Here is a 56760-nt window from a genome sequence, read left to right as displayed (position 1 = left end):
GGGACAAGCGACGGCAATTGCGCTGGGAGCAAGAGCCGCCGCAGACCGAGACCGCCAGAAACGTTCGTTTGCGCCATCAACGCCGGGATGCTTGGTACGCAGCCGAGGCGCGCACCCGGTATTGGTCTGCCCGGATGAAGCTGCACAGCGCGATCGAGAGCGCAAGCCATTGGGGAGCCTTTCCAAAAGGTGCGCTGGAAGAGGAGCACGACCACGATAAGGATGATTGGATGTTGTTGGTCCGGCTCTTCAGGTCGGCGCTTGCGAAACAGCTTCTTACCCCCGCTTGGCGAATGGCCGACGTTGCATGGAAACGAAAGGCGCTGAAGGCAAGGGAGCACAGATACACCGACCTCACGGACGAGCAAATTGAGACGGCGATCCAGCAGGACGAGGAGTTTTTGACCGCCCATCCAAGGCGCCGGGTCCGCGAGGAGCCCGGAGCATGAAGCTCCGGCGCAGCATCCACCGAAAGCGCGACCGGCAGCGCCCGAGACGCACCGCCGACGATTGAAGCGGTAACGAGAACAGGCCCGCCGGTTCACGCTGGCGGGCCTACCCCTCAGTAGCGCTCATAGTACCTTGGCGCGTATCCATGTCGCTGATGTCGGTAATATCCGTCACCGTATGGGACGTAACGAGGTCTCGCGTAGGCGCCGGGGGCGTGATAGTCGTTCGGATAGCAGCGACCGTCCGAATAGTTGAAGTCATAGCCATGTGGACATCCGCCGGCTCTTCCCCGGAACTGGACTTGTTGAACCTGAGCATCCTGGGCCGGCGCGGCCGTCACTGGCCCAAAGCCAGCCAGCGCTAGTACCGCAGCTTGAATAAGCACCATTTTCTCTCCCTCTTGTCGATCTGTAACGAAAAGCGGGGAAGCGAGTTCCCGCAGCAGCGCTTATAGTGCATTGAGGCACAATGGCTATTGAACGCCGCATTCACTTGCGGTTCACCCGTTCACGCTGCGGGTACCAGTGTACTCGCCCGCATCAAGCAATGTCACGAGCTCACGGCCGTCTGGCAGGACGATCGGCTCGTCAAACGCGGCGGACCAGGTCATGCCTTCGCCAGCGAGTCCTCGCCAGAAGTCAGCAGCCGCACATAGGTCCCGCTTTCGTGCAGCTCGAGCCAGCCGTTTTCAACAGCGCACCTTATGCCGGCGCCGAACTCCGCGCCGCTTGCCTTGAGCTTGTAGAGGAACGGGTAGTTGATCTTCTCAATGTGGATGCGGCCGTCATGGACCGGCTCGATGCTGGCGGCGAGCTCGAGCAGCTTGCGGGCTGCCGCTTGTGGATCGGCAAACGGGCGTTCGGTGACGTGCTTCATCGGTGGAATCAAAACCTCAAGCCCATGCTTGGCCTGACTTGCCCGCGACTGTCATGCCAGTTCGGGACGATATGCACAGATCCTGCGGCGCCACAGGCTGAGCAGACCAGGCGCAAGCCGACGCGCGACCACGGCGGATCTTTTGGGAGCGTGTCGAGCCGCACGTCGACCCTGCGATCGCAGCGGCCGTTCAGGCATTGGATGTTGCAAGTCACATGCCCGTCAGCCACCCATTCCGCGGGGCTGCGGGGCGGATATTGACCGGCCCATTTCGTGTATCGACGAGCGCGCATGCCGCCATCAAAGCGGCATCGTAAGTCCCTCGCAAATTATCGATTCATAGTAGGTCCAGGCGGGCGCCAGCTACTGCGTGTCGTGGGTGTGGATAATTTCGCTGTTTGCGTCGAACCTGCGTCTTTCGATATCCCGAAATTCCGCTTGCTCCGTCGGGCAAAACAGGAGTTTATAAGGCGCTGGCTCTAATCGAGAGGACCAGCGCGATGGCTGAAGTCGAAACATCTTCCGACTTGTCCAAGATCGCCAAGCTCAACGGCGACTTCAGAAAAAACTACGGCACATTACTTGGAGCATTTTTGTATCTGCGCTCGATCAGTGTAGCGCGCGGCCGGTCATGGGGGTGGTCGGTCTTGGCCTCGGTCGCTGGGTCGCTCTTGCTTGGCTGGATCAGCAAGCACGCTCTTTCTTGGCTTTCGGCCTGGTTCGGATAGGCTGGATGATGTCAACGACAGGGGCGTTCCATGGGAACCGAACTCACTGTCCAAAATGCCCAGCTGCCCCGGCGTCGGGAGCAAGAACTTCGAGCGGCCCAATACATCCGGATGTCGACCGAGCGGCAGCAATACTCGATAGCAAATCAAATGGCCCTGATCGCGAGCTACGCAGCCGAGCATCGGCTCACCATTGTGCGCGCATATGTCGACGAGGGGATCAGTGGGTTGCGGGCCCACAACCGACCGGGGCTCATTAGCCTGCTGAACGACGTTCAGTCGGGAACTGCTGATTTCGCCAACATCTTGGTGCGGGACGTTAGCCGCTGGGGGCGATTTCAGGATACCGACGAAAGCGCATACTACGAGTTCATCTGCAAGCTAGCCGGCGTGAAGGTGATCTATTGCGCCGAGGTTTTCGAGAACGACGGAAGCCCGATTTCCGGCCTCTGGAAAAATATGAAGCGCCTGATGGCGGCGGAGACCAGTCGAGATCAGTCTGCAAAGGTTTTCGCAGGGCAGAGCCGGATTGCCGCGCTTGGCTACTGGGTGGGCGGGCGGCCGGGCTTTGCGCTGCGCAGAGAGCTGGTCGACGCTCAGGGAAAGTCAAAGGGTTTGCTTGAGCGCGGCCAACAAAAGGCGCTCCAGAACGACAGGGTCGTTTTGCGGGTTGGGCCGCCCGATGAGATCGCGGCCGTGCGATGGATCTTCACAAGCTTCGTCGGCGGGAAAGAGGAAACTGCCATCGCCCGCGAGTTGAACGCGAGAGCCGTTGCCAATCATCGAGGCGTTCCGTGGAATTTGCAGATGATAGGGCGCATCCTTCGCAATGAGAATTACACGGGCAACACTGTCTACTACCGGACATCGAGCTACCTGCGGCAGCGCCGTGTTATCAACGGCAAACCCAAATGGATAAGAGGAGTTGACGCGCTCGAACAGATTGTGCCGCGGAACGTCTTCGACGACGCCCAACGAATTATTGAGCGGCGATCGCGGCAACGGCTGTCATCGGAAGAGTTGCTCAAGAAATTGAGAGTTCTTCACGTGCGGCAGGGAGCTCTCTCTCGCGCGGTGATTGATCGGGCAAAGGGGGGACCCAAGGCCTACATGTACGAACGCCGGTTTGGCAGCCTTCGCAACGCCTATGCACTGATCGGATACGTTCCTGAAGCCGACTACCGTTACCTCGAAACGCGCGGCGAGCGCGTCAACTTGATCAAGCAGATTGCCGCCGAGATTGGTGCCGGCCTGCCGACCGTCGAACCGAATTTAATTACTGAGCGGGCCGGGGGCTGCCTGGCGGTGAGAGACGGGTCATTCATCTCCTTGCGCGTGGTCCGCTGCTGGCAGCATTCGCAGCGGCATTGTCTGGCCTGGACGCTGCGGCGTGGCTCGAAGCCTCGCCCCGGTCTCGCCGTTGTGGTCAGACTGGATGAGCAGAACCGACAGCCGCTAGATTACATCCTGACCTCGACGGGCAGCCTTCCGAAGCTCCCGCAGATTATGACCGAGGCGGCTGTGAAAAGACGATATCGGCACAGGTTCAAGGACGCAGTAGAGTTGATCCGTGCCTTGAAAAGAAGGCTGAGATAGGCCCGGAACGCGCGCGAGCTACTGCGCCTCGTGGGTGTGGAAAAGTGGTCTCACTATGGAGCGGGTGGATAGGGGCTTCGTCCTTGCTGCGCAACCGGTGTCGCCGGCTGCGGTTGCCCCTGTGCGATGAGCAGTGTCCTTTGACCATTTAGAAGTGCAAGCATTGCAGTTCTGAACGCCTGGAGTTCATTTTGCTCAGTCTGCCAGCCAAATGGCACGTAGGCGAGCCGATCAAGCTCATGCCGGTCTATGGTGACTCCTGTCGCCTTAGCGATCGTGTGCAGGAGGTCAAAGAACAGATCGGTTCGTCTTGCCAGAAAATTATCGAGCTGATTGCCCGGCGCCGGGACCGCCTCGGAAAGATTACCCATGTAAGCTTTATAGGCTTGCAACACATCGGCGTGGTCGAAAAACTCAAGCTGCACTTGATTGAGTGCGCCGACGTGGTCCGCATTCATGACCATCTTTCGTGTTCGCATCAGTGCTGAAAGAATAACGCGCTTTCTCGCATCGGCGTCGCGTTCGAGGTCTTTTTTCCTGGTTATTTCGACCGCTTTGATCGGCCCGTAGACAATCGCAACGATGGTGGCGAAGAGGATCAGAAAATTTATGCAATCCGCAAGCTTCAATGTCCAGAACGGTTCTGCCGTCATTTTTACCACTCGCGAAGTTTCTGAAATTTGGCGTTTACGGGCCCGAGAGGAGTAGCAATCCCTATGATCTGCCCGTTTGAAAAATCCGGGGGTAAGGAAAATTCAAGTGGAATTCGCTGATCTGTCGATGGAGCATCGGCACCGGTTATGAGTTCGGGAGAGCCTGCCGGGATTGTGTAAACGACTGTGCACTTCCACCCTTCTGTGGTTTTGCTGACCTTCCCGTCGTATTTCAATCCGCCAGCGTCTACACCGATTAGGTCGGAGCCGCGGATTGCAAACAACAGAAGGCTCGACCCAGCGCGACCCGTGAGATAGGCGACATAAAACCCTTCCATCCCAGACTCCTCGAATCAGTGCAGCCAAGATGGCACGCACGACGCGCGTTTAGATCCAAATTCTACTTTATCCGTGTAATTCACAGCCCCAATCAACTTACGCGCGCGCTTGAGAAATAGGCGGGGGCCCGGCGCTTGACGTGGCCACCCAGGCGGGAGTCTGATCGTGCCCATGGGGCAGCATCAGCACGAGATCGACGAGTTGCGGACATTCGAACGGCTTTGCATGGAGCTCGCCGCCGGCGCGACCATGCCGGAGGAGCGGGCAGGGCTCGAGTTCATGGCCAACTGCTACCGTGCCGAGGCGTCCTGTCTGGCCATTCGCTTCCCATCTGCTTCCCAGCCCGAAAACGCGGGAAGCAAAGGCATATTAAGTCACTGCTTTTTCTACATAAAATCATTGCTTGACCGATCTCCGGTTATCACATGGCCGTGGTTGCCGGTGTCGTGTTCTTCGCGGTGCGCGCGCTGCTCGCTCTGATCCCGGGACTGGCGGCCAGCTTCGCCATCAAGAAATGGTCGGCCGCCGCGGCGCTGGTCGCCGCTGCGTTCTACCTGCTGCTGTCTGGCGCGGAGGTCGCCACGCAAAGGTCGTTCTTCATGACGGCGGTGGTGCTGATCGCGGTGATGGTCGATCGCCGCGCCATCACCTTCCGCACGCTCGCGGTGGCTGCGCTGATCGTGCTGGCGGTCGCGCCGGAAGCGCTGGTGCATCCGAGCTTTCAGATGTCGTTTGCGGCAACGCTCGGGCTGGTGGCGCTGGTGCAGATCGGCATGCCGAATTTGTTTGCCTCGCCGGACCATTCGGCGACCGCGCGCATCGCGATGTGGGGTGGCCGCGAGATTGCGATGCTGTTCATGGCTTCGCTGATTGCGGGACTTGCGACCACACCCTACGCCGCTTTCCATTTCCACCGTGTCACGCCGTTCGGTGTGCTCGCCAATCTCGGCGCGATGCCGGTGGTCTCGGCGCTGGTGATGCCGGCGGGACTGTTGGGGCTGCTTGCGGCGCCGTTCGGGCTGGACAACGTGTTCTGGTGGCTGATGGGGATCGGCATCGAGTGGATGGTCGCGGTCTCGCGCTGGGTCGCGGCTTTGCCGGGCGCGGTCGGCCGCATCCCGGCGTTCGGGATCGCGCCGCTGATCGCGGCGAGCCTGGGAATCATCGCGCTGGGCTTGTTGCGCACGCCGCTACGCTGGTCCGGCGCCCTGGTGCTGCTGGCAGCGATCCTCTGGGGACTGTCGTCCCGGCAGCCCGACATCCTGATTGCCGGGGATGGCGCGAGCGTCGCCGTGCGGGGCAGGGACGGACATCTGCACCTGATCAGGACGAGCAAGGACAGCTTTCTGCTCAAGGAATGGCTCGCTGCCGACGCGGATCCGCGCGATGCCGGCCGAGCCTCGCTGGCCGATGGCGTGTCCTGTGACGAATCCGGCTGCGTGACGCCACTGGCCGACGGGAGGCTGGTCGCGCTGGCACTGCGCGTCGACGCTCTCGCGGACGATTGCAGTCGGGCCGCGCTGGTGGTGACGACACGTCCCGCGCCGCCCGATTGCGCGGCGATGGTGGTCGATCGGCAGCGGCTCGCCAGCCAGAGCGCGCTGGCGCTGACGCAGCGTGGTGAGGGTTTTGTGGTTCAGGCGGTGAGGGCGAGAGGCACGAGCCGCCCCTGGTTACCGACCGGCGCCGGCGAGGGTGATTTCGACGGCAGCCTTGCGCCTAAGACGACCGCGCCCCGCACCAAGGACGCAACGCCGGCGGAGACCGACTTGCAGGCCGACGATTGATCGGATCGGTTACAAGTACCAGGCCAGCACGGCGTCGAGCCTGGAATTGCCGATGACCGGCAGGGCCACCATCCGGCTCAGTCCGGCTGTGCAGGCTTCGAAACCGGCGACCGAGCCGTCATGCGCGAGCTCATTGTTGAGCGCGGGCATGCCGGTCGCCCAGGCCCCGCCGATGCTGCCTTCGCCTCTGGCAATGGATTTTTCCGCATAGAGCGCGGCAAGGTCGGTCTGCGCGCTGCAATCGCCGGCGCGGAACACCAGTGCCGAGTGGGTCTCGTTCGGGATCCAGATCTCGAAGCGTCGCGCAATCGGCGTGGCCTGCGCGGAGAGGAATGTCAGGACCCAGGTCTGGTCCGTGCCGGTCCGATAGGGCACGCCGACGCCGCAATTGATCCCGACCTTGGCTGCGTCCTCCCAGCGCAGAAAACTCCTGGCGTCGTGCAGGTCCTTGATGATCAGCGGCAGCCCCGCCTTCCAGGTGCGGCCAGGCAGGCCAAAGCCGCGAGGAAATTTAGTGTGGCGGGAGTTGAATTCGAACATGTCGGCGGTGCCATAATAGCCATCGACGAGCCCCATCTCGTGGGAGGCATCTGGGTCGTTGTGCCAAAGCTCGATCGCCCCGACATGCGCTTCGTCGTCGCCGCAGAATAGCACCATGACGGCTTGCAGGAATTCACCCGCAAACACCGGCACCGCGACGCCGCAGGTGAGGCCGGCCGCGAGCGCCTGATCGGTCCGTTTGAAATAGGAGTTGGCGAATTTGGTGAGGATCACGGGGTGGCCCGCGGCCCAAGCCTTGCCCGGAAGTCCCTCGTCATACCCGAAGTGCAGCTCTTCGCTGACGGCCTTGAACGCGGACAGCCCTTCGTCGTAGAGGCCGCCACCAAACTCCAGCCGCATGCGCGTCCGATCGGGCACCCAGAGTTCAACGACGCGAAGGAAGGTTTTCATCGAGCGTGTCCGCCGTCTCAAGCCCTGACAGCATCGGTCATTTGGCTGCGAAGCGGACGTTCAAACTTCAGGCAGGGCGGCTCAAACTTCGTGCGGCGGAGAGGTGCAACTGCTTGGTCCATCCGATTGGATTTCGCGGACGCAAGCCACACCATCTCGCCGGCCGCGGCCGGCGATGGCAATTCAATCCTGACCCCCGACCTCGTAGCCGGAGGCGGCTGTGTCAGCCGATCGGCAGGTGCGTGACGGTCGGCTGCCGGTCGGCGATAATCTGCACCTTGTGCTCGCGCTCGGCGACCGACTGAGTTACCGGCAGCTGCAGCACGGTCGCGCGCTGGCCTTCGACGAGCTGCGTCACCAGCACATATTTACCGTCGGGGAATTCGATCGCGTCATGATGGCGGTCGGGAATGTGCGGATCCATCTTGCCGAACTTACCCACGCGGGAATTGATCGTGCGTGTCCAGATCCAGCGATTGTCGTAGCGGACGTCGTCGGCGAAGGCGAGCTCCGTTCCTGGCAGCAGGCAGACGGCAACAGACGGATCGGCTGCGGAGGCGAAGCCGCGCGTCGAGGTGCCGCGGAAGCTTGTCGTGACGATCGTCTCGCCGACTTCGGCGGGGCGCGACGCGACGGCATGCAGGCTGTAGTCACACATCGGGTGCTCCTCATGCTGGGATAGCTACCCGCGTCTCTTATCGAGGCGCAGGCCTCTATCAGAGTGGAAGCACGAACGCTCTGCTTGGTTATGGGCAAATCTGCGGCTGGCTTCTGCAAGCCGCGATCACATTATCTTTCCCGAATTCAATAGGAACAAAGCCCGTTGCGATGCATTCGGGAGGCGCATGCGCGAATATTGCCGGCTTGGCTGCAGCGGTCGAACTTGATCGCTGGCCGGTGTTTCCTCGAACACTTGAGCCGCGAAGCGGTGCTGTTTGAAGCCGTGCTGTTTCGTTGGCGTCGTGAGGAGCCAGCCCCGGAGGAGGGGCCGGATAGTCTGTGCAGAACCAGAACGACTATCCAGCCGGAGCGGACGATGATCCGCTCCAATCTCTGACCGGCGATGCCGGTGGAAGCGCGCGAGGCGCCAAGCACTTCCGGTATGAAGCACTTCCGGTATCAGTACTTCCGGTAAAGCCCGATCAGCTTGCCCTGAATCTTCACCCGGTTGGGCGGCAGGATGCGGACCTCATAGGCCGCGTTGGCGGGCTCGAGCGCGATCGATGCACCGCGACGGCGGAAGCGCTTCAGCGTCGCTTCCTCGTCGTCGATCAGCGCCACCACGATGTCGCCGGTATCGGCGCTCTCGTTGCGCTGGATCAGTGCCATGTCGCCGTCAAGAATGCCGGCCTCGACCATGGAATCGCCGCGCACTTCGAGCGCGTAATGCTCGCCCGAGCCGAGCATGTCAGGCGGTACGCTGATGGTATGGCTGCGGGTCTGCAACGCCTCGATCGGCGTGCCGGCCGCGATGCGGCCCATCACCGGCACCGCAACGGGACGCTCGCCCTCGTCAGCCGGCAGGCTGGAGCTCGCACGCACCTTGCCGAGATTGCCCTCGATGACGCTCGGCGTGAAGCCGCGCCGGCTGCCTGCGGCTGCCTGGAGCTCCGGCAGCTTAATGACTTCAATCGCACGGGCGCGGTTGGGCAGGCGTCGGATGAAGCCACGCTCCTCGAGCGCCGTGATCAGGCGATGGATGCCCGACTTCGAGCGCAGGTCGAGCGCATCCTTCATCTCGTCGAAGGAAGGCGGCACGCCACTTTCCTTCAGACGTTCACTGATGAACCGCAGAAGCTCGTATTGTTTGCGCGTTAACATCTCGACCAAAGTCCCCCGGTTGATGTCGTCCGATTCCGAGACGCTGAATTCGGCTATATGCCGCTACATGCTCGAAACAAATCATGAACGGACACTATATGTTCGATACATGTTCCGCAACTGCTTAATTTACCGTGAACAGAGCAAAGTTCGCGGAACGCGCGTTGCCGAGGCGCTCAGACGGGGAGCCGCAATACTTCGCAAGCCGTGCCGGCTTCGGCCTTCGGCGCAAACGGAGCGCGCACGAGAAGTACCTGTGCTGCAGCGAGATTCGCAAGCAGCGAAGAATCCTGATGGTTGACGGGAAGAACGACGCGTGTGCCGTCGTCACGCTCCTCCAGATGCGCGCGCAGATAGTCCTCGCGCTGGTCGTTGGCGCCGACGTCGCGGCCGAGCACGGCGCTTTCACGGCGATGGTGAATCACAGAACGGCCAGACAGGGCGCGAATCAGAGGCACCAGGAACAGGAAAGCGCACACGTAGGACGACACGGGATTGCCCGGCAGGCCGATCACACCCATTGTGCCGAGCCGACCGTGCATCATCGGCTTGCCTGGCCGCATCGCGATTTTCCAGAACGCCATCGCGATGCCTTCGTCCCTCAGTGCCTGCTGGACCAGATCGTGGTCGCCGACCGATGCGCCGCCGGTCGTGATCAGGATGTCGGCGCCGCTCTCGCGGGCGCGGCGGATGCCGGCGGTGGTGGCCTCCAGCGTGTCGGCGGCAATACCGAGGTCGATGGTCTCGGCGCCCTCCCTGCGGGCGAGTGCGTGCAGGGCGTAGCCGTTGGAATAGACGATCTGGCCGTGACCGGGCGTGGTGCCCGGCATCACCAGCTCGTCGCCGGTGGCGAGAATCGCGACCTTCGGACGCCTGAAAACGGCAAGGTGCGGATGGTTCATCCCGGCGGCGAGCGCGAGGTCGCGCTCGGTGAGACGGCTTCCCTTGCGCAGGAGCACGTCGCCCTCGCGGAAATCGACGCCGGCGGGACGGATGTGCCGTCCGGCGATCGCGGCTTCCTTGATCGTGATACGCTTGCCGGCGGCGACCGTGTCCTCCTGGATCACGACGGCGTCCGCGCCACCGGGAACGACGCCGCCGGTGAAGATCCGCACGGCCTCGCCGGCGCCGACCGTCCCCGCGAACGGTCGGCCTGCCGCGACTTCGCCGATGACGGTGAGCTCCGAATCGATCGTCGCGGCATCGGCCGCGCGCACCGCGTAGCCGTCCATCGCGGACATCGCCTGCGGCGGCTGCGTACGTCGCGCCGCGACGTCACGCGCGAGCACGCGATGGTAGGCCTCGTCGAGGGAAATCATGTCTTCCGGCAGCGGCTCTGCACCCGCCAGCACTGCGGCAAGCGCGTCAGAAACCGGCATCAAGGCCACGGCGAAAACTCCTGCTCGGCACGTTCGGGCGAATGTTCCGCAAGTCTTCTAGCCGAGCGCGGGCGCGGAGGCAAAAACGGCTGAACGGGCGCAGTCATTCCCGCCGCTTCATGTTGTTCCGGAAGCCGGGATCAAGCGCGTCGCGCCATGATCCGAAGGAGGTTACAGATCGGCAGGATAGTGGTCATGGTAAGACGAGAACGACGTGCGCCCCCCGGCCTGTATCGATCAGCTCCCTGCCTGCCCGGGAGTTACGTCGGGCGCCTTGGGTCCTTGATCCTTGTCGGGTAGCGGATCGGCTTGGGATTTCAGGTCGGCGGCCTTGCTCACAAGCTTGGCGGAAAGGTCCGAATCTGAAGTTGTCCTGGCGAATTCAAGAAGAAGAGAGGCTTGCTTGGTGAGGTAGGTTTTGCCCAGCACGATGATGCATCCGTCCGTAGAAGTCCCAACGGACTCTAAGAGTCCGGAAGGCGGTATTCCGTTCCCGGAACTCTGTACAAAAATGCACAAAGTGATCGGGTTCCTCAATTCCTTCAAAATTGGTCCCGTCGGGCCGTGCCGCCGTGGGTTTCGCGACAAGGGCTCCTCGTCAAATGCCCAATGCCTTCAATGCGTTCCCGACGTCACGCGGCGAAGTCACATGCACGGCCGTCAAGCCGCGCGCCCGCGCTCCCTCGATGTTTTCGGCAAGATCGTCGAAGAACACGATGCGCCCGGCGGGTACGCCGATCGCTGCAACGACGTGGTCGAAGGCCTCCGCATCCGGTTTGCGCAAGCCGATGCTGGACGACAAATAGAGCTCGCGGAAATGGCCGAGGAGGTCGGCATATTCCCTTGAGAAATGGTCCACGTGCGGCCGGTTGGTATTGGAGAAAGCGTAGAGCGGCATCTGCTTCGCTGCCCGCGGCAGCAGCTCGGCGATGTCAGGCATTTCGCCGGCGAAAATCGCGTTCCAGCCTTCCAGGAACTGCGCGTCCGAAATGCCGATTCCGAGCGAGGCTCGCAATGAGGCGAAATAGTCCTCATCGCTGATCTTCCCCATCTCGTGCAACCGATAGGCTTCGCTGTCCCGCACATAGCGCGCGACGAGGGATTCGGGCTTGCAGCCGGCATGTCCCGACCAGCAGGCGATGGCCTTGGAGAAATCGATATCGAGCACCACGCGGCCGAGATCGAACAGAAGCGCATCCGCGCTGCCGGGAGAGAGCGATGTCACCTGCACCCTTTCATTCAGTATCGATATGGCTCGTGGTCGAACAGCGGAAACGCGCTGAACACGCTGGGCGCGTTGGTTGCGGTCGCCTGATGAAGGCAGGATTTGTTGACCTCGGCGAACGAGGTTGCACCCAAGAGGCCGAGGCAGCGCAGCACTTCGTCCTCGAGCAGCTCCAGCATGCGCGCCACGCCGGCTTCGCCGGCCGCCGCCAGCGCCCAGCATTGCAGCCGGCCGATGCCGACGAGGTCGGCGCCCGCCGCGATCGCCTTGACGATGTCGGTGCCGCGACAGACACCGCCATCGACCATGATCTTGGCGCGGCCGTTCACGGCGTCGACAATCTCGGGCAGAACATGCATGGCGCCGCGACCGTGATCGAGCTGACGGCCGCCATGGTTGGAGACGTAAATCCATTCGACGCCGTGATCGATCGCGATCAGCGCGTCCTCCGGCGTCGCGATGCCTTTGAGGATCAGCGGGATCTTGAACTTGTCCTTGATCATCTTCACCGTCCGCCACTCCAGACCCTTCTGGTAATCGCCGCCGGTGGCGCGCAGGCGGCTCTCGCGAACGTAGCGCTTGGCGATGTCACGTTCGCGACGGCTGTAATGAGCGGTGTCGACGGTCAGGCAGAAGGCGGCATAGGCATTCTTCTCGGCCCGGCTGACGACGTCGGCGACGAACGCGTCGTCGCCGCGCACATAGAGCTGGTAGAGGCGCAGGGCGTCGGGCGCAGCTTCGGCGGTCTTTTCGAGGCCGGGCTCGGACACCGAACTGAGCATGTGCGCTGCACCGAAAGTGCCGCAGGCGCGCGCTACGCTCGCCGCACCATCCGGGTCGAAGATCTCGAGCGCGCCGACGGGGGCGAGCACCACCGGCAGGCGCATCTTGCGGCCGAACTGCTCGACCGAACCTGTGACCTTGCGGACATCGCGCAGCACGCGCGGGCGGAAGGCGATCTCGTCCAGCGCCATGCGGTTGCGACGCATCGTGGTCTCGGTCTCGGCTGCGCCGACGATATAATCCCAGGCATTCTGGTTGAGGTTGGAACGCGCTTTCCGGATGAATTCATGCAGATTCTGGAACGGCTCGGTGCTGGCGCCGAGCTCGACGTTCCTTTCCGCTTGGATGCGGGGTGCTTCGTTCATTGTTATCCTCCCGAGAATTTGAAGCCTTACCTCATCGCCTAACCCGTCCGCGTCGCCAAAACCATCCTAAAATGGCATGGCTGCAAGGCGTGGGCCGGCCGGCCGTCCCGCTGCGCTCATACCGGGTCCTGCAACGTTGCCGAAAGTTTAGGTCCGGACGAAGGGATTTTTACGGGGTACCCGCCGGCGTGGCATCCCGGCCTTGAAGAAACCGGAATGGTATTGTGAGAAGCAGGCTGGATCGCCATTTGGATGGCGGCTCCCCAGCCCCACCGAACCGCGAAGCAAAAAGGCCAGCCTATCCATGCGGAAAACCCTGCTGTTTCCACTGGGCGCGCTCACTGGAGCGTGTCTGACCCTTTTGGTAGCCAGTCCGCATGGCGGCGTATGGGCGGCACGGGCGGCAGCGAGGGCGGATGACGCCTATTCCAAACTCAATTTGTTCGGCGAAGTGTTCGAGCGGGTGAAGGCGAGCTATGTCGAGAAGCCCGACAATGCCAAGCTGATCGAAGGCGCGATCACCGGCATGGTGACCTCGCTCGATCCGCACTCGCGCTACATGAACGACAAGGCCTGGACCGAGATGCAGGAGACCACCTCCGGCGAGTTCGGCGGGCTCGGTATCGAGGTCACGATGGAGGAGGGGCTGGTCAAGGTCGTCTCGCCGATCGACGACACGCCGGCGTCCAAGGCCGGCATCATGTCGGGCGACCTCATCAGCAAGATCGATGGCGATGCCGTGCAGGGCATGACGCTCGAGCAGGCCGTCAACAAGATGAAGGGGCCGGTCGAGACCCAGACCAAGCTCACGATCGTGCGCAAGGGGGCCGACGCCCCGCTCGACGTCGCGATCAAGCGCGAGATCATCCATGTGCGCCCAGTGCGCTTCCACGTCGAGAATGGCGATATCGGCTATATCCGCGTCACCTCGTTCAACGAGCAGACCACCGATGGCCTGAAGAAGGCGATCGCATCGATCTCCAAGGACGTTCCGCCGGAGAAGCTGGTGGGCTACGTGATGGACCTGCGCAACAATCCGGGCGGATTGCTCGACCAGGCCGTGTCGGTGTCGAGCGCGTTCCTGCAGCGTGGCGAGGTCGTCTCGACCCGCGGCCGCAATCCGGAAGAGACCCAGCGCTTCACCGCGCATGGTGGCGACCTCACCAAGGGCAAGCCGCTGGTGGTTCTGGTCAATGGCGGCTCGGCCTCGGCCTCGGAGATCGTGGCCGGCGCGCTGCATGACCACAAGCGCGCCACGCTGATCGGTACGCGCTCGTTCGGCAAGGGCTCGGTGCAGACCATCATTCCGCTCGGCACCGGCAACGGCGCGCTGGCGCTGACCACGGCGCGCTACTACACACCCTCGGGCCGCTCGATCCAGGCCCAGGGCATCGCGCCCGACATCGAGATCCTCCAGGACGTGCCGCCCGAGCTGAAGGGCCGGATGGACACCATGGCGGAGTCCCAGATGCGCGGCCATCTCCAGGCGGCCGATGGCACCGAGCAGACCGGATCGCAGTCCTATGTCCCGCCGGAAGCGAAAGACGACAAGGCCCTGCATACGGCCTACGACTTCCTGCACGGCCAAACCGCAAATGCCGTCGCCGCCAAGCCGGCGCTGAAGGCTGCGGTGCCGAACTAGCCTAGGCCCTCGCGACGGTAAGGTATTGATCGCCCGGGAATGGATAGCCGTTCCCGGGCGAACTTGTTTCGGGACGCTGTGTCAGCTCGGGTTCATAGCCGCGAAGGTGGCCTCGTAGCGGCCGTCGCGCTCGACCAGTGCCGGGCGCGATCGCGCGCGACCAGCACCTCGCCGCCGGGATGGACCCGCGACTCCAGCAATTGCATGACCTCAGCGATATAGGCGGGAAGCGGCATCGCGCGCGTATCGCTCGCCTGTTGCGAGCCGGTGAGTTCGGTCCGCACATAGGGCGGTGCGAGCTCCAGCACTTCGACGGGGATCTTGCGAAGCTGATGCCGCAGCGACTGAAGCCAGGAGTGCAGGAACGTCTTGCTGGCACAGTAGGCCGGGAAGTCAGCGCGGGCACGAAGGCGAGGTTCGAGCTGGTCGCCATGATCGTCGCGTTCGGTTGCCCTTTCAGGAGCGGCAGGATCGCCGCGGTGACGCGCAGCACGCCCAGAATGTTGGTCGCGACGATGGCTTCCGCGTCCGCGGCGTCCCAGCCGTCTGCCGTCATGTCCTCCGGCCGCGAGATGCCAGCGTTGGCGATCAGCACGTTGAGCCTGGGAAAGCTTGCTCGGATTTCGGCCGAGAAGCGCGGCAGGCTTGAGGGATCGGCGAGGTCAAGCGTCAGGCCGATCAGGCCCGGGCGTTCAGCGGTGATCTGATCGAGCAAGGACTGCCGTCGCCCGGTAACGATGACGCGATTGCCGCGGTCGTGGAAAGCCTCGGCCAATGCGCGGCCGATGCCGCTGGTGGCGCCGGTAATGAGGATCGTGTTGCCGGTCATCTTCATGGTTGCTGCCTTTCTGTGGAGGTGAAGGCCACGGCAATCCAGGAAAACCCTGCCGGCGAGCAATCCCGGCGCGACAGCAACATCCAGGCGCGGATAAGCCGTGCCGGAAATGACGTCTTGAACGGGAAAGCGTCCGCAAGCTGGGAGAGTGATGGCATGACCGTGGCGTCTCGTGAATCGAGATCTCCCAGCTGGGATCCTCTCGACAAAGGACGCGTTGGATGACGGTAACGCCTACGGCAGCGCCAGAGGAGCTGCGAGGGCGGGATAGCTTGGCGGGTCACCACGGTCAAGTCCTCACGGGCCGACAGCTCAAGAGCTATGGCCGTTCAAATCAATCAAGCGCTCGGTCTCAACTGTGTGATGGCGACGCCGGAGATCGCGAGCAGCCCGCCGAAAATCAACTTTGAAGTCATGTGTTCGCCAAGGAACATCACGCTGGACGTCAAGGCGAACACTGGAAGCAGCAAACCGAAGGGCGCGACGCGGCCCATGGAGCAACGCCCGATCAGCCAGAACCATAGGCCAAACCCGACAATTCCCCCGATAAAAATCGTGTAGGCGAGCGCCAGCCAACCACGTCCATCCGCAGTAACGAGGCTCGCGAGTTGTCCATGTTCAAGGAGCAGCGACATCACCATGACTTGCGGCACCGTGAGCAGCGAGGACCACCCCATCAACATCAGGGGATCAAAAGGCCCGTAGCGTTTCGTCAAGACGTTGGATATCGCGAATGCAAAGGCTGCCCCGACCACGAGCAGCAGTGGAAGCGTTTTTGCGGACACGCCGGGCTCCGCCGCCAACATGACCACACCGACGAATGCAAGCACTACTCCAGCGGAAGTGGTGAGAGATGGCCTCTCCGCGAGCAGCGGCCAAGCTAACAGGACCGTGAAGGGCGTGGCGAGTTGATAGGCGACGGCCGACATGCTGCCCGAGCCGAGCCCGAGGCCGACATAGAAGAGACCGAAGTTCAGCCCACCGAGGAAAAGCGAAATTGCTGCGATCGGGCCGAGCTGCCGACGCGTGGGCCGTTTGACGAAGGGAGTGAGCAGCAGCGCGATGGCCAAAAAGCGCAGCGCGAGGAAGAAGAGAGGGGGAAACTCCGTAACGCCCACTTTGATGGCCACGAACTGGTAACCCCAGAGCAGGGGGACGGCCACCGCACAGACGATCTGGATGGCCGACATGACATTCTTCCTTTCAAGACCGTTCGGTCTATATTTCGACGCGCCAGCAGCGGAAGCGGCCGAACCTGATAAAACGGTTGTCTACCTGATGAAGCGGTCGAGGAGAGCGTCAGCGGTGGCTTGTGACGTGATCCGCGTCGATGCCGCCTTGCCGACGACGCGCAGCCCCTCGACGAAACAGACGAGAATTTTCGCGGCACTTGAATGCTCGACGGCATCGGCCAGCTTGCCCGCCGCCTTCGCACGGGACAGTGCATCAGCCACCCTGGCCTCCATGGCTTTGAAAAAGCTCCCGATGCGGCGGTCAACTTCGGCGTCACGGCCAGCCAGCTCCATGGCTGTGGCCACCAGCAGGCATCCGCGTCGGCCATTGGCGCCGCTCGTTCGGTCAACGTAGCCGGCGAGGTAGGCGCGCAGGCCGTCGACCGGATCTCTGCGGGGGTCGAGTTCGACATCCATGCGTGTCAGGGCATCGGCGATGTAGCGATCAAGCGCACGCAAGAACAGCGAGTGCTTGTCCCCGAAAGCCGCATAAAGGCTGCCGCGCGAGAGCTTCGTCGCACGAAGAAGGTCCGGTAGGGCCGTTGCGTGATAACCGCGCGACCAGAACACGCCCATCGCCCGCTCGACCGCGGCTTCCACGTCGAAACTTCGGGGACGGCCACGGGGCAACTGCACAGGGATTTGGCGACGCATTACCGATATATAGACCAATTGGTCGATAATTCCAAGTGGGCACCCTTGTCCCGTGAGCTGACGTTCCCGCGTGTGTGGTGGTAGATCCCTAGCTTGCCTCGCGGCGGCGGCTTTCGTTGCCGCCGCGCTGGGCGAGACGGCTGCGATGAGCTGCGAACAGCTCCAGCACCTTGTCGGCGGGTTTCGCGGCGCTGAACAGATAGCCCTGCATCTCGGAGCAGCCGAGTGCGCGCAGCAGACGCTGCTGCTCCTCGGTCTCGACACCCTCGGCCGTGGTGGTCATGCGGCGGGCGGCCGCGAGATTGACGACGGCCTGCACGATGCTGGCGGAGCCGTCGGGGCCGGCGATGTCGTTGACGAAGCAGCGGTCGATCTTGATCTTGTCGAACGGGAAGCGATGCAGATAGCTCAGCGAGGAGTAGCCGGTGCCGAAATCGTCCAGCGCGATGCGGACGCCGATGGCGCGGAGTTGATGCAGGACCGCAAGCGCGGTGTCGTCGTCGCGGATCAGCACCGCCTCGGTGATCTCGAGCTCGAGCCGGCTCGCCGGCAGATTGGAGGCGGCAAGCGCTGCCATGATCTTCAGCGCCAGCGTGCCGCTCTTGAACTGCACCGGCGAGACGTTGACGGCGAGGCGGATGTCGTCAGGCCAGTTCGCCGCGTCCCGGCAGGCGGTCGCCAGCACCCATTCGCCGATTTCGTTGATCAGCCCGGTGTCCTCGGCAATCGGAATGAACTCGGCCGGCGAGACCATGCCGCGCTCGGGATGGCGCCAGCGCACCAGCGCCTCGCAGCCGGTGATGCGGTCGTCCTTCAGGCTGAGGCAGGGCTGGTAGTACACCTCGAGGCCGCCTTCGCGCCCGCCTTGGGCGATGGCGTGGCGCAGGTCGATCTCGAGCTGCCGCCGCTCGTGGACCTTGGCGTCCATCTCTGGCTCGAAAAAGCGATAGGTGCGGCGCCCGGCGGCTTTGGCGGCGTACATCGCCATGTCCGCGTTCTTCAGGATCTGGTCCAGCGCCGTTCCATGTTCCGGCGCCAGCGCGATGCCGATGCTGGCGTCGGTGGCAAGATGATGTCCCATGCAGTCGAACGGCGCGCGGATGGCTTCGAACACGCGCGCGACGAGCTCGTTGACCTGATCCAGCGATGTCACCGCGCTCTGGACGATGGCGAATTCGTCGCCGCCGAGCCGCGCCACGAAGTCCGCCGGACCCGCACACCGTTGGAGGCTCTGCGCAACCGACTTCAGAAGCTCGTCACCGACGAGATGCCCGAGCGCGTCGTTGACGCCCTTGAACTCGTCGATGTCGATGTAGTGCACCGCGAGTTGTTCGCCCCCGGCGACGAGATCGAGTTCCTGACGCAGATGCTCGTGGAACATGGTGCGGTTGGGCAGGTCGGTCAGCGCGTCGTAGTGAGCGAGATGGGTGATGCGCTCCTCGATACGCCGGCGCTCCGTGATGTCCTCATGCGTCGCCACCCAGCCGCCGTCCGTGAGCGGTTCGTTGACGATCTGGATCGAGCGGCCGTCGGAGGTGTCGACCACCATGGAATTGCGCAGATGGACGTCGCGCAGGACCCGTGCGACATACTGGTCCAGATCGCCGGTGAACGAGCCGGTGGCTTTGCGGTGCGCAATGATGTCGTGGAAGCTGCAGCCGGGTCTCACGATTTCGGCCGACAGCCCGTACATCTCGATGTAGCGCTGATTGCAGATCACGAGCTGCTGCGCGGCGTCGAACAGCAGCAGACCCTGAGTCATGTTGTTGACGGCGCGGTCGAGACGCTGCATTTCCAGCGTCAACCGTTCCCGCGAAAGACGATGCTGCTCCAGGAGCTTGCGTACGATCGCGATCAGCACGCCCGCGATGGCGAGCGCGGAAGAGGCGGCGACCGAGATCAGGATGCCGATCTGCTCGCGCCAATCCGTCAGTGCCGTCGCGCGCGTCGTGGTGGCCATCATCAGGATCGGGAAGTGAGGCAGGGCGTGTGAGGAAATCAGCCGGTCCTCACCGTCGACGGGGCTGATGAAGCGGCCGGCAAAATGGTCGAGCCCGAAAACCTTTTGATGTGCGAACGGGCCGTTCTTGAAATTGCGCCCCATCAATTCGCTGGAATGGGGATAACGGGCGAGCATGGTGCCGTCCCGGTGCAGCATCGAGATCGTCGCACTTTCGCCGAGCACGGCGGACTCGAAGAATTTTTCGAAATTTGCCGGCTCGATGCCGCGTCCGACCACACCCATGAATTCGCCGTTCGGTCCCACGACCTTGCGCACGATCAGGATCGTCCAGGCGCCGGAGATGCGACTGTAAAGTGGTTCGATCAGAACGTCGGGAGCGTCGGGATCGTACCGGAAGGTGCGAAAATAGGCGCGATCGGCAACGTTCACGCTCGGGGCGGGCCATGCCGACGACGAATTGATCAAATTGCCTTCGGCATCGATGATATTGACGCCGCCTATGTAGGGCAGTGCCTCGATCTTCGAACGCAGCATCCGGTGGAGGTCGTGGCCGGCGAGGCGTTTGCGATAGTCCGCCGCATTGGTGATGCCGCTCGCGCGGACGTAGTCGACGAAATCCTTCTGGATGACCGCGAAATCCTGCAGTTGCTGGTCGAAATGATGGGCCAACATCAGCACGGTGTTTTCCAGCTCGCGGCCCGCGTTGCGCAGCGCACGTTCGCGGAAATTCTCCGCCATCAGCGTCGCGCCCACGGCGATGGCCGCGATCAGCAGCGTGCCGCCCACCACCAGCCAGCGGATCGGTCCGCTGCGCACGAAGGCCTGGTCAAAAAGGCGACTGCCGAATCCCGTCATCATGATCGATCGTTGTCGTGCACACGTCAGGGTCAATCCTTGACCCCTGAAACATCCGTTGGTTTACGGGAACGGAGTGGAGGCGAAGTTAGCAAGCTGGGTTAATGCGCCGTGAACGGAGGCTCGCAAAAGCAATCAATATGCGGGCGCGCCGGCATCGGGCTTGCGATCATCCGTGGTGAACGGCCCGCGCGGCAAGCTCAATGCAAAATTCGGCTCGATCAGCGCGTCGCTGAAGTAGCAGCGGCAATCAGACGCGGTAATGGCCGGATTTGCCGCCGAGCTTCTCGACCAGGTGGATGCCTTCGATGCGCACGCCGCGTTCCACCGCCTTGATCATGTCGTAGATGGTGAGGCAGGCGACCGAGACGGCGGTGAGCGCTTCCATCTCGACGCCGGTCGGGCCCGTGACCTTCACGCTGGCGCGGACGAGGCAGCCAGGCAGCGTTGCGTCGGGCTCGATCTCGACCGTTACCTTCGACAACGCGAGCGGATGGCAGAGCGGGATCAGCTCCGAGGTGCGCTTGGCGGCCATGATGCCGGCGATGCGGGCGGTGCCGAGCACGTCGCCCTTCTTGGCGTTGCCGGACAGGATCAGGTCAAGCGTCGCCCTGCTCATGACGACGCGTCCTTCCGCGACCGCGAGCCGCTCGCTCGCGGGCTTGTCCGACACGTCAACCATCCGCGCCTCGCCGGAGGCGCCAATATGGGTGAGGGCAGGGCCGGTCTTGGTCGGTTTGGCCTTTGCGGGCTTACGCGCCATCAGTTCGTGCCTGTGGCGCGCGCGGTCTCGCGCGCCAGCAGCGTGCGCGTCGCAGCGGTAACGTCGGCTTGCCGCATCAGGCTCTCGCCGACCAGGAAGGTCGACATGCCGACGCGCTCGAGGCGGGCCAGATCGGCGGGCGTAAAGATGCCGCTCTCGCCGACCATCAGCCGGTCGCCGGGGATCAGCGGCGCCAATGTTTCGCTGGTCGCAAGCGTGGTTTCGAAGGTGCGTAAATTGCGATTGTTGACGCCGATCATCGGCGAACGCAGCTTCAGCGCGCGGTCGAGCTCGGCGCGGTCGTGGATCTCGATCAGCACGTCCATGCCATAGGCGATGGCGGCATCCTCGAGCTCTTTGGCCGTGGCATCATCGAGCGCCGCCATGATGATCAGGATGCAGTCGGCGCCGTGCGCGCGGGCCTCCGCTACCTGATAGGTGTCGAACATGAAATCCTTGCGCAGCACCGGCAGTGACGCTGCCGCGCGGGCCGCCACCATGAAGTCGAGATGGCCCTGGAACGAGGGCGTGTCCGTCAGCACCGACAGGCAGGCGGCGCCACCGGCCTCATAGGCACGGGCAAGCAGCGGCGGATCGAAATCGGCGCGGATCAGGCCCTTTGACGGCGAGGCCTTCTTGACCTCCGCGATCAGCGCGTAGTCGCCATTGGCGTGCTTGGCCCTGATCGCGCGAACGAAGCCGCGCGGTGCTGCTTGCGCCCTGGCCTTCGCTTCCACCGCCGACAGCGGCTGCGCGCGCTTGGCCGCCGCGATTTCCTCGCGCTTGTAGGCTTCGATCTTGGTCAAGATGTCCGACATGTCAGGCTCAGCCGTTCGAGACCGCGATCAGATGTTTCAGCCGCGCGCTCGCCGCGCCGCTGTCGAGCGATTTTGCGCCGATCACGACACCTTCCTTGAGATCCCTGGCACGCCCCGCTACGACCAATGCGGCAGCGGCGTTGATCAACGCGACGTCACGGTAGGGGCTCGGCTTGCCGTCGAGCACGCCCTGCAAGGCGATCGCGTTGGCGTCGGCGTCGCCGCCTTTGAGTTCACCGGCGTCGCAGCGCGGCAGGCCCGCGTCCTCCGGCGTCACCTCGAAATTCCGGATCTCGCCATTGTGGAGCGCGGAGACGAAGGTCGGGCCGGTGAGGGTGATTTCGTCGAGGCCGTCGGAACCGTGCACGACCCAGGCGGATTCGGAGCCAAGGTTCTTGAGCACTTGCGCCAGCGGCTGCACCCATTGCCGGGAGAACACGCCGACCATCTGCCGCTTCACGCCGGCCGGATTGGACAACGGACCGAGCAGGTTGAAGATCGTGCGTGTCGCAAGCTCCACCCGGGTCGGGCCGACGTTCTTCATGGCGGGATGATGGGAGGGAGCGAACATGAAGCCGATGCCGCATTCGCGCACGCAGCGGCCGACCTGCTCCGGCCTCAGATCGATCTTCACCCCGAGCGAAGCCAGCACGTCGGCGGCGCCCGAGCGCGACGACAGCGCGCGGTTGCCATGCTTGGCCACCGGCAGACCGGCGCCCGAAACGATGAAGGAGGCGCAGGTCGAGACATTGACCGAGCCGGAGCCGTCGCCGCCAGTGCCGACAATGTCGACCGCATCCGCGGGCGCATCGACCGTGAGCATCTTGGAGCGCATGGCCGAGACCGCGCCGGTGATCTCGTCCACGGTCTCGCCGCGCACCCGCAGCGCCATCAGGAGGCCGCCCATTTGCGATGGCGTAGCCTCGCCGGACATCATGGCGTCGAAGGCGGAGGCCGCTTCGTCACGCGACAGGCTGGCGCCGGTCGCCACTTTTCCAATGATCGATTTCAGGTCGTCCATCGCGTGCTTTCAACTCACTGGTTCGCGCCGGTCACCTGCGCGAAGGCGGCCTGATTGATGCTGGTTCCGATGTCTGTTTCAAGCTTGTTCACGTAGGACGCGACCTGCTCCTCGGTCTGCGCGCGGTCGAGACTGTCCTTCAGCTTCTTGACAGCCTCGGAAGCGGCATCGACCGTGGGATCGATGATCTCGGTGACGCGGAACACGATCACCTCGGTGCCGCCTGTCACTGCCGTCTGCCCGACGCCGTCCTTGGCGACGCGGAAGGCGGCCGACACGACCGTTGCGGGAACGCTGGCGGGCGAGTCGTCGCGCTTGAAGCCGGTGGCGGTCTCGACCTTGGCGCCGATCGCGGCTGCTTCGTCGGCGAGCTTGCCGCCGGATTCGAGCTTCTGCACCATCTCGGTCGCCTTGGCCTTCAGCTTGGTCGCGATCTGGTCCTGGCGCCAGCGCGCCTCGACCTGGTCGCGGACCTCATCGAGATTGCGGTCGCGCGACGGCGTGATGGCAAGCACGTCGTACCAGACATAGCCGCCCTTGAAAGAGATCGAGTCATTGTCGACGCCGACATCGGTGTTGAAGGCCTGCGACACCACGTCGAGGCCCTGCGGAATGCCGGAGACCGGCTGGCCGCTCGGGGCGCGGCCGGAACGGTCGACGGCGTCGATGGTTACGGCGGTGAGCCCGAGCTTCTGCGCCGCGTCGATCACGCTGGCACCCCCGCCGCGTTCGTCTTCCATCTTGTCGCGGAGATCGGCGACCTTGACGCGCGCACGCTCGGTGGCGATCTCGCGCTTGATGTCGGCGGCAACGCTCGCGTAGTTCGCCTCAGTGCCCGGCTCGATCTTGTCGACCTTGACGATCGACGTGCCGAGACGGCCCTGGATCGGCTGGCTGATTTCACCGGCGGGAAGCGCGAAGACGGCGTCTCCAACCGCGGGATCGAGCGAGGATTTGGTCACGAGCCCGAGATCGACGTCGGACGCGCTCAGTCCGCGCTCCTTGCCGAGGTCCTCGAACGACGTCCCGCTGGTGAGCCGCTCGCGTGCGGTCTGCGCCTCGGCGGCGTTGGGGAATACGATCTGCTGGATCTGGCGCTTCTCCGGCGTGCCGAGCCGATCCTTGCGCTGGTCGAACGCTTTCTTGGCGTCCTCGTCCGACACCTCGCTCCACTTGCCGATCTCCTCCGGCGAGACCACGACGAACGCGATCTTGCGATATTCGGGCGCGCGGAACTGGACCTTGTGATCCTCGAAATAGGCGGCGAGCGCCTCGGGCGAGGGCGCGTCGATGGTGCCTGCCTGGGCTGCGTCGAGCCTGACGAATTCAATGGCGCGCTGCTCGTTCTGGAAGCGCGTCAGCACGTCGAGCATCGCCTTCGGCGGCTCGAGGCCGGCACCGATCGTGCCGGTGATCTGCCGACGCAGCGAGACCTTGCGCTGCTCCGAGACGTAGCGCTGCTCGGTATAGCCGAAATTGCGGATCACGGACTGGAAGCGGTTCGAATCGAAGTTGCCGCCGACGCCCTTGAAGTTCGGGTCGTTCATGATGAGCTGGCGGATCTGGTCGTCGGACTGGCCGAGCCCGAGCCGGCGCGCCTCTTCGTCGAGGGCGGCTTCCGCGATCGTCTGCTGGAGCACCTGACGGTCGAGGCCGAAGGCGCGCGCCTGTTCAGGCGACAGCGGCCGGCCGAACTGGCGGCTGATCTGCTGCAGGCGATCGGTGTAAATCTGGCGGAACTCGTTCAGCGAAATTTCGGTGCCGCCGACCTTGGCTACGGTGGATTGCCCAAAGCCCTTGAAGATGTCGGCAATGCCCCAAACGCCGAAACTGATGATCAGCACGCCCATCACAATGGCCATAATGGTCTTGCCGAGCCAGTTTGATGAGGCCTTGCGCATTCCTCGAAGCATTTGGTCCAACTTGTTTGGCAGGAGGGGAACGGGAGCGCGTCTTAATGCAGATTCCGCAAAAGCGCGTCACCAAATTGATCAATCATCATAAAGTGGTGGCTTTCCCCCCGCAACCTCGGGTCCGGCAGGCTTTCGATCCCTGCGGTTAAAAGCCCCTGGTCTCTGGAACTGCCACGGGACCTCTGCTAGCGCATGCACAAACCGAATTTGCTGGAATTTGACATGACCGATGCCATCCGCCCCCTGATCGCCGGCAACTGGAAAATGAACGGCCTGAAGGCCTCGACTGCCGAATTCGACGCCATGCTCAATGGCGCGGCAGAGGTGGCCGGCAAAGCCGACCTGCTGGTTTGCCCGCCGGCGACCCTGATCGCAGCCTTTGCCGAGAAGGCACGCGGCAAGAAGGTCGCGGTGGGGGCCCAGGATTGCCACCCCAAGGCCTCCGGCGCCCATACCGGCGACATCGCCGCTGAAATGCTGGCGGATTCGGGTGCGACCGCGATCATCGTCGGCCATTCCGAGCGCCGTGCCGACCATGGCGAAGGCGATGCCCTGATCCGGCAGAAGGCTGAGGCCGCCTGGCGCGCCGGGGTGACGGCGATCGTCTGCATCGGCGAGACGCAGGGCCAGCGCGACGCCGGCCAGACCCTCGATATCCTGCGCGGCCAGCTCAACGGCTCGCTGCCGGATGGTTCGACCGCCGCCAATCTAGTGGTGGCGTATGAACCGGTCTGGGCAATCGGCACCGGCCTGACCCCGACGTCCCGGGATGTCGAGCAGATTCATGGCTTTATCCGGGAATTCCTGACCTCCAGGTTCAAGGCCGACGGCGCCGGGATGCGGATCCTCTATGGCGGCTCGGTCAAGCCCTCGAACGCGGCCGAGCTGATGGCCGTGAAGAACGTCAATGGCGCGCTAGTCGGCGGGGCCAGCCTGAAGGCGGCCGACTTCCTTGTGATTGCGCAGGGCTGTCCCTAGCTAGCTCCAAACCTTACGACCCGCCCGATCGGGGGTGGCAATGCCCCGGCTGATCGTGTAACACCGCGCAACTTCAGGAAAACCCCGCGAAGCACGATTGGCCGCCGTCTCGGCGCTGTCGGCTTGTGACGGAAGGACACTATGCAGACTGTTGTCATCGTCATTCACCTCATGATCGTCACCGTCATGATCGGCGCCGTCCTGCTCCAGAAGTCGGAAGGCGGGGGCCTCGGCATGGGAGGTGGCGCCGGCTTCATGTCGAGCCGCGGCACCGCGAACCTTCTGACGCGGACCACCGCGATCCTGGCCGTCGGCTTCTTTCTCACCAGCCTGTTCCTGTCCTGGTATGCCGGCTACGACCGCAAGCCGTCGTCGATCATCGGCGCCCCGGCGTCGCAGACCCAGCCGGCCGGTGGCGGACCGATCGCGCCGCCGACCTCCGGCGGCATCCTGGATTCGCTGAAGAAGGCCGACGAGCAGCAGCAGGCTCCGGCACCGAGCGGCCCGCAGGTACCGCGTTCGCAATAAAGCAGGGGGGCCATGCAGGGCGGCTTCTACCGTCCTGCATCAACAATCCCCATCAAGGCTCTGTCACCACTCTTAGTTCTGGCTCACCCACAGCCCCGCAAAATGTTTGGGGCGGAATACGAATCGCTTTGGCGAATCGAATTCGAGGGATTAGAGGTTAAGCCCCATGGCGCGGTACATATTCATCACCGGCGGCGTGGTTTCTTCGCTCGGCAAGGGTCTGGCTTCAGCGGCACTCGGTGCCCTGTTGCAAGCCCGGGGTTACAAGGTCCGCCTCCGCAAGCTCGACCCCTATCTCAATCTCGATCCCGGAACGATGTCGCCGTATCAGCACGGCGAAGTGTTCGTGACCGATGACGGCGCGGAGACCGACCTCGATCTCGGTCACTACGAGCGCTTCACCGGGCGGCCTGCGACCAAGGCCGACAACATCACGACCGGGCGCATCTACCAGGACATCATCTCCAAGGAGCGGCGCGGCGATTATCTCGGCGCGACCATCCAGGTGGTTCCGCATGTCACCAACGCCATCAAGGACTTCGTCCTCGACGGCAACGATGATTACGACTTCGTGCTGGTCGAGATCGGCGGCACCGTCGGCGACATCGAGGGGCTGCCGTTCTTCGAGGCGATCCGCCAGCTCAAGAACGAGCTGCCGCGCGATCACGCCATCTACATTCATCTGACGCTGCTGCCTTACATCCCCAGCGCCGGTGAGCTGAAGACAAAACCGACGCAGCACTCCGTCAAGGAGCTGCGCTCGATCGGCATCCAGCCGGACATCCTGCTCTGCCGTACCGATCGCGAGATCCCGAAGGAGGAACGGCGCAAGCTCGGGCTGTTCTGTAACGTGCGCGAGAGCGCCGTCATCGAGGCGCGCGACGCCGACAGCATCTACGCTGTCCCTCAGGCTTACCATGCCGCAGGCCTCGACGACGAAGTGCTTGCCGCCTTCGGCATCGGTTCGCGGATTCCGCCGGAGCTGCGCAGCTGGCAGCAGATCAATGAGCGCATCCGCAATCCCGAGGGCAACGTCACCATCGCCATCGTCGGTAAGTATACCGGCATGAAGGATGCGTATAAGTCGCTGATCGAGGCGCTCTCGCATGGCGGCATCGCCAACAAGGTGAAGGTCAATCTCGACTGGATCGAAAGCGAGATCTTCGAGAAGGAAGATCCCGCGCCGTTCCTCGAACACGTCAACGGCATTCTGGTGCCCGGCGGCTTCGGCCAGCGCGGTGCCGAAGGCAAGATCCGCGCGGCGCAGTTCGCGCGCGAGCGCGACGTCCCGTATTTCGGCATCTGCTTCGGCATGCAGATGGCGGTGATCGAGGCCGCGCGAAATCTCGTCGGGATCGAGGAGGCCAACTCCACCGAGTTCGGCCCGACCAAGGAGCCCTTGGTCGGCCTGATGACGGAATGGCTGCGCGGCAACGAGCTTGAGAAGCGCACCAACGCTGGCGATCTCGGCGGCACGATGCGCTTGGGCGCCTATCCCGCGGCGCTCAATCGCGGCAGCCGCGTCTCGGAGGTTTACGGCGGCGCGACCGAGATTTCCGAGCGCCACCGCCATCGCTACGAGGTCAACACCGCCTACAAGGATCGCCTCGAGCAGCACGGGCTGAAATTCTCGGGCCTGTCGCCCGACGGCGTGCTGCCGGAGATCGTCGAGTACGAGGATCACCCCTGGTTCATCGGCGTCCAATTCCACCCCGAACTGAAGTCGCGCCCCTTCGAGCCGCATCCGCTGTTCGCGTCGTTCATTCGCGCGGCGATGGTGCAGAGCCGCCTGGTGTAATCGGCTCAGCACGTGGCGGTGCAGTCACGTGCAAGATGCATCCGCTCCGCCGCGAGCGGCATTGACCTATCAGGCGCAAGCGATCCCGTAACGAGCTTCATCTGCGGCCGGCGCGTCAGCTTGTAGACGGCGGCCGGCGCACGTTCAGCAGGGGGGCAGAGCCATGCGCGGAACGCCACGGGGGGCGGTCGAGCGGGCCTCAAGACACCGTCAGGGCCAGCCGTTATAACCGCCGGACCTGTTCAGGGAGGAAACAAGAATGATCTACGAAATGCGCATCTATCGCTGCGTGCCCGGCCGTTTGCCGGCGCTGCTGAAGCGGTTCGAGACGGCGACGCTGAAGATCTGGGAAAAGCACGGCATTCGCCAAGCCGGTTTCTTCACCACGCTGATCGGCGAATCCAACCAGGAGTTGACCTACTTCCTGGCCTGGGAGTCGCTCGCCGAGCGCGAGAAGAAGTGGGCCGGCTTCATGAGCGATCCAGACTGGATGAAAGCGCGCGCCGAGAGCGAGGCGGACGGCCAGATCGTCGGCAACATCGTCAGCCAGATCCTGGCGCCGACCGCCTTCTCGGCGGTGAAGTAGAGACGGCCGGCGCGAGGGCGTCGCGGGGAGCCTGGCGCAACCCTGATATTCTGGAGCCCAGGCCGAATGGGGTTGATCCGCCCTTCATCGCGGCTATGGTCGCGCCGAAGCGAGGGATTTGCCTTGAGCTCTTCGACGTCAGCGGCGCCGGTCGTCACTATTGGCAAGGTCAAATTCGGCAACGATCTGCCGATCTCGATCATTGCCGGACCGTGTCAGCTCGAAAGCCGCCAGCATGCGCTGGAGGTCGCCTCGGCGCTGAAGGAGATCGCCGCGCGGCTGCAGATCGGCCTCGTCTACAAGACCTCGTTCGACAAGGCCAATCGCACCAGCGCGTCGGCCGCGCGTGGGCTCGGGCTTGCCCAGTCGCTGCCGATCTTCGCCGAAATCCGATCGTCGCTCGGCCTGCCGGTTCTGACCGACGTGCATGACGCCGCGCAATGCGCCGAGGTGGCGCAGGCGGTGGACATCCTGCAGATCCCCGCCTTCCTGTGTCGCCAGACCGATCTGCTGCTGGCGGCCGCCGCAACCGGCAAGGTCGTCAACGTCAAGAAGGGTCAGTTTCTCGCGCCCTGGGACATGGCCAATGTCGTGTCCAAGATCACGAGCGCGAACAATCCCAATGTGCTCGTGACCGAACGCGGCGCGTCCTTCGGCTACAACACCCTAGTCTCCGACATGCGCGCCTTGCCGATCCTGGCGCGCACCACCGGCGCACCCGTGATCTTCGACGCCACTCACTCGGTGCAGCAGCCGGGCGGGAAGGGGACGTCTTCCGGAGGCGAGCGCGAATTCGTGCCGGTGCTCGCACGCGCAGCCGTCGCTGTCGGTGTTGCCGGTGTCTTCATCGAGACTCATCCCGACCCCGATAGCGCGCCGTCCGACGGACCCAACATGGTGCCGCTGCGCGACTTCGAAGGGCTGATCCGAAGGCTGATGGCGTTCGACGCGCTCGCCAAAGATTCGACCAAAGCCGACCCGCGCTGATGCAGCAAGGCGAGGCGCGGCCGCACGATCACGGCCTGCCGGCCGCGCTCTACGTCATCTCCGGTGCAAGCTTTGCCGCGGCGCTCTCCGCGCGCGCGCTCGATCCGGTGCTGCCGCACGTCGCCGAGGACTTTGGCGTCAGCATCGCGACCGCTGCCGGCTTTGCCGCGGTGTTCGCCTTCACCTTCTCCATCATCCAGCCGATCGTCGGCGCCGCCGCCGATCTGTTCGGCAAGACGCGGCTGATGATCGGCTGCCTCGCGCTGCTCGGCCTTGCCAACATCCTGGGGGCGCTCTCGAGCTCGTTCTCGGTTCTGTTCGCGACCCGTATCCTCGCCGGCATCGGCTCCGGCGGCGTGTTTCCCGTGGCGCTCAGCCTGACCAGCGATCTCGTCGGTCCGGAGAAACGCCAGATCGCGATCAGCCGCACGCTTACCGGCGCGATGACGGGCAATCTGCTCGGCGCCTCGGCCTCCGGCCTGATCGGCGATTTCCTCGGCTGGCGCGGCGTGCTGGCAGTGCTCGGCGGGCTCGTGATCGTTGCGTCGATCGCAGTCGCCGCCGGTTTTCGTGGCGCCAAGGTCAAGCATCCGCCGAAGACGAGCCTGTCGGCGCTGAAGGCCGGCTATCGCACCATCTTCACCAACCCGAACGCTTATGTCTGTTATTCGGCGGTGTTCATCGAAGGCTGCTGCGTGCTCGGCCTGTTTCCCTACATCGCATCGTTCCTGTTCGAGCTCGGTCAGACCTCGCTCTCGATCGCCGGTTTCGTCATCGCGGGCTTTGCAGTCGGCGGCTTGTTCTACACGCTGACGGTGTCGCGCCTGCTGCCATGGCTGGGCATGAAGGGAATGATGATCGCGGGCATGACGCTGGTGGCCTCGCAACTCGTTCTCGTCGGCTTCGGCCCGCGCTGGGAAGTGCAGGCGCTCAATCTTGTCGTGATGGGATGGGGCTTCTATATCGCCCATGGCTGCCTGCAGATGTTTGCCAGCGAGCTCTCGGTCGAGGCACGCGCGACCGCGCTATCGCTGCATTCGTTCTTCTTCTTCATGGGGCAGACGGTCGGGCCGCTCGCCTATGGCCTTGGCCTGCAGCATGGCGGCAAGGTGCCGACGCTGCTCGTGAGCGCCGCGATCATGGTGGTATTGGGCTTTGTCTGCGCGCGCCTGCTGAAACAGCGCGCGCCGTCCGACGCGCGCTGAGGCTATTCGGTCCCTGAAGGGGATCGGCCCCACCACGACACCGTCGGTCCCGTATACATGGCACACGAATTGCTTCGATTTTGGGCAAATCGAGGTGTGAGATCGTGGACGCCCAGACCAGCCGCTCGCCCAGCGCAGCCAGCGTGACCCGATCGACGGGATATCCCACCAAGCCCCCGCTCCGGCGCTTCCTGACCGCTTGTTACGAAGAATTCCAGGCCGACAATTCGGGCGAGCTTGCCGACTATATTCCCGAGCTGAAGCGCGCCAACCCCGACCATTTCGGCATCGCGCTCGTCACCATCGACGGCCATATCTACGAGGTCGGCGACAGCGCGGTGCCGTTCACGATCCAATCGGTCTCGAAGGCCTTCGTGTTCGCACTGGCGCTGGAGATGGTCGGCGAAGAGCGGGTCGCAGCCACCATCGGCGTCGAGCCGAGCGGCGAAGCTTTCAATTCGATCCGGCTTACCAACGACAACCGTCCTTTCAACCCGATGGTCAATGCCGGCGCCATCGCCTGTTCGGGCCTCATCTACGAGGTGGACGGGAGGGGCGCCTTCGAGCGCGTCCGCTCGAAGCTCAGCCAGTTCGCCGGCCGCGAGCTTGGCGTCGACGACGCCGTGCACGCGTCGGAGACTGCGACCGGCAACCGCAACCGGGCCATTGCCTGGCTGTTGCGCAATTACGCCGTGCTGCCAGACGACGTCGACGCCGTGCTCGACGTCTATTTCCGTCAATGCGCGATCCTGGTCACTGCGCGCGATCTGGCGGTGATGGCGGCCACGCTCGCCAATCGCGGCATCAATCCGGTGACGGGCGTGCAGGTGATCACTCCGCACATCGTCGCGCGCACGTTGTCGGTGATGACGAGCTCGGGCATGTACGACTATGCCGGTGAGTGGACCTACCGGGTCGGCATCCCCGCCAAGAGCGGCGTCGGCGGCGGTATCGTCGCGGCGCTACCCTCGCAACTCGGGCTCGGCACTTTCTCGCCGCTGCTGGATAACCACTTCAACAGCGCGCGCGGCCTGAAAGTGTGCGAAGCGCTGTCGGCGCGGTTCGACCTGCACATGCTCAACCGCAATGCCGACGTCCGCACCAGCATCATGGCGGATTACGACGTCTACGGCATCTCCTCGCGCCGCAGCCGCCCGCCGCGCGAGCAGCAGATTCTCGACGAGCGCCACAGCGACATCCGCGTGCTCGAGCTGGTCGGCGCCATGAATTTCGGCACCATCGACTATGTCACGCGACGGCTCACCAGCGAGCCGCCGAATGCGCCGCTCCTGATCATCGATTTTCGTCGCGTCCCCGATATCACCGCAGCGGGCGCTGAGCTTCTGGGCGAGACGCTGGCGGCGCTCGGCAATGCCGGCATCATCACGATCCTGTCGGGCTTCGAAGAGACCTCGGCCGTGTGGACGGCGATCTCGGCGCGCACGTCCGAGCCGCGCCGGTTACGGCGTTTTGCACTCCTGGACGATGCGATCGAATGGGCCGAGGATCAGGTGATCTACCGCTTCGGCGGCTTCACCGACGTGAAAGAGAGCGCGCATCTCGGCGAGCAGGCACTGCTGGCCGAGCTCGATGCCGACGAGATCGCCGCCATCGTCAAGCTGTCGACCACGCGGCACTACGCGGCCGGCCAGCGCATCATCGCCGCCGGCGAGCCCGCCAATTCGCTGTTCTTCCTTCAGAGCGGCATGGTCAGTGTAAAGCTGCGCAGCGGCGTGCGGCTGGCTTCACTCGGCCCCGGCATGGCTTTCGGTGAGATGGCGATCCTGGAGGGAAGCCGCAGCGCCGACGTCTTCGCCGACACGCCGGTGGCCTGCCTCGAATTGCCGCTCGGCAGCTTTGCCGATTATCGTCGCGTGCATCCCGAGACCTCGCTCAAAATCATGCGCAATCTCGCTGCCATCTTGGCGCGGCGTCTGGTGCTGGCGAATGCGAAGGTCGATCTGCTGAGCGCGTACTAGATGCGAGAGGGTTTTAGTTCGCTCCACCGGCCGCGATCGGCTCCATGCCGCTCGCGATGATCGCGTCGCGGGCTGCCGGGGAGGCAAGGAACTTGATCAAGGCCCGGCCGGCCTCGGGCTCTTTGGAAACGCTTGCGATGCCGGCTGAGAAGATCGTGATCTGCTGCAATTCGTTCGGCAGCGGCCCGACGATATCGATGCCCTTCACGGGCTTCAGCTCGCTGATCTGCTGAAAGCCGAGCTCGGCATCGCCGTGGGCGACGATCTCGCCGACCGGCGTGGCCGGAATCTTGCGGGCGTTGTCCTTCATGACATCGGCAATGCCGAGCTTTCCAAACATTTCGGTCGAGACATAGACGCCGCTGGCGCTGTCGGAATAGGCGATCGTCTTCGCCGCGAGCAACGCGCGCTTGACCGCTTCCACCGAGCTGATGTCCGGCTTCGGCGCGCCCGATTTCACGGCGACCCCGATCGGCGATCTCGTCAGGTCGACCTGGCTGCCGGCAACGACCTTGCCCTTGCTGGCGAGATCGGTGAGGGCGTAGCCCACCATGATCAGGACATCGGCCGCCTCGCCGCGCTCCAGCCGGACCGGGATAGCGTTGGTCGTGGTCCCCATCGAGGGCCCATATTCGGTCAGCACCTTGTTGCCGGTGGCCTTCTCAAACTCCGGCACGAGCACCTTGTAGGCAGCCGTCAGGCCGCCCGAGATCATCACCCGGACTTCGGCAGCCTCGGCCGCGCCGGTCAGCCACAGCATGCCCAGAAGGCCCAATCCAAGATTTCGGAATGTTGCTGCAGTCGATTCCATCGGCGTTCGGTCCAACTAGCCCCGCCCGCGATAGGGTGCGACGCCCTGTTCGGGCACCCACAGGCCCTTCGGCGCGCGGCCGGTCTGCCAGAACACGTCGATCGGGATGCCGCCGCGCGGATACCAGTAGCCGCCGATGCGTAGGAACTTCGGCTTGATCTCGCTCGCGATGCGCTTGCCGATCATCACGGTGCAGTCCTCGTGGAAGGCGCCGTGATTGCGGAAGCTCGCGATGTAGAGTTTGAGCGACTTCGACTCCAGCAGCCATTGGCCGGGGGCGTAGTCGATCATCAGATGCGCGAAATCCGGCTGTCCCGTGACCGGGCAGAGCGAGGTGAATTCCGGCACGGTGAAGCGCACCAGATAATCGGTGCCTCCTTGCGGATTCGGCACGCGGTCGAGCTTTGCTTTCTCGGGCGCATCCGGCCATTCCACCGCGCGGCCAAGCTGCAGGGCAGGTGAATCCGAGCTTGAGTTCTTCGATTTGCTTGGCTTTTTCGACATCAGGCCGCCTCCTTGGCGCCCTCTTAGCCAATCATCGTGCGGCCGTCACCCGGCCTTTTCCGCTTCGATGCATTGCGGTAGAAGCACCCCAACTGACTGCTTAGTCCCCCGAAAAGAGGCCCTCATGACCGCCATCATCGACATCATCGGACGCGAAATCCTGGATAGCCGGGGCAATCCCACCGTCGAGGTCGACGTCGTGCTGGAAGATGGTGCGCTCGGCCGTGCTGCCGTGCCGTCCGGCGCTTCCACCGGCGCCCACGAGGCGGTGGAACTGCGCGACGGTGACAAAGCCCGTTATCTCGGCAAAGGCGTCACCAAGGCGGTCGGCGCCGTCAACGGCGAGATCTTCGAGGCCCTGAGCGGCCTCGATGTCGAGCAGCAGGCCCAGCTCGACCAGATCATGATCGACCTCGACGGCACCGCGAACAAGAGCCGGCTGGGCGCCAACGCCATCCTCGGCGTCTCGCTCGCCTGCGCCAAGGCGGCCGCGAACTCGCTCGACATGCCGCTCTACCGTTACGTCGGCGGCACCTCGGCGCGTCTCTTGCCGGTGCCGATGATGAACATCATCAATGGCGGCATGCATGCCGACAACCCCATCGACTTCCAGGAGTTCATGATCCTGCCCGTCGGTGCGTCGTCGTTCGCCGAGGGCCTGCGCTACGGCGCCGAGGTCTTCCATACCCTGAAGTCGGAGCTGAAGAAGGCCGGCCACAACACCAATGTCGGCGACGAGGGCGGCTTTGCCCCGAACCTGCCATCGGCGGACGCCGCGCTCGAATTCGTCATGAACGCGATCGGCAAGGCCGGCTACAAGGCGGGCTCCGACATCGTGATGGGCCTCGACTGCGCCTCGACCGAGTTCTTCAAGGACGGCAAGTATGTTTACGAAGGCGAGGGCAAGACCCGCTCGATTTCCGAGCAGGCCAAGTACCTTGCTGACCTCGTCGCGCGCTATCCGATCGTGACCATCGAGGACGGCATGTCGGAAGACGACATGGACGGCTGGAAGGAGTTGACCGACCTCGTCGGCAAGAAGTGCCAACTCGTCGGCGACGATCTCTTCGTCACCAACGTCAAGCGGCTCGCCGAAGGCATCAAGGCCGGACGGGCCAACTCGATCCTGATCAAGGTCAACCAGATCGGCACGCTGACCGAGACGCTCGCCGCCGTCGAGATGGCGCACAAGGCCGGCTACACCTCGGTGATGTCGCACCGCTCCGGCGAGACCGAGGATTCCACCATCGCCGACCTCGCGGTCGCCACCAATTGCGGACAGATCAAGACCGGCTCCCTTGCACGCTCCGATCGCACCGCCAAATACAACCAGCTCCTGCGCATCGAGCAGCAGCTCGGCAAGCAGGCGCTCTACGGCGGCAAGGCGGCACTGAAGGCGCTGGCATAAGCCAGCTCTCGGACAAAAACAGGGGAGGATCGACATGAGCGACGGCAAAAACGGCCTGCAATTGCGTTCGCTGATCAAGAAGAGCGGCGAGCTCGAGATCTCGCTGCTCGACGTGCCGACCCCCGAACCCGCCGCGGACGAGGTCGTCGTTCGCGTCGAGGCCGCTCCGATCAATCCGTCCGACCTCGGGCTCCTGATCGGCGCGGCCGATATGAGCACTGCGAAGGCTTCCGGCGACAAGGGCGCTCCCATCATCACCGCGAAGGTGCCGGAAGGCGCGATGCGGGCGATGGCAGGCCGGCTCGACGAGTCCATGCCGGTCGGTAACGAAGGCGCGGGAGTCGTGATCAGGACCGGCTCCTCGGATGCCGCGAAGGCGCTGATGGGCAAGACCGTCGCCATGATTGGCGGCGCGATGTATACGCAGTATCGCACGCTGAAAGTGCGCGAGTGCCTGCCGCTGCCGGAAGGCACCACGCCGGCCGAAGGCGCTTCCTGCTTCGTCAATCCGCTGACTGCGCTCGGCATGACCGAGACCATGCGGCGCGAGGGTCACAAGGCGTTGGTGCACACTGCGGCCGCCTCCAATCTCGGCCAGATGCTGAACAAGATCTGCATCAAGGACGGCATCCCGCTGGTCAACATCGTGCGCAGCAAGGAACAGGCCGACATCCTGCACAAGATCGGCGCCAAATACGTCGTCGATTCCACCGCACCGAGCTTCCTGGGCGATCTCACCAACGCGCTGGTCGAGACCGGCGCCACCATCGCCTTCGACGCCATCGGCGGCGGCAAGCTCGCCGGCGACATCCTCAACTGCATGGAAGTCGCGATCAACAAGACCGCGAAGGAATACAGCCGCTACGGCTCCAACGTGCACAAGCAGGTCTATGTCTATGGCGCGCTCGACGTCCGCCCGATCGAGCTGCCGCGCGGCTTCGGCATGGCCTGGGGCGTCGGTGGCTGGCTGCTGTTTCCGTTCCTGATGAAGATCGGGCAGGCGGACGGGGCCAGGCTGCGCCAGCGCGTGGTCGACGAACTGAAGACCACGTTTGCCAGCCACTACACCAAGGTGGTGTCGCTTTCCGAGGCGCTCGATCCCGCCAATATCGCGGTCTATGCGAAACGCGCCACCGGCGAAAAATTCCTCATCAACCCAAATAAATAATCGTGATGTGCGACGGCACGTCACCCAAAGAAGGTCTTGCCTTCTGAGCGGAGCCGGGGATTATTCCGCCGCCATTTGCACGCGGGAAAACCGCGGGGCGCTCAGAAGGGGACCTCATGACCGATCTTAATCGCCGCCATTTGCTTGCAGGCGCCGCCGCCTTCGGTGCGGCTGCCGTGACCGGCTTTGGGCCGACCGCCGCCAATGCCTCGGTGCCGCAAGCCGGCACACAGGCGCCTGGCTTCTACCGCTACAAGGTCGGCAGCTACGAGTGCACCTCGATCAATGACGGTGCGCGCACGTTCCCGATGCCGGACAAGTTCGTCGTCAACGCGCCGAAGGAGGAAGCGCTGGCCGCGGGCGAGGCGGCCTACATGCCGAAGGGCATGGTCACGGTGCCGTTCAACCCGCAGCTCATCAACACCGGCTCCAAGCTCGTGCTGATCGATACCGGCAACGGTGTCGCCAATCTCGAGCCCAGCAAGGGTGCGGTCGGCCGCACGCTGCAGAACCTCCAGGCCGCCGGCGTCGACCCCAAGAGCATCGACGTCGTGCTGCTCTCGCATCTGCATCCCGACCACACCAACGGCATTCGTCTCGCCGACGGCGCGCTTGCCTTCCCCAATGCGGAGATCATGGTGCCCGGCAAGGACTGGGAGTTCTGGACCAGCGAGGACAACGCCGCCAAGGCCGAGTCGAACGGGATGATGAAGAACTACTTCGCCAACGTGAAGAAGACCTTTGCTGGCCTCGAATCCAAGGTCACGAAGTACGAGTGGGGCAAGGAGGTCGCGCCGGGCATCACGTCGATCGCGACGCCCGGCCACACCCCCGGGCACACCTCGTTCGCGGTCGCCTCTGGCGATGCCAAGGTGCTGATCCAGTCCGACGTCACCAACATCCCGGAGTTCTTCCTGCGCAATCCGGACTGGCATGTGGTGTTCGACACCGATGCTGCGCTGGCGCAGGAGACCCGCCACAAATTCTACGACATGGCGGCGGCCGAGAAGGCGACCGTGATCGGCTTCCACTTCACCTTCCCCTCGGTCGGCCATGTCGAGAAGGACGGCGCCAAATATCGCCTGATCCCGTCGGCATGGAATCCGACGATCTGAGCCGATTTGCAGATTTGTACCAAGGAATCAGGCCGCCACTTGGCGGCCTGATTGTTGGGGCGACCGTTCAGAAACGCAGCGTTTCCAAATCCGACCGGTCCATGCACTTGCATCCATCACTCGGGATCGCTTAAGTGCCGACCCGGCACTCCCGCTGAAGATTTCGAGGACACTCCATGGCCTACAATATCGTCACGATCGCCGGCAGCCTGCGCAAGGACAGCTTTTCGCTGAAGATCGCCAATGCGCTCGCCAAGCTCGCGCCGGCCTCGCTCAAGCTCGAGGTCGTCACGCCGGCCGGCATCTCGTTCTTCAACCAGGACCTCGAGGGCGCGCCGCCGGCCGACTGGTTGTCCTTCCGCGAAAAACTCCAGCAGTCAGACGGCGTCATCTTCGTCACGCCGGAATACAATCGCGCGATCCCGGGCGTGCTGAAGAACGCCATCGACGTCGCCTCGCGGCCCTATGGGAAGAGCTCGTTCAACGGCAAGCCGGTCGGCATCATCGCGAACTCGCCGGGCCCGCTCGGCGGCGTCAGCGCCGCCAAGACGCTGCAGAACATCCTGCCGGGGATTTCCGGCCCGATTATGCAGCAGCCCGAGGCCTATCTGAACGGGGTGGGCGATGCCTTCGATGCCGACGGCAATCTGACCAAGGAGTCCCTGAAGCCCGTACTCCAGGCCTATATCGACGCGTTTGCGGTGCACGTGGCGAAGCATCACGGCTGAGGCTAAATCGCCCGCAGCCGCAGCTTACGGCCCTCATCCTTGAGGAGAACGCGAAGCGTTCGTCTCGAAGGATGGCTCCGGGAAATTGCGGGCCTTCATGGTTCTCGCGGCGATGCGAAGCATCGTCCGCGAGACGGCGCTTTGCGCCTTCTCACCATGAGGGTCCACTAGCGTCGCGCGCGGGGCCCAGCCGCCCGAAATTAGCACGCCCTTAACCAACCTGTCCCATCTTCCCAGGATGGTCTCCCGCGCGCGGCTGAAATCGATCCTGACCGGTCTTGCCCTCTATGCGATGGCGGCCGCCATCGTCGGCTATTTCGGCGTCAACGCTTATACCGGCAAATACGGCCTCAACGCCCGTCAGGAGCTCGACCAGGAGATCGTGGCGCTGACCAGCGAGCTGGCCCAGCTCAAGCGCGAGCGCGCCAGGAGCGAGCAACGCGTTTCGTTGCTGCGCTCCGCGAAGATCGACCCCGACATGCTGGACGAGCGGGCGCGTTTCCAGCTCGACTACGTCAATCCGCGCGATCTCGTCCGGACGATCCCGGCGAACTGACAGTTCTTCCTTGAAGGCCTGGAACCGGACTGCCGTCTTGACGGCAGCGCCGCAACCGGCTCATGGCTTGCAGCGCCATGGCCTGGGTTGACGCAGATCAACCGGGCCGTGCCGGCACGCTCTAAATTGCCACCCGGAGGAAACAGTGATGAATGGGCAATTCCCCCGGCATCACGCGGCCCGTGTCGAGGCCGCCATCACGTCAGGCCAGGCGGCACGCTCGTCGCTCGTGGCCTCGTGGCGCCGTTCGTCCAGATTGCATCGTCTCGATCCCGCAGGCCGCAGCTCGCCGAACCGGCTAAGCGAAGCCGAGCTGCACCGCGCGCGCGAGCGCATCGCGCCGCTGCTTGCCGCTGCGCGAGGTGCGATGGACCGGCTCTACCAGGCGGTCGGCGCCAGCGGCTGCTGCGTGCTACTCGCCGACGGCGAAGGCGTGCCGGTCGATCGCCGCGGCACCCCGGCGGACGACGCCACATTTCAGTCCTGGGGACTCTGGACCGGCGCGCTCTGGAGCGAGGAGCATGAGGGCACCAATGGCATCGGCACCTGCCTCGTCGAGCAACGTCCGCTGACGATCGACCGCGACCAGCATTTCTTCACCCGCAACACGCTTCTGAGCTGCACCGCCGTTCCGATCTACGACCATGAGGCTGCGTTCGCGGGCGTGCTCGACGTCTCCTCCTGCCGCGCCGACCGTACCGACGTGTTTTCCAGTCTGATCGCGCTCGCGGCCGGCGAGGCGGCCAAGCGTATCGAGGCCGATCTGTTTCGCAGGGCCTTCGCCCATGCCCGGATCGTGCTGGCGCAAGGTGCGGACGGCCAGTGCGGCGGCCTCGTTGCGGTCGATGCGGACGATCTCGTGATCGGCGCGACCCGGTCCGCCCGAGCGGGACTCGGGATTGCGCCCGGCCGGGCGTTGCAGCCGATGCCCGCCGCCGATCTCCTTGGCGGCGACACCGCGCGCGACCATCTTGCCGGCGGTCAGCGCGCAGTGTTGCAGCGGGCGCTCCTGCGCGCGGGCGGCAATGTCTCGGCGGCCGCCAAGGCCCTCGGCGTCAGCCGCGCTACGCTGCACAGGAAGCTCAAGCGGTTCGAGCTGAACGCGCATTGAGCTGCTGGTAGATCCTCATGGTGAGGAGACCGCGAAGCGGTCCTCTCGAACCACAAGAGGCCCTGCTGTCATCCCCAGCCATCCTTTCGAGACCCGCGCAAGAGCGCGCTCCTCAGGATGAGGTCAGTATGTGCGGCGGCACGACGTGCAGCCTCGTCACCTGTCGCAGAACTGCGACAGGTCGGCTCAGTGATCGCTCCTATCAGGGCTGACAGAAGTCGCCTCCCGCGACATCGTTGGCGCAAGTCGCGACCACGCGACGAATTGCGCAAACAGCAAACATCGGGAGTGATCAATGAACAAGGTAGAATTCCTCAGCGTCACCAAAATTCCCTTCGCCGAACGCTACGACAATTTCATCGGCGGCAAATTCGTCGCGCCGATCTCCGGCAAGTATTTTGACAACGCCTCGCCGGTGACAGGCCAGATCGTCTGCAAGATCGCGCGCTCCGATGCGCAGGACGTCGAGGCAGCGCTCGACGCAGCGCATGCCGCGAAGGCCGCCTGGGGCCGCACCAGCGTCGCCGAGCGCGCCGCGATCCTGAACCGGATCGCCGACCGCATGGAAGACAATCTCGAGCGTCTCGCCATCGCCGAGACCTGGGACAACGGCAAGCCGATCCGCGAGACCCGCGCCGCCGACCTGCCGCTGGCGATCGACCACTTCCGTTATTTCGCCGGTGCCATCCGCGGCCAGGAAGGCAGCCTCTCCGAGATCGATCACGACACCGTCGCCTACCATTTCCACGAGCCGCTCGGCGTGGTCGGCCAGATCATTCCCTGGAACTTCCCGCTGCTGATGGCCTGCTGGAAGCTCGCGCCCGCGCTCGCCGCAGGCAATTGTATCGTGCTCAAACCGGCCGAGCAGACCCCGGCCTCGATCATGGTCTGGGCCGAAATCATCGGCGATCTGCTGCCGCCCGGCGTCCTCAACATCGTCAACGGTTTTGGCCTGGAGGCCGGCAAGCCGCTCGCGTCGAGCCCGCGCATCGCCAAGATCGCCTTCACCGGCGAGACCTCGACGGGCCGGCTGATCATGCAATATGCCAGCCAGAACCTCATTCCCGTCACGCTTGAGCTCGGCGGCAAGTCGCCCAACATCTTCTTCAGCGACGTCATCGCCGAAGACGACGACTTCTTCGACAAGGCGATTGAAGGTTTCGTCATGTTCGCGCTGAACCAGGGCGAGGTCTGCACCTGTCCGAGCCGGGCGCTGGTCCACGCCGACATCTACGACCGCTTCATGGAGCGGGCGCTGAAGCGCGTCGCCGCGATCAAGCAGGGTGATCCGCGCGCTGCCGACACCATGATCGGTGCGCAGGCTTCCGGCGAGCAGCTCGCAAAAATCCTCTCCTACATCGATATCGGCAGACAGGAGGGAGCAAAGGTGCTGGCCGGCGGCGGACGCGCCGAGCTCGGCGGCGATCTCGCCGGCGGCTTCTACGTCCAGCCGACCGTGTTCGAGGGCCACAACAAGATGCGCGTCTTCCAGGAGGAGATCTTCGGCCCCGTCGTTTCGGTCACGACCTTCAAGAGCGACGAAGAGGCGCTCGAGATCGCCAACGACACGCTCTACGGCTTGGGGGCCGGCGTCTGGAGCCGCGACGCCAACCGCTGCTATCGCTTCGGCCGGGCGATCCAGGCTGGCCGGGTCTGGACCAACTGCTACCATGCCTATCCCGCGCATGCGGCGTTCGGCGGCTACAAGCAATCGGGTGTCGGGCGCGAGACCCACAAGATGATGCTTGATCACTACCAGCAGACCAAGAATCTGCTGGTCAGCTACAGCCCGAAGAAGCTCGGCTTCTTCTGATCGGGCGGCCGGGCGGAGAGGGCGGCGCTGTTCTGCGCCGCCCATTCCAAATGTCGGGACCGCGTTTGGCTCAACGTTGCTTGACCCGGCCACGAATCTGCGAGTGCGGCGACCGTGTCGATTTGTTGCCCGATCCGCGTCAAAGATTTTGCAATATTACGATCACGTTGCAGTGCGGCATAATGAAAGTCGTGCCATGCCGCCGCGGTGCTTTCCAAGGGCGTTTGACTTGGGTTAGAGAGGGCTGAAGTTTTCTCTGACCCGGAATTCCCATGGCCGCACCCAAGAAAGCCGCCGCAAGCACTGCACAAGACAAGACCGACGGCGGTTCGCCCCCGGAATTCACCAGAGAGCAGGAGCTCAAGGCGCTCCGCGACATGCTCCTGATCCGGCGGTTCGAGGAAAAGGCCGGCCAGCTCTACGGCATGGGCGCGATCGGCGGCTTCTGTCACCTTTATATCGGCCAGGAGGCCGTGGTGGTCGGGATGCAGATGGCCCTGAAGCCGGGCGATCAGGTCATCACCGGCTATCGCGATCACGGCCATATGCTCGCCACCGGCATGGAGGCCAACGGCGTCATGGCCGAGCTCACGGGTCGTCGTGGCGGCTATTCCAAGGGCAAGGGCGGCTCCATGCACATGTTCAGCAAGGAGAAGCACTTTTACGGTGGCCACGGCATCGTCGGCGCCCAGGTCTCGCTCGGCACCGGGCTCGCTTTCGCCAATCACTATCGCGACAACGACAATGTCAGCGTTACCTATTTCGGCGACGGCGCGGCCAACCAGGGCCAGGTCTATGAGAGCTTCAACATGGCGGAGCTCTGGAAGCTGCCGGTGATCTACGTCATCGAGAACAACCGCTACGCCATGGGCACTTCGGTCTCGCGCGCCTCGGCGCAGCAGGATTTCTCCAAGCGCGGCGCCTCCTTCAACATTCCCGGCCAGCAGGTCGACGGCATGGACGTTCGCGCCGTCAAGGCTGCCGGCGACGAGGCGGCGGCGTGGTGCCGCGCCGGCAAGGGACCCTTCATCCTGGAGATGCAGACCTATCGTTATCGCGGCCACTCGATGTCCGATCCCGCAAAGTACAGAACGCGCGAGGAGGTCGAAAAAGTCCGCCACGACCAGGATCCGATCGAGCAGGTGCGCAACCGCCTGTTGGCCGCCAAGGTCAGCGAGCAGGATCTGAAGGCGATCGACGCCGAGGTGCGCGACATCGTCAACGCATCCGCCGATTTCGCCCAGCATGATTCCGAGCCGGACGCCGCCGAGCTCTGGACTGATATTTACCGCTGAACGCGCGCAAGCTTTCTCTTGGAGTCGATATGCCAATTCAAGTGCTGATGCCCGCGTTGTCGCCCACGATGGAGAAGGGCAACCTCTCCAAATGGCTGAAAAAAGAGGGTGAGACGATCAAGTCCGGCGATGTCATCGCCGAGATCGAGACCGACAAGGCGACCATGGAGGTCGAGGCGACCGATGAAGGTACGCTCGGCAAGATCCTGATCCCCGAGGGCACCGCCGACGTTGCCGTGAACACGCCGATCGCGACGATTCTCGCCGATGGCGAGAGTGCCGCCGATCTCGCCAAGGCACCGGCGCCTGCCCAGCAGCAGAAGGCCGCCGAGTCCGCAGCCCCTGCCGCCGCGAAGACCGAGGCTCCAGCTCCCAAAGCTGCGCCCGCACCGAAGGCCGTCGCAGAGCCCGACCCGGAAGTGCCCGCCGGCACCGAGATGGTGACGCAGACCATCCGCGAAGCCCTGCGCGATGCCATGGCCGAAGAGATGCGCCGCGACGCAGACGTCTTCGTGATGGGCGAAGAGGTCGCCGAATACCAAGGCGCCTACAAGGTGACGCAGGGGCTGCTTCAGGAATTCGGCGCCAAGCGCGTCATCGACACACCGATTACCGAGCACGGCTTTGCCGGCATCGGGGTCGGCGCCGCGATGAGCGGATTGAAGCCGATCGTGGAGTTCATGACCTTCAACTTTGCCATGCAGGCAATCGACCAGATCATCAACTCCGCGGCCAAGACGCTTTATATGTCCGGCGGCCAGATGGGCTGCTCGATCGTGTTCCGCGGGCCCAACGGCGCCGCTTCCCGCGTGGCCGCCCAGCACAGCCAGGATTATTCGTCCTGGTATTCGAACGTCCCGGGCCTCAAGGTCGTCGCGCCGTTCTCGGCCGCTGATTACAAAGGCCTGCTCAAGGCTGCGATCCGCGATCCCAATCCGGTGATCTTCCTCGAGAACGAAATGCTCTACGGCCACACTGGCGAGGTGCCGAAGCTCGACGATTTCGTGATTCCGATCGGCAAGGCGCGCATCGTGCGTTCCGGCAGCCATGTCACGATCATCTCGTGGTCGAACGGCATGAGCTACGCGCTGAAGGCCGCCGACGAACTCGCCAAGGATGGCATCGAGGCCGAAGTGATCGACCTGCGCACGCTGCGTCCGATGGATACCGAGACCATCGTCAATTCCGTCAAGAAGACGGGACGTGCCGTCACGGTGGAAGAGGGCTGGGCCCAGAGCGGTGTCGGCGCCGAAATCGCCGCGCGGATCATGGAGCATGCCTTCGATTATCTGGATGCGCCGGTCGCCCGCGTCTCCGGCAAGGACGTGCCGATGCCTTATGCCGCGAACCTGGAAAAGCTCGCGCTGCCTTCGGCTGCCGAAGTGGTCGAGGCCGCCAAAGCCGTCTGCTACAGGTAGAGCATGGCGGGTCCGAAAGAGCAGCCATTGCCACCCGACGTCCTCGTCCGCGATGACGCGGTCGAGATCCTGCGCGTGTTCGTGCTGGACGGCGGGCTGTCGATGGCGTTCCAGCGGGCCTTCGACGAGCCCGACATGTGGGGGCTGCTGCTCGTCGATCTCGCCCGTCACGCCGCGCGTGCCTATGCGCGCGAGAGCGAATACACCGAGGAGGACGCGCTGAACCGGATCATCGAGATGTTCCAGGCCCAGATCGAGCGTCCCACCGACACCGGCACCACGACGCCGCGCGGGAAGGGGCACTGACCGTGGCGATCGAATCCTATCATTTCGATTTCATGCTGGAGGCGATCCGCGAGGCGGAAGCCTCGATCGCGCAAGGCGGCCTGCCGATCGGCGCCGTGCTGACCCGCGAGAACAAAGTGATCGCCCGCGGCCACAACAACCGCGTGCAGGAAAAGAACGTCATCCTGCACGGCGAGATGAGCTGCCTGCGCGAGGCCGGCGTGATCTCGTTCCACGACACCGTCATGTACACCACGCTGTCGCCGTGCTCGATGTGCGCCGGCGCGCTCGCTCTGTTCAAGGTCCAACTGGTGGTCATCGGGGAATCCGTCACCTTCCCGGGCTCCAAGGACATCCTCGACAAGTTCGGCATCCCCTGGATCGATCTTGCGGACGACCGCTCCATCACCATGATGAAGAACTGGCGTTCCAATCCTGCCAATGAGCGCCTGTGGCAGGGCGACATCGGCAACTAAACCTGGTCTGTTCGTCCTCGCTCCCGGGGCCGACGTTTTGAGAAGTTCTTCGTGAGGTCAGCATGCCCATCAACATCCTGATGCCCGCTCTTTCGCCGACGATGGAGAAGGGCAACCTCGCCAAGTGGCTGAAGAAGGAAGGCGACAAGGTCAAATCCGGCGACGTCATCGCCGAGATCGAGACCGACAAGGCGACCATGGAGGTCGAGGCGATCGACGAGGGCACGATCGCCAGGATCCTCGTGCCCGAGGGCACGCAGGATGTCCCGGTCAACGACGTGATCGCGGTGCTGGCCGGCGAGGGCGAGGACGTGAAAGCGGCAGGTGCCGCCAAGCCCAGCGCTTCGGCCGCGCCTCCGAAAGCTGCTGAAGCTCCCGCGGCTGCACCGGCTCCCGCGCCTGCTGCACCCAAGGCCGCGCCGGCGCCCGCCGCCGCACCAGCGCCGCAGGCCGCAGCACCGGCTGCGCAAAGCAACGGCCATGCCGGCCGCGTGTTCTCATCGCCGCTCGCGCGACGTCTCGCCAAGGAATCCGGCCTTGATGTGTCAATGGTGACAGGCACTGGCCCGCATGGCCGCGTGGTCGCTCGCGACGTCGAGCAGGCCAAGTCTGGCAAGGGCCTGAAGGCACCCGCGGCGGCGCCGTCAGGCGCGCCCTCGACCGCGCCGACCATGTCGGACAAGCAGATCCTGTCGCTGTTCGAGCCGGGCTCCTACGAGGTCGTCCCGCATGACGGCATGCGCCGCACCATTGCCCAACGTTTAACCGCGTCGATCCAGAACGTCCCGCACTTCTACCTCACCATCGACTGCGACATCGGCAAGCTGCTTGCCGCGCGCGAGGAGATCAATGCGGCTGCTCCCAAGGACAAGGAGAAGAAGCCGCTCTACAAGATCTCGGTCAACGACTTCGTCATCAAGGCGATGGCGGTGGCGCTGCAGAAGATCCCGAATTGCAATGTGAGCTGGACCGAATCCGGCATGGTCAAGCACCACCATTCCGACGTCGGCGTCGCGGTGGCGATGCCCGGCGGCCTGATCACGCCGATTATCCGCAAGGCCGAGACCAAGACGCTGTCGACCATCTCCAACGAGATGAAGGATTTTGCGACACGCGCCCGCTCGCGCAAGCTGAAGCCCGAAGAGTACCAGGGCGGCACGACGGCCGTCTCGAACCTCGGCATGTTCGGCATCAGCCACTTCACCGCCGTGATCAATCCGCCGCATGCGACCATCCTCGCGGTCGGCACCAGCGAGGAGCGGCCTGTGGTCCGCGGCGGCAAGATCGAGATCGCGAACATGATGAGCGTGACCCTGTCCTGCGATCACCGCGCCATCGACGGCGCGCTCGGCGCCGAGCTGATCGGTGCCTTCAAGCAGCTGATCGAAAACCCCGTCATGATGATGGTGTGACCCGGGGTAGAGGGGGCAACGTTGCATGTCCGTACCCGCTGGCCATGGATGTCGCTGCTGCTTGGAACAGTCGTCGCGCTCAACCCGATTGGGCTCGATTTTCTTTACTCCGCGTTCTTTGCCGGCGAACAATTGGCACGGAACATCGCCCAGCCGATCGTGCTGATTGCCTTGGCCGTGATGGCTTTGGTGACGACGCTCGAATGGCTGGTGAGGTCTTTTCTGATCAAGCGCCGCGCCCGCGGCGCCTCTTGAGTTGAACGGGAGCCGCCATGGCCGATACATCCTTCGACATCATCATCATCGGCTCCGGTCCCGGCGGCTATGTCACCGCGATCCGGGCCGCCCAGCTCGGCTTCAAGGTGGCGATCGTCGAGAAATCCTATCTCGGCGGCATCTGCCTGAACTGGGGCTGCATCCCGACCAAGGCGCTGCTGCGCTCCGCCGAGATCTACCACTACATGCAGCACGCCAAGGACTACGGCCTGTCGGCGGACAACGTCTCGTTCGATCCGAAGGCGGTGGTGCAGCGCTCGCGCGGCGTTTCCAAGCGGCTGAATGACGGCGTCGGCTTCCTGATGAAGAAGAACAAGGTCAGCGTGATCTGGGGCGCAGCCTCGATCGACGCGCCTGGCAAGGTCACGGTGAAGAAGTCCGACGTCGAAGGGCCCAAGGGTGCGCTCGGCGAGGGCGCTTATCAGGCCAAGCACATCATCGTCGCGACTGGCGCGCGACCGCGGGTGCTGCCGGGCCTCGAACCCGACAAGAAGCTGATCTGGACCTACTTCGAAGCGATGGTCCCGGAGCGGATGCCGAAATCGCTGCTGGTGATGGGCTCGGGCGCGATCGGGATCGAGTTCGCATCTTTCTTCAAGACGATGGGCTCCGATGTCACGGTGGTCGAGGTGCTGCCGCAGATACTGCCGGTCGAGGACGCCGAGATTGCCGGTCTTGCCCGCAAGCGCCTCGAGAAGCAGGGCATCAAGATCCTCACCAACACGGGCGTGACGAAGCTCGAGAAGAAGAGCGATAGCGTGGTCGCGACGCTCGACGACGGCAAGGCGAAGCAGACCGCCGAGTTCGAGCGCGTGATCTCGGCGGTTGGCGTCGTCGGCAACATCGAGAATCTCGGTCTCGAAAAGCTCGGCGTCAAAACCGACCGCGGCTGCATCGTGATCGACGGCTACGGCAAGACCAACATTCCCGGCATCTACGCCATCGGCGACGTCGCGGGTCCCCCGATGCTGGCCCACAAGGCCGAGCATGAGGGCGTGATCTGCGTCGAGGCCATCAAGGGTCTGCATCCGCACCCTATGGACAAGCTGATGATCCCCGGCTGCACCTATTGCAACCCGCAGGTCGCATCGGTCGGTCTGACCGAAGCCAAGGCCAAGGAGAGCGGCCGCGAGATCCGCGTCGGCCGCTTCCCCTTCGTCGGCAACGGCAAGGCGATCGCGCTCGGCGAGGACCAGGGCATGGTCAAGGTGATCTTCGACAAGAAGACCGGCCAGCTGCTCGGCGCCCACATGGTGGGCGCTGAGGTGACCGAGCTGATCCAGGGCTACGTCGTCGCCATGAATCTGGAGACAACGGAAGAAGAGCTGATGCACACCGTGTTCCCGCATCCGACCCTGTCGGAGATGATGAAGGAAGCCGTGCTGGATGCGTATGGACGGGTGCTGAACATTTGATCGCCGCCGTCATTGCGAGCGCAGCGAAGCAATCAAGAGTCTTTCCGCAGCGGCAGTCTGGATTGCTTCGCTACGCTCGCCATGACGAGCAGTAGACCTGTAAAACAAGAAGGAAACCACCCCATGCACGACAACGACAACCTCACCATCGAACGCCCGACCTTCGTCACCCATCTCGAATGCGCGATGGAGGGCGATCACTACGCGGCCGATCAGGTCCACAACCTCTCCAAGGCCGGCAAGCCCCTTTTGGTCCGCTACGACCTCGCGGGCGTGAAGAAGGTGCTGACCAAGGATGCGCTCGCCCAACGCCCCGCCGACATGTGGCGTTACCGCGAGCTGCTTCCCGTGCGCAAATGCAAGGACATCGTCTCGCTCGGCGAGGTCACGACGCCGCTGATCCGCCTGCCGAAGCTTGGTGCCAAACTCGGCGGCGGCGAGATCATCGTTAAGGACGAGGGGCGGCTGCCGACCGGCTCGTTCAAGGCGCGTGGCCTCGTGATGGCGGTGTCGATGGGCAAGGCGCTCGGCATCAAGCACATGGCGATGCCGACCAACGGCAATGCCGGCGCGGCGCTCGCGGCCTGCGCGACTTCCTGCGGCATCAAGACCACGATCTTCTGCCCGGCCGATACGCCGGAGGTGAACGTCAGCGAGATCGAGCTGCAGGGCGCGACCGTCTACCGCGTCAACGGCTATATCGACGATTGCGGCAAGATCGTCGGCGAGGGCAAGGCGAAAGTCGGCTGGTTCGACACCTCGACCTTGAAGGAGCCGTACCGCATCGAAGGCAAGAAGACGATGGGCCTCGAACTCGCCGAGCAGCTCGGCTGGGACGTACCCGACGTGATCTTCTATCCGACCGGCGGCGGCACCGGCCTGATCGGGATGTGGAAGGCCTTCGACGAGCTCGAGAAGATCGGCTTCATCGGCAGCAAGCGCCCGCGCATGGTCGCGGTGCAGGCCTCGGGCTGCGCGCCGATGGTGCGTGCGTACGAAGCCGGTACCGAGCATGCGACACGCTGGGAGGACGCCCACACCATCGCGTCAGGCATCCGCGTGCCGCAGGCGATCGGCGACTTCCTCATCCTGCGCGCGGTGCGCGAGAGCAAGGGCTTTGCCATTGCGGTCGACGATGACAAGATCTCTGCCGCGCTGAACGAGGTCGCGCGCGAGGAGGGGCTGCTACTTTGCCCCGAAGGCGCTGCAACCTACGCTGCCTACAAGGACAGCCTCGCCGACGGCCGCGTCAGCAAGTCCGATCGCGTCATGCTGTTCAACTGCGCCACCGGCCTGAAATACCCGTTGCCGAAGGTCGACCGCACGCTCGATCGCCACAAGCCGATCGACTATTCGCAGTTCTAGCGCGTCAATTCGCCTCTTCACGAACGATCCCTCTTCCCGTACGCGGGAAGAGACAAAAACAACAATGACATTGCTGGGGAGAAGACAATGAAAGCCGCCTGGGCTGCGCTGTTTGCTATTCTCACTGTTGCGGGCGCCGCGCGCGCCGACGACTATCCCTCGCGTCCGATCACCATCATCGTGCCCTTTGCCGCCGGCGGGCCGTCGGATGCGATGGCGCGTGTGCTCGCTGAGCGGATGCGCACGGCGCTCGGCCAGCCGCTGGTGATCGAGAACGTCACTGGCGCGGGCGGCTCGATCGGCGTCGGCCGTGCCCTGCATTCGGCCCCCGACGGCTACACGATCTCGTTCGGCCATCTCGGCACCCACGTCGCCAACGGCGCCGTCTACAAGCTCAATTACGACCTGGTCGCGGACCTGGAGCCGGTGGTGCTGCTGCCGAGCAATCCGATGATCGTCGTCAGCAAGAACGCGGTGCCCGCGACCTCGCTGAAGGAGCTGCTGGATTGGCTGAAATCGCGGCCGTCGCCGCCGACCGCGGGCACCGCGGGCGCGGGCTCGGGTAGCCACATCGCCGGGGTCTATTTCGAGAGCGTCAGCGGCCTCAAGCTGCAATACGTACCGTATCGCGGCACCGCGCCCGCGCTGAACGATCTCATCGCCGGCCAGATCGACGTCATCGTCGACCAGACCTCGAACTCCATCAACCAGGTCCGCGCCGGCACCATTCGCGCCTACGCCATCACCGATGACAAGCGCCTCGCGTCGGCGCCCGACATCCCAACGGCGGAGGAGGCGGGCCTGAAGGGGTTCAACATGACGCTCTGGTCCGGCATGTGGGTGCCGAAGGGCACGCCGAAGGCGATCGTCGCCAAACTCAATGCCGCGGCCGTGGAAGCACTGAACGATCCCGGCGTGAAGAAGCAGCTGGAAAGCCAGGGGCTGGAGATGACACCCCAGGATCAGCTCACGCCCGAGGCCCTCGGCACCCGCCAGAAGGCTGAGATCGCGAAGTGGTGGCCGATGATCAAGGCGGCGAACATCAAGGTGGATTGAGCGCCGTGTCGCAGGGCTCGGCGCCGGCGTATCATGTCTCGGTTTGATCGGAGCCGGACAGGGCCATCCGCAGACATTCAAGCAGAGCGGGCGTGGAGAACGGCTTCGCGAGAAAGCAGATAGCGCCCGCTTTCAGCGCGCGGTCGCGCACGGCATCGTCGGGAAAAGCCGTCATGAAGATGAAGGGCGTGTGGTGACCAAGGCTGCGCATGTGCGTCAAGAGCTCAAGGCCGCCCATCAACGACATCTGCACATCCGCGATCACGCAGGACGTCGTCTTCAGTTCGGCCGATTGAAGAAATTCGTCAGCGGAGCGAAAGATGTTGACCGTGTATCCCCGCGACGTCAGCAGATTATTGGTCGCAACGCGGACCGATCGATCATCGTCAATGACGGAAATGGCCAACGGGATTGACAAGATGATCGCTCCTGATCGGGGAGCCGCCGATCACGGTGCCGCACTTGGCGAAAGTGAGCCCTTGGAGCGAGCTTGAAAAGCATACTTAGGTTTGCACCTTTCCGCCCGGGCGTGAGATTCCGAGCGCCTCCACCATTCTGACGAGATCGGCCAACGACTTGGCGCCCATTTTCCGCATGATCTGCCCACGATAGATCTTGACGGTAATCTCGGCCAATCCAAGCTCGGCAGCGACCTGCTTGTTCATCAGGCCGGATGCCACCAGAGTGAGGATGTCGCGCTGGCGCGCGCTCAAAACCTCGAAGCGGGACCGCACTCCCGCGACCGACTCCTCTGCATTGCGTCGCTTGCGATCCCGTTCGATCGCGGCCCGGACCGCATCCAGCATGTCCTGGTCGCGCACCGGCTTGGTCAGAAAATCGATCGCGCCGCTCTTCATGGCCCTGACGGTCATCGGAATATCACCATGACCGGTGATGAAGATAATGGGCGTGTGAATGTTCGCCTTCGCTAGGTCCGACTGCAGGTCAAAGCCGCTTGAGCCCGGCAGGCGGATGTCGAGCACAAGGCAGCTGGGGACCGCTGGTGGCTTGGCTTCCATGATCTCCGCCGCGGAGCCGAAAGCCTCGACCTTGAGACCGACGGATTGAAAGAGGTTGGTGAGCGCACGGCGCATCGATGGATCGTCGTCGACGATCAAGACGATCGGATCGTCGGAACTCGTCTGCACCGTCGCCGCCTTGGGAATGTCGGTCACGACGTGTCCTCGATCGGCAACGGCAGGGCAATCTGGAATGTTGCTCCGCTTCCGTCATTGGGGAGGGCCGAGAGCCGGCCCGCATGAGCCTCGATGATCGATCGGCAGATCGACAGTCCCATCCCCAGCCCGCTCGGCTTTGTCGTGAAGAACGGTGTGAAGATGCGCTCCGTCGCGCTGTTGCCAAGGCCGACCCCGCGATCTGTCACGGTCAAGAGCATGCGACCTTCGCCGTGCTCGCTCACCTGGCTGGAGCGGATCGCAAGCTCGCGCGGGCGTTCCGCATTGGCGTGCATGGCTTCAATCCCGTTCATGACCAGGTTGATCAGCACCTGCTGGAGCTGGATCCGGTCGCCGCAGACTCTGGGCAGAGCGGACGCCAGCTCCATTCGCACCGACACGGCATGGGTGGCAAGCTCGCGCCGGACGAGCGCCACGGTCTCCCTGACGAGCTGGTTCATGTCGACCGGAGCCATCTCGATCTCGGTCTTTTTCGCAAGCGCTCTGATCCGGCGGATCACCTCGCTGGCGCGATTGGCGTCCTCGACGATCCATTCCACGGAACGGCGCGCGGCATTCAGGTCGGCCGGTTCGCGATCGAGCCATCCGATGCAGGCATCCGCATTGGAGATCACGGCGGCCAAGGGCTGATTGATCTCGTGGGCGATCGAGGCCGTAAGTTCGCCGAGCATCGTGACGCGCGTAACGTGAGCAAGCTCGGCTTGCGCCTTGCGCAGTGCTTCCTCGGCCTGCTCGGCGCGGATGGCCGCCGTCACGTCGCTGCTGACGCCACGATAGCCGAGAAAGTTGCCGTTCGCGTCGTGCAAGGGCTTGCCGCTGGTGCGCACGTAGATCGGAGATCCGTTGCGATCCTTGCTTCGGTAGACCAGGTCGCGAAACGGAAGGTGGGCATCGAGCGTGGCGCGATGCCGCTCCCACTTCTCTGGCTCGAGCTCGGCGTCGGGCGGAATGTCCCAACGGGCGAGGCCGATCACGCCCGTGGGCACGGGACCGGCCGTGTCGGCATGTTCCGAAATCCGTGTGATACGGTGGTCCGGCCCGCTCTCCCAAAACCAGTCCGAGGCGGTTTCGGCATAGTCGCGAAATCGCTGCTCGGACAGCTTGAGCTCGTCAAAGGCTTTTTGCAGCGCTTGTCTTGCGGCAAACTGCTCAGTGACATCGACGTGGGTGCCGATGATCTCCGTCACATCGCCGTCGCCGCCGACGACGGGATGCCCCTCCGTATGGACGTGTCGTACCGAACCGTCCGGACGCACAATCCGAAAATCAACTTCGAAAGGCTGCTTTTGCCGGATTGCCTGACGTTCCACGTCGACGATCCGCTTAAAGTCTTCGGCGAGGATCCGTTGTTGGAAAGCCTGCGCCGACAGATCAATCTGGTCCGGGTTAAATCCGAACAGGCGATAGAGTTCGGCCGATCGGTAAGCGAATTCCTGACGGCGCACGTCCCAGGCCCAGCTGCTCGTGTGGCTGAGGCGCTGGGCTTCGGTCAGATAGGCTTCGCTGCGACGCAGTCGCTGTTCGGTTTCCTTTGCCGTAGTGACGTCAGTGACCGCTCCGACAAACTCGATGTGGCCGGATCCATGTCTCACCGCGCGTGCCACGGAATGGAGATATTTGATCGATCCATCGGGCATCAGCAGGCGATATTCATGGTCGAAATCGCCGACGTCACGGAAGGCCCGATCAAGGGTCTTGCTGACCGCATTGCGATCTTCCGGATGGATGCGCTGGAAAACAAAATCGAGCGTCGGTTTGACCTGCGGGTCACGCTGGAAGATGCGAAAAGTCTCCCTGGACCAGACGGCCTCGCGGGTTGCCAGGCTCAGGCCGAAGCTGCCGGTGCGGCTCAACTCCTGCGCTTGGGCAAGGTAGGCCTCGCTCTGCCGCAGCGCATCCTCCGCCTCCTTGCGTTGGGTGATGTTTTCGCAGGCGACCAGCACGATCGGCGTGCCGTCGCCGCGCCGCATGGCCTTGGCGTTCTCACGGACCCAGAGAACCGAGCCGTCCTTCCGGATCTTGCGAATCTCCCAGGTGTGCGACTGGTCCACGGTTTCCAGGCACAGCCCGACACAGCGACGAACGAAATCGCGGTCCTCTTCGAAAAAGACGTTCAGCACAGATTGGCCGGTCAACTCGGCCGCCGTGTAGCCCAGTTGCGCGGCGCCAAATGTATTCACGTTGAGCACCGTTCCGGCCGGATCGACCATGAAATACATGACCGGATTGTGCTCGAACACTTGTCGCCATTGCTTCACGGCGTCGCGCAGGTCGGCATTGTCCTGCCGCCAGCCTTCTCCAGTCGCGGGCTCGTCTTTCGCCGCATTGCCGAGAGATCGAAGCGCCGCAAGGCCGCCGAGCAGGAATTGCGCGGCCGAATTCCCTAGTTTTGCGATCTGGCCAGGCATCATCGCAAGCGTCCCGGCCCGCGTGGGGCAGGGGCGAGTAGAGCACTTTGCGACAGCAGGGGCAATTCCCTGATCAAAGCAGGATTCCGCATCGAAAGTTCGCGGGCTCCGTGCAGCTTGCCAGCGTTGCGCCGTCTCGTTGCGAGCGGACGAAACTCCGGTAAATCACCGGACAAACCTATGTATAGGTCGCGCAATCCTAGTCATACGCTGCATTTACCTCCGTACAATTGAGCGGCCCGTCACATGGGGACTAGTCTCACCGGCAATCCAGTGGTGTCGATCGCGACGCATGAACAGTCGAGTAGCGCGGCGTCGTGCACTCAAGAGGCCAGCTTGCCGATGATGTGGCTGGTCACGATTGAGAAGCCGCATTTCGTCGACGAACGTGATGATTGTGCATCAGCGCCCGTGGGGATCCTCGACCGCCAGAGGCGCCCATCAGAGGCCAGGAGGAGAGGTCATGTGCGATAAGCCCGAACACTCCGAGCGCCCTTCCGCCGCAAAAAGCTGCGCCGTCTGCAGCGGGAAGTTCGGCCTGATCCGGTATTATTCCTGGCGAGCGCCGCTTTGCTCCCGGAAATGTCTCGATCGCTTCAGGGCGCGCCGCGAACGCGATCGCCGATGGCTGTTTCGGTCCCAGGCGGCGTAAGCACCAGTCACCGGATCCGCTGCGTTCGGCAATTCTGTATCGGGAGGCTGCGCGTTGAACCGTAGTTGCAAGCTCCTCTTGGCGATCACGCTGCCGCTTTCGTTGATGACGGGAGCGGAGGCGGACGAGGCCGGACAGGATGGCGCACATCGTCGTCATCCGCCTCGGGATCTGCTGCTGCACGAGCAGTTCTATTCGAGTTGGCACATGCCGGACAATCCGGTGCTGACTTGCTGCAACAACGCCGACTGCTACCCGACCGAGATACGGCGAGTCGAGGGGAGCATCTACGCGCTGCGCCGGGAAGACGGGAAATACATCCTCATTCCGCCTCAGAAGGTCGAGCGAAACAGGGATAATCCCGACGGCCGCAACCATCTTTGCGCGCCGCCGCCGTCCGCCTCTCTCGTCGACACAGTCTACTGCTTTGCGCTCGGAGGTGCCACATGAGGTTCATATTGGTGAACGGCAGGACCCCTTTCCGCAAAACGTTCTGCCTCTGGTGCTGCGAGGAGATCAGCGGCGGCTATCTGCGCGATGCGAAGACGCTGCTGCCCTACTGCGGCTACGAGTGTTACGCGCTTCATGGCGAAGCTGCGCCGCTGATCGAGGGGCGCACACGAGCGGCGTCTTGAGCGGAGAGGAGAGCGAAACGGGCGGTGGATCTGCCGTCCGGGTGAGAGGACATCGCGATGAGATTCATGCTCGTCAATCAGGAAGGGCCTCGCCACGGCGGTACCTGCAGCGCGTGCGCGCAGCCGCTGGGCGCGAGTTACGTCCGCCATGTGCCCGCTGAGCGGCGGTACTGCGACTATGATTGCTACCGTCGATATCAGCAGACAACGGCGGAAATGCTCTGGCCTTACCGCAGTTCGCTCGAAGCGATCACGGTGTCGAGCTGGAACTGGATACTGCAGACGGGCGCGCTCTCGCGCTCGCTGACGGAAGCATTTCTGCGCGCGTACGAACCCTCTGACCACGGAAGGAGGTGACGGCTCGCCAAACGATGCGGACCCCGCGCAGAGAGGTCGGTCGCAGTCACTGCATCCAGCTTCACGCCGCGTCCAGCCCCGGCGTCGCGAAGCTAGGGCGCGGCGGCTGCGGCCGATGCCGTCGGCATCGCGCCCACGTTCGGCGTCGTAACGCGCTGTTCGGACTTCGCCGCGACGACGCTGCTGGCCTCAAACCTCGCACGATAGACCAACACGTTCTCGATCACGCGCTGGACGTAGTTGCGCGTCTCCGACAGCGGGATGCGCTCGACCCAGTCGACCGGATCGACCTTGGGATCCCTGGGGTCGCCGCGCGCCTGCACCCATTCGCGCACGCGGCCCCGGCCGGCATTGTAGCCGGCGAAGGTCATGATCTGGTTGCCGCGGTATTCCGACATCAGCGCGCTGAGCTCGGCCGCGCCCATCTGCGTGTTGTAGACGGGATCGGAGACCATCTTGTCCCAGTCGTAGGTCAGGCCGAAGCGCTTTGCGGTGTCGCGGCCCGCTTCCGGGGTCACCTGCATCAACCCGACTGCGTTGGCGGCCGATTTGTCGCGCTGGTCGAACGAGCTTTCGGTGCGCGCCACCGA

Annotated in this window: 53 protein-coding genes and 2 pseudogenes (2 of these 55 cut by a window edge); 31 read left to right on the top strand and 24 right to left on the bottom strand. The window is 63.8% G+C overall.

Annotated elements, in window-relative coordinates:
• Nucleotides 1–449: the 3' portion of a hypothetical protein gene (locus ABIB66_RS20475; RefSeq protein ID WP_354255381.1), read on the top strand. 178 nt of this gene lie to the left of the window's left edge; the window shows 449 of its 627 coding nt (coding positions 179–627); the start codon falls outside the window, past its left edge; the stop codon is at nt 447–449.
• A gap of 607 nt (nt 450–1056) precedes the next feature.
• On the opposite strand, the gene ABIB66_RS20470 is transcribed toward ABIB66_RS20475, so the two are convergent.
• Nucleotides 1057–1326 carry a hypothetical protein gene (locus tag ABIB66_RS20470; protein WP_354255378.1) on the bottom strand — a complete coding sequence of 90 codons (270 nt, stop codon included), beginning with the start codon at nt 1324–1326 and terminating at the stop codon, nt 1057–1059.
• Nucleotides 1327–1826: 500 nt separating this feature from the next.
• On the opposite strand from ABIB66_RS20470, the gene ABIB66_RS20465 reads away from it, so the two are divergent.
• Together ABIB66_RS20465 and ABIB66_RS20460 are read left to right on the top strand one after the other, a co-directional pair.
• On the top strand, nt 1827–2054 hold the full coding sequence (locus tag ABIB66_RS20465) for a hypothetical protein (RefSeq protein ID WP_354255375.1): 228 nt from the start codon (nt 1827–1829) through the stop codon (nt 2052–2054).
• 30 nt (nt 2055–2084) lie between these two features.
• Nucleotides 2085–3650, top strand: coding sequence for a recombinase family protein (locus ABIB66_RS20460; protein WP_354255372.1), 1566 nt, complete (start codon nt 2085–2087; stop codon nt 3648–3650).
• 53 nt (nt 3651–3703) lie between these two features.
• Here the strand turns inward: ABIB66_RS20460 and ABIB66_RS20455 are convergent, their stop codons facing one another.
• Both ABIB66_RS20455 and ABIB66_RS20450 read right to left on the bottom strand, forming a co-directional pair.
• Nucleotides 3704–4303 carry a DUF6680 family protein gene (locus tag ABIB66_RS20455; protein WP_354255369.1) on the bottom strand — a complete coding sequence of 200 codons (600 nt, stop codon included), beginning with the start codon at nt 4301–4303 and terminating at the stop codon, nt 3704–3706.
• A gap of 2 nt (nt 4304–4305) precedes the next feature.
• A complete protein-coding gene (locus ABIB66_RS20450; RefSeq protein ID WP_354255366.1) occupies nt 4306–4641 on the bottom strand; it encodes a hypothetical protein in 336 nt (111 codons plus the stop codon).
• A 411-nt stretch (nt 4642–5052) separates the two neighbouring features.
• On the opposite strand from ABIB66_RS20450, the pseudogene ABIB66_RS20445 reads away from it, so the two are divergent.
• Nucleotides 5053–6429, top strand: a pseudogene (locus tag ABIB66_RS20445) (ComEC/Rec2 family competence protein); the annotation flags it as partial.
• Nucleotides 6430–6438: 9 nt separating this feature from the next.
• Here ABIB66_RS20445 and ABIB66_RS20440 read toward each other — a convergent pair.
• From ABIB66_RS20440 to ABIB66_RS20410, 7 genes are all read right to left on the bottom strand, one after another.
• On the bottom strand, nt 6439–7380 hold the full coding sequence (locus ABIB66_RS20440; RefSeq protein WP_354209837.1) for a GAF domain-containing protein: 942 nt from the start codon (nt 7378–7380) through the stop codon (nt 6439–6441).
• A gap of 223 nt (nt 7381–7603) precedes the next feature.
• Nucleotides 7604–8038 carry a hypothetical protein gene (locus ABIB66_RS20435; RefSeq protein ID WP_354209836.1) on the bottom strand — a complete coding sequence of 145 codons (435 nt, stop codon included), beginning with the start codon at nt 8036–8038 and terminating at the stop codon, nt 7604–7606.
• 461 nt (nt 8039–8499) lie between these two features.
• Nucleotides 8500–9201: a transcriptional repressor LexA gene (gene lexA / locus ABIB66_RS20430; protein ID WP_106945054.1), complete on the bottom strand. Its 702-nt coding sequence runs from the start codon at nt 9199–9201 to the stop codon at nt 8500–8502.
• A 176-nt stretch (nt 9202–9377) separates the two neighbouring features.
• Nucleotides 9378–10589 (bottom strand): molybdopterin molybdotransferase MoeA, encoded by a 1212-nt coding sequence (locus ABIB66_RS20425; RefSeq protein ID WP_354059099.1) that lies wholly within the window; start codon nt 10587–10589, stop codon nt 9378–9380.
• 228 nt (nt 10590–10817) lie between these two features.
• Nucleotides 10818–11009 (bottom strand): hypothetical protein, encoded by a 192-nt coding sequence (locus tag ABIB66_RS20420; RefSeq protein ID WP_275171251.1) that lies wholly within the window; start codon nt 11007–11009, stop codon nt 10818–10820.
• 169 nt (nt 11010–11178) lie between these two features.
• Nucleotides 11179–11811, bottom strand: a complete 633-nt coding sequence (locus ABIB66_RS20415) for an HAD family hydrolase (RefSeq protein WP_275171250.1) — start codon at nt 11809–11811, stop codon at nt 11179–11181.
• A gap of 8 nt (nt 11812–11819) precedes the next feature.
• The gene (locus ABIB66_RS20410; RefSeq protein WP_354059102.1) at nt 11820–12953 is read right to left on the bottom strand and encodes an alpha-hydroxy acid oxidase; all 1134 of its coding nucleotides are present in this window, start codon (nt 12951–12953) and stop codon (nt 11820–11822) included.
• Between the two features lie 304 nt (nt 12954–13257).
• Here ABIB66_RS20410 and ABIB66_RS20405 point away from each other — a divergent pair, with 304 nt between their 5' ends.
• Complete coding sequence (locus tag ABIB66_RS20405; protein ID WP_354059104.1) at nt 13258–14595, top strand: S41 family peptidase; 1338 nt, start codon at nt 13258–13260, stop codon at nt 14593–14595.
• 92 nt (nt 14596–14687) lie between these two features.
• On the opposite strand, the pseudogene ABIB66_RS20400 reads toward ABIB66_RS20405, so the two are convergent.
• From ABIB66_RS20400 to ABIB66_RS20365, 8 genes and pseudogenes are all read right to left on the bottom strand, one after another.
• A pseudogene (locus tag ABIB66_RS20400) lies at nt 14688–15424 on the bottom strand (SDR family oxidoreductase).
• Between the two features lie 344 nt (nt 15425–15768).
• Nucleotides 15769–16620, bottom strand: a complete 852-nt coding sequence (locus tag ABIB66_RS20395) for a DMT family transporter (protein WP_354209831.1) — start codon at nt 16618–16620, stop codon at nt 15769–15771.
• An 81-nt stretch (nt 16621–16701) separates the two neighbouring features.
• Nucleotides 16702–17316 (bottom strand): TetR/AcrR family transcriptional regulator, encoded by a 615-nt coding sequence (locus ABIB66_RS20390; protein WP_354209959.1) that lies wholly within the window; start codon nt 17314–17316, stop codon nt 16702–16704.
• Nucleotides 17317–17404: 88 nt separating this feature from the next.
• Nucleotides 17405–20137, bottom strand: a complete 2733-nt coding sequence (locus ABIB66_RS20385; protein ID WP_354209830.1) for a bifunctional diguanylate cyclase/phosphodiesterase — start codon at nt 20135–20137, stop codon at nt 17405–17407.
• A gap of 247 nt (nt 20138–20384) precedes the next feature.
• Nucleotides 20385–20897: a cyclic pyranopterin monophosphate synthase MoaC gene (moaC, locus tag ABIB66_RS20380; RefSeq protein ID WP_275171244.1), complete on the bottom strand. Its 513-nt coding sequence runs from the start codon at nt 20895–20897 to the stop codon at nt 20385–20387.
• On the bottom strand, nt 20897–21715 hold the full coding sequence (gene trpC / locus ABIB66_RS20375) for an indole-3-glycerol phosphate synthase TrpC (RefSeq protein WP_275171243.1): 819 nt from the start codon (nt 21713–21715) through the stop codon (nt 20897–20899). Before trpC ends, moaC begins: the two co-directional genes overlap by 1 nt.
• A gap of 7 nt (nt 21716–21722) precedes the next feature.
• Nucleotides 21723–22736, bottom strand: coding sequence for an anthranilate phosphoribosyltransferase (gene trpD, locus ABIB66_RS20370; protein WP_275171242.1), 1014 nt, complete (start codon nt 22734–22736; stop codon nt 21723–21725).
• 14 nt (nt 22737–22750) lie between these two features.
• Entirely contained in the window at nt 22751–24649 is a 1899-nt protein-coding gene (locus tag ABIB66_RS20365; RefSeq protein ID WP_354209828.1) for a SurA N-terminal domain-containing protein, read from the bottom strand.
• A gap of 222 nt (nt 24650–24871) precedes the next feature.
• Here ABIB66_RS20365 and tpiA point away from each other — a divergent pair, with 222 nt between their 5' ends.
• The 7 genes from tpiA to glsA all read left to right on the top strand — a co-directional run bounded on the left by tpiA (nt 24872) and on the right by glsA (nt 32710).
• A complete protein-coding gene (tpiA, locus tag ABIB66_RS20360) occupies nt 24872–25627 on the top strand; it encodes a triose-phosphate isomerase (protein ID WP_354059115.1) in 756 nt (251 codons plus the stop codon).
• A 141-nt stretch (nt 25628–25768) separates the two neighbouring features.
• Nucleotides 25769–26155 (top strand): preprotein translocase subunit SecG, encoded by a 387-nt coding sequence (gene secG / locus ABIB66_RS20355; protein ID WP_007590603.1) that lies wholly within the window; start codon nt 25769–25771, stop codon nt 26153–26155.
• Between the two features lie 166 nt (nt 26156–26321).
• Nucleotides 26322–27953, top strand: coding sequence for a CTP synthase (gene pyrG, locus ABIB66_RS20350; protein WP_007590604.1), 1632 nt, complete (start codon nt 26322–26324; stop codon nt 27951–27953).
• 259 nt (nt 27954–28212) lie between these two features.
• Nucleotides 28213–28539, top strand: coding sequence for an NIPSNAP family protein (locus ABIB66_RS20345; protein WP_275171239.1), 327 nt, complete (start codon nt 28213–28215; stop codon nt 28537–28539).
• Between the two features lie 123 nt (nt 28540–28662).
• Nucleotides 28663–29526, top strand: a complete 864-nt coding sequence (gene kdsA / locus ABIB66_RS20340; RefSeq protein WP_275171238.1) for a 3-deoxy-8-phosphooctulonate synthase — start codon at nt 28663–28665, stop codon at nt 29524–29526.
• Entirely contained in the window at nt 29526–30731 is a 1206-nt protein-coding gene (locus ABIB66_RS20335; RefSeq protein WP_354209827.1) for an MFS transporter, read from the top strand. Before kdsA ends, ABIB66_RS20335 begins: the two co-directional genes overlap by 1 nt.
• 104 nt (nt 30732–30835) lie before the next feature.
• On the top strand, nt 30836–32710 hold the full coding sequence (gene glsA, locus ABIB66_RS20330; protein WP_354209825.1) for a glutaminase A: 1875 nt from the start codon (nt 30836–30838) through the stop codon (nt 32708–32710).
• 13 nt (nt 32711–32723) lie between these two features.
• On the opposite strand, the gene ABIB66_RS20325 is transcribed toward glsA, so the two are convergent.
• Together ABIB66_RS20325 and queF are read right to left on the bottom strand one after the other, a co-directional pair.
• The gene (locus ABIB66_RS20325) at nt 32724–33521 is read right to left on the bottom strand and encodes a substrate-binding domain-containing protein (RefSeq protein WP_354209824.1); all 798 of its coding nucleotides are present in this window, start codon (nt 33519–33521) and stop codon (nt 32724–32726) included.
• Nucleotides 33522–33536: 15 nt separating this feature from the next.
• The gene (queF, locus tag ABIB66_RS20320; protein ID WP_275171235.1) at nt 33537–34025 is read right to left on the bottom strand and encodes a preQ(1) synthase; all 489 of its coding nucleotides are present in this window, start codon (nt 34023–34025) and stop codon (nt 33537–33539) included.
• Between the two features lie 124 nt (nt 34026–34149).
• Between queF and eno the strand changes: the two genes are divergently transcribed.
• The 16 genes from eno (at nt 34150) to ABIB66_RS20240 (ending at nt 50922) form a co-directional block, all read left to right on the top strand.
• Complete coding sequence (eno, locus tag ABIB66_RS20315) at nt 34150–35433, top strand: phosphopyruvate hydratase (RefSeq protein WP_354059128.1); 1284 nt, start codon at nt 34150–34152, stop codon at nt 35431–35433.
• Nucleotides 35434–35467: 34 nt separating this feature from the next.
• Nucleotides 35468–36601 (top strand): zinc-binding dehydrogenase, encoded by a 1134-nt coding sequence (locus tag ABIB66_RS20310; protein ID WP_354059130.1) that lies wholly within the window; start codon nt 35468–35470, stop codon nt 36599–36601.
• Between the two features lie 116 nt (nt 36602–36717).
• The gene (locus ABIB66_RS20305; protein WP_354059132.1) at nt 36718–37716 is read left to right on the top strand and encodes an MBL fold metallo-hydrolase; all 999 of its coding nucleotides are present in this window, start codon (nt 36718–36720) and stop codon (nt 37714–37716) included.
• 176 nt (nt 37717–37892) lie between these two features.
• Entirely contained in the window at nt 37893–38444 is a 552-nt protein-coding gene (locus tag ABIB66_RS20300) for an NADPH-dependent FMN reductase (protein WP_354209823.1), read from the top strand.
• Between the two features lie 238 nt (nt 38445–38682).
• Nucleotides 38683–39000: an FtsB family cell division protein gene (locus tag ABIB66_RS20295; RefSeq protein ID WP_007590617.1), complete on the top strand. Its 318-nt coding sequence runs from the start codon at nt 38683–38685 to the stop codon at nt 38998–39000.
• 148 nt (nt 39001–39148) lie between these two features.
• Nucleotides 39149–40111, top strand: a complete 963-nt coding sequence (locus ABIB66_RS20290; protein WP_354209822.1) for a helix-turn-helix domain-containing protein — start codon at nt 39149–39151, stop codon at nt 40109–40111.
• Between the two features lie 295 nt (nt 40112–40406).
• Nucleotides 40407–41924, top strand: coding sequence for an aldehyde dehydrogenase (adh, locus tag ABIB66_RS20285; protein WP_354255361.1), 1518 nt, complete (start codon nt 40407–40409; stop codon nt 41922–41924).
• 272 nt (nt 41925–42196) lie between these two features.
• Nucleotides 42197–43219 carry a pyruvate dehydrogenase (acetyl-transferring) E1 component subunit alpha gene (pdhA, locus tag ABIB66_RS20280; protein WP_354209820.1) on the top strand — a complete coding sequence of 341 codons (1023 nt, stop codon included), beginning with the start codon at nt 42197–42199 and terminating at the stop codon, nt 43217–43219.
• A 29-nt stretch (nt 43220–43248) separates the two neighbouring features.
• Nucleotides 43249–44637, top strand: coding sequence for a pyruvate dehydrogenase complex E1 component subunit beta (locus ABIB66_RS20275; protein ID WP_354209819.1), 1389 nt, complete (start codon nt 43249–43251; stop codon nt 44635–44637).
• A 3-nt stretch (nt 44638–44640) separates the two neighbouring features.
• Nucleotides 44641–44943 carry a DUF5076 domain-containing protein gene (locus ABIB66_RS20270; protein ID WP_354255358.1) on the top strand — a complete coding sequence of 101 codons (303 nt, stop codon included), beginning with the start codon at nt 44641–44643 and terminating at the stop codon, nt 44941–44943.
• Between the two features lie 2 nt (nt 44944–44945).
• Nucleotides 44946–45398: a nucleoside deaminase gene (locus ABIB66_RS20265; protein WP_275171227.1), complete on the top strand. Its 453-nt coding sequence runs from the start codon at nt 44946–44948 to the stop codon at nt 45396–45398.
• Nucleotides 45399–45460: 62 nt separating this feature from the next.
• Complete coding sequence (locus ABIB66_RS20260) at nt 45461–46810, top strand: pyruvate dehydrogenase complex dihydrolipoamide acetyltransferase (RefSeq protein WP_354209818.1); 1350 nt, start codon at nt 45461–45463, stop codon at nt 46808–46810.
• A 48-nt stretch (nt 46811–46858) separates the two neighbouring features.
• Nucleotides 46859–47065, top strand: coding sequence for a hypothetical protein (locus ABIB66_RS20255; RefSeq protein WP_275171225.1), 207 nt, complete (start codon nt 46859–46861; stop codon nt 47063–47065).
• A 17-nt stretch (nt 47066–47082) separates the two neighbouring features.
• The gene (lpdA, locus tag ABIB66_RS20250) at nt 47083–48501 is read left to right on the top strand and encodes a dihydrolipoyl dehydrogenase (RefSeq protein ID WP_354209817.1); all 1419 of its coding nucleotides are present in this window, start codon (nt 47083–47085) and stop codon (nt 48499–48501) included.
• A gap of 123 nt (nt 48502–48624) precedes the next feature.
• Entirely contained in the window at nt 48625–49866 is a 1242-nt protein-coding gene (locus tag ABIB66_RS20245) for a threonine synthase (protein ID WP_354255354.1), read from the top strand.
• An 87-nt stretch (nt 49867–49953) separates the two neighbouring features.
• The gene (locus ABIB66_RS20240) at nt 49954–50922 is read left to right on the top strand and encodes a tripartite tricarboxylate transporter substrate binding protein BugD (RefSeq protein ID WP_354209815.1); all 969 of its coding nucleotides are present in this window, start codon (nt 49954–49956) and stop codon (nt 50920–50922) included.
• A gap of 31 nt (nt 50923–50953) precedes the next feature.
• Here ABIB66_RS20240 and ABIB66_RS20235 read toward each other — a convergent pair whose 3' ends face one another.
• The 3 genes from ABIB66_RS20235 to ABIB66_RS20225 form a co-directional block, all read right to left on the bottom strand.
• Nucleotides 50954–51340 carry a response regulator transcription factor gene (locus tag ABIB66_RS20235; RefSeq protein ID WP_354209814.1) on the bottom strand — a complete coding sequence of 129 codons (387 nt, stop codon included), beginning with the start codon at nt 51338–51340 and terminating at the stop codon, nt 50954–50956.
• 85 nt (nt 51341–51425) lie between these two features.
• Complete coding sequence (locus ABIB66_RS20230; RefSeq protein WP_354209813.1) at nt 51426–52097, bottom strand: response regulator transcription factor; 672 nt, start codon at nt 52095–52097, stop codon at nt 51426–51428.
• A complete protein-coding gene (locus ABIB66_RS20225; RefSeq protein ID WP_354209812.1) occupies nt 52094–54529 on the bottom strand; it encodes a PAS domain S-box protein in 2436 nt (811 codons plus the stop codon). Before ABIB66_RS20225 ends, ABIB66_RS20230 begins: the two co-directional genes overlap by 4 nt.
• Before the next feature lie 727 nt (nt 54530–55256).
• Between ABIB66_RS20225 and ABIB66_RS20220 the strand changes: the two genes are divergently transcribed.
• Genes ABIB66_RS20220 through ABIB66_RS20210 form a run of 3 tightly spaced genes read left to right on the top strand, consistent with a single transcriptional unit; the run spans nt 55257 to nt 56170 of the window.
• On the top strand, nt 55257–55628 hold the full coding sequence (locus ABIB66_RS20220) for a hypothetical protein (RefSeq protein WP_275171219.1): 372 nt from the start codon (nt 55257–55259) through the stop codon (nt 55626–55628).
• Nucleotides 55625–55813 carry a hypothetical protein gene (locus ABIB66_RS20215; RefSeq protein WP_007590634.1) on the top strand — a complete coding sequence of 63 codons (189 nt, stop codon included), beginning with the start codon at nt 55625–55627 and terminating at the stop codon, nt 55811–55813. The genes ABIB66_RS20220 and ABIB66_RS20215 overlap by 4 nt, the downstream gene beginning before the upstream one ends.
• A gap of 57 nt (nt 55814–55870) precedes the next feature.
• Nucleotides 55871–56170: a hypothetical protein gene (locus ABIB66_RS20210; RefSeq protein WP_354209811.1), complete on the top strand. Its 300-nt coding sequence runs from the start codon at nt 55871–55873 to the stop codon at nt 56168–56170.
• A 92-nt stretch (nt 56171–56262) separates the two neighbouring features.
• Here ABIB66_RS20210 and ABIB66_RS20205 read toward each other — a convergent pair whose 3' ends face one another.
• On the bottom strand, nt 56263–56760 hold the end of the coding sequence (locus ABIB66_RS20205; protein WP_354209810.1) for a lytic transglycosylase domain-containing protein. It continues 1692 nt past the right edge of the window; 498 of the gene's 2190 nt are visible here — the last part of the coding sequence; its start codon lies beyond the right edge, outside the window; it ends in the stop codon at nt 56263–56265.

This window comes from Bradyrhizobium sp. F1.13.3 (assembly GCF_040548265.1).
In the GTDB taxonomy this organism is placed as follows: domain Bacteria; phylum Pseudomonadota; class Alphaproteobacteria; order Rhizobiales; family Xanthobacteraceae; genus Bradyrhizobium.
The sequence above is the reverse complement of the archived record's forward strand: the minus strand, read 5'-3'. Positions and strand labels throughout refer to the sequence as shown.

What these genes read in the sequence shown, in the direction of transcription:
- ABIB66_RS20470 (WP_354255378.1), bottom strand. Translation starts at nt 1,326, where the DNA reads ATGAAGCACGTCACCGAACGCCCGTTTGCCGATCCACAAGCGGCAGCC.
- ABIB66_RS20465 (WP_354255375.1), top strand. Translation starts at nt 1,827, where the DNA reads ATGGCTGAAGTCGAAACATCTTCCGACTTGTCCAAGATCGCCAAGCTC.
- ABIB66_RS20460 (WP_354255372.1), top strand. Translation starts at nt 2,085, where the DNA reads ATGGGAACCGAACTCACTGTCCAAAATGCCCAGCTGCCCCGGCGTCGG.
- ABIB66_RS20455 (WP_354255369.1), bottom strand. Translation starts at nt 4,303, where the DNA reads ATGACGGCAGAACCGTTCTGGACATTGAAGCTTGCGGATTGCATAAAT.
- ABIB66_RS20450 (WP_354255366.1), bottom strand. Translation starts at nt 4,641, where the DNA reads ATGGAAGGGTTTTATGTCGCCTATCTCACGGGTCGCGCTGGGTCGAGC.
- ABIB66_RS20440 (WP_354209837.1), bottom strand. Translation starts at nt 7,380, where the DNA reads ATGAAAACCTTCCTTCGCGTCGTTGAACTCTGGGTGCCCGATCGGACG.
- ABIB66_RS20435 (WP_354209836.1), bottom strand. Translation starts at nt 8,038, where the DNA reads ATGTGTGACTACAGCCTGCATGCCGTCGCGTCGCGCCCCGCCGAAGTC.
- lexA (WP_106945054.1), bottom strand. Translation starts at nt 9,201, where the DNA reads ATGTTAACGCGCAAACAATACGAGCTTCTGCGGTTCATCAGTGAACGT.
- ABIB66_RS20410 (WP_354059102.1), bottom strand. Translation starts at nt 12,953, where the DNA reads ATGAACGAAGCACCCCGCATCCAAGCGGAAAGGAACGTCGAGCTCGGC.
- ABIB66_RS20405 (WP_354059104.1), top strand. Translation starts at nt 13,258, where the DNA reads ATGCGGAAAACCCTGCTGTTTCCACTGGGCGCGCTCACTGGAGCGTGT.
- ABIB66_RS20395 (WP_354209831.1), bottom strand. Translation starts at nt 16,620, where the DNA reads ATGTCGGCCATCCAGATCGTCTGTGCGGTGGCCGTCCCCCTGCTCTGG.
- ABIB66_RS20390 (WP_354209959.1), bottom strand. Translation starts at nt 17,316, where the DNA reads ATGCGTCGCCAAATCCCTGTGCAGTTGCCCCGTGGCCGTCCCCGAAGT.
- ABIB66_RS20385 (WP_354209830.1), bottom strand. Translation starts at nt 20,137, where the DNA reads ATGATGACGGGATTCGGCAGTCGCCTTTTTGACCAGGCCTTCGTGCGC.
- moaC (WP_275171244.1), bottom strand. Translation starts at nt 20,897, where the DNA reads ATGGCGCGTAAGCCCGCAAAGGCCAAACCGACCAAGACCGGCCCTGCC.
- trpC (WP_275171243.1), bottom strand. Translation starts at nt 21,715, where the DNA reads ATGTCGGACATCTTGACCAAGATCGAAGCCTACAAGCGCGAGGAAATC.
- trpD (WP_275171242.1), bottom strand. Translation starts at nt 22,736, where the DNA reads ATGGACGACCTGAAATCGATCATTGGAAAAGTGGCGACCGGCGCCAGC.
- ABIB66_RS20365 (WP_354209828.1), bottom strand. Translation starts at nt 24,649, where the DNA reads ATGCTTCGAGGAATGCGCAAGGCCTCATCAAACTGGCTCGGCAAGACC.
- tpiA (WP_354059115.1), top strand. Translation starts at nt 24,872, where the DNA reads ATGACCGATGCCATCCGCCCCCTGATCGCCGGCAACTGGAAAATGAAC.
- secG (WP_007590603.1), top strand. Translation starts at nt 25,769, where the DNA reads ATGCAGACTGTTGTCATCGTCATTCACCTCATGATCGTCACCGTCATG.
- pyrG (WP_007590604.1), top strand. Translation starts at nt 26,322, where the DNA reads ATGGCGCGGTACATATTCATCACCGGCGGCGTGGTTTCTTCGCTCGGC.
- ABIB66_RS20345 (WP_275171239.1), top strand. Translation starts at nt 28,213, where the DNA reads ATGATCTACGAAATGCGCATCTATCGCTGCGTGCCCGGCCGTTTGCCG.
- ABIB66_RS20335 (WP_354209827.1), top strand. Translation starts at nt 29,526, where the DNA reads ATGCAGCAAGGCGAGGCGCGGCCGCACGATCACGGCCTGCCGGCCGCG.
- ABIB66_RS20325 (WP_354209824.1), bottom strand. Translation starts at nt 33,521, where the DNA reads ATGGAATCGACTGCAGCAACATTCCGAAATCTTGGATTGGGCCTTCTG.
- queF (WP_275171235.1), bottom strand. Translation starts at nt 34,025, where the DNA reads ATGTCGAAAAAGCCAAGCAAATCGAAGAACTCAAGCTCGGATTCACCT.
- eno (WP_354059128.1), top strand. Translation starts at nt 34,150, where the DNA reads ATGACCGCCATCATCGACATCATCGGACGCGAAATCCTGGATAGCCGG.
- ABIB66_RS20310 (WP_354059130.1), top strand. Translation starts at nt 35,468, where the DNA reads ATGAGCGACGGCAAAAACGGCCTGCAATTGCGTTCGCTGATCAAGAAG.
- ABIB66_RS20305 (WP_354059132.1), top strand. Translation starts at nt 36,718, where the DNA reads ATGACCGATCTTAATCGCCGCCATTTGCTTGCAGGCGCCGCCGCCTTC.
- ABIB66_RS20300 (WP_354209823.1), top strand. Translation starts at nt 37,893, where the DNA reads ATGGCCTACAATATCGTCACGATCGCCGGCAGCCTGCGCAAGGACAGC.
- ABIB66_RS20295 (WP_007590617.1), top strand. Translation starts at nt 38,683, where the DNA reads ATGGTCTCCCGCGCGCGGCTGAAATCGATCCTGACCGGTCTTGCCCTC.
- ABIB66_RS20290 (WP_354209822.1), top strand. Translation starts at nt 39,149, where the DNA reads ATGAATGGGCAATTCCCCCGGCATCACGCGGCCCGTGTCGAGGCCGCC.
- adh (WP_354255361.1), top strand. Translation starts at nt 40,407, where the DNA reads ATGAACAAGGTAGAATTCCTCAGCGTCACCAAAATTCCCTTCGCCGAA.
- pdhA (WP_354209820.1), top strand. Translation starts at nt 42,197, where the DNA reads ATGGCCGCACCCAAGAAAGCCGCCGCAAGCACTGCACAAGACAAGACC.
- ABIB66_RS20275 (WP_354209819.1), top strand. Translation starts at nt 43,249, where the DNA reads ATGCCAATTCAAGTGCTGATGCCCGCGTTGTCGCCCACGATGGAGAAG.
- ABIB66_RS20270 (WP_354255358.1), top strand. Translation starts at nt 44,641, where the DNA reads ATGGCGGGTCCGAAAGAGCAGCCATTGCCACCCGACGTCCTCGTCCGC.
- ABIB66_RS20260 (WP_354209818.1), top strand. Translation starts at nt 45,461, where the DNA reads ATGCCCATCAACATCCTGATGCCCGCTCTTTCGCCGACGATGGAGAAG.
- ABIB66_RS20255 (WP_275171225.1), top strand. Translation starts at nt 46,859, where the DNA reads ATGTCGCTGCTGCTTGGAACAGTCGTCGCGCTCAACCCGATTGGGCTC.
- lpdA (WP_354209817.1), top strand. Translation starts at nt 47,083, where the DNA reads ATGGCCGATACATCCTTCGACATCATCATCATCGGCTCCGGTCCCGGC.
- ABIB66_RS20245 (WP_354255354.1), top strand. Translation starts at nt 48,625, where the DNA reads ATGCACGACAACGACAACCTCACCATCGAACGCCCGACCTTCGTCACC.
- ABIB66_RS20240 (WP_354209815.1), top strand. Translation starts at nt 49,954, where the DNA reads ATGAAAGCCGCCTGGGCTGCGCTGTTTGCTATTCTCACTGTTGCGGGC.
- ABIB66_RS20225 (WP_354209812.1), bottom strand. Translation starts at nt 54,529, where the DNA reads ATGATGCCTGGCCAGATCGCAAAACTAGGGAATTCGGCCGCGCAATTC.
- ABIB66_RS20215 (WP_007590634.1), top strand. Translation starts at nt 55,625, where the DNA reads ATGAGGTTCATATTGGTGAACGGCAGGACCCCTTTCCGCAAAACGTTC.
- ABIB66_RS20210 (WP_354209811.1), top strand. Translation starts at nt 55,871, where the DNA reads ATGAGATTCATGCTCGTCAATCAGGAAGGGCCTCGCCACGGCGGTACC.